Origin of the sequence: Arcicella aquatica, assembly GCF_034928825.1 — a bacterium.
GTDB lineage: Bacteria > Bacteroidota > Bacteroidia > Cytophagales > Spirosomataceae > Arcicella > Arcicella aquatica.
Map to the genome: position 1 here is coordinate 1 of NZ_JAYFUL010000036.1, position 57,671 is coordinate 57,671.

Below are 57,671 nucleotides of genomic sequence, written 5' to 3' on the forward strand. Positions count from 1 at the left end.
GTCAATATCGAGTTTGGCTTGATGGCTCTTGGGCATAATTTTAGAAAATGGACTGGACACCTTACTCAAAAATTGAAGAATAATAGGGTATTGATTTGCTTTGTGAATAATCAAAGTCTCTTAAAATATTTAGAATTCTTCAAATTCGACTTTAGAAAATTAGGAATGGAAAATTATAGCGTTCTATAAAATTGACCATTAAAAAGAGGCTATCCTTTTGGGACAGCCTCTTTTTGTTTTTTAAGTGCTTTAATAAAGAAGCTGTTTAAACTTTTCCTTTCGGGTTAAACTAAGTCTTTTACAATAGCTTGTTCCAAAATTTACTTAACGTAGCGATGCTATGCTTCGCAAATTTTGAAAAAATCAATTCAAAAATACAATACTTTCACCTTAGAAACGGAAAGTTTAAACAGCTTCAAATCCAAAACGCTATTGCTTGCGTAAATCTGTTTAGAAATGTTTAAAAACAATAACTTAATCAACCGCCAGTTAAAATGAAAAAGTTAATATTAGTATTAGGAATAGCTTATTGTAGTGCTACCGCATTCACATCAAAAGCTCAAAATGTTACTGTAGGTCAAGAGGCAATGTTCCCCGCCAAGAACATTGTTCAAAATGCAGTTAATTCTAAAGTCCATACTACTTTAGTGGCCGCAGTAAAAGCAGCCGATTTAGTAGGCACTCTTCAAACGAAAGGACCCTTCACAGTTTTTGCTCCTGTAAACGACGCTTTTGAAGATTTACCTGCGGGAACAGTAGAAAATTTATTAAAACCAGAGAACAAAGCAACCTTAGTGAAAGTTTTAACGTACCATGTTGTAGCGGGCAAGTTAGACTTCAATGCAATCGCAAAAGCTATTAAGGCCAGCAACGGAACTGCTACATTAAACACTGTGAGTGGTGGCAAATTATATGCAATGATGAATGGTCCTCATAATATCATGTTAAAAGATGAAAATGGAGGCACGTCAAACATTAGCACATATGATGTCTATCAGTCGAATGGTGTAATTCATGTGTTGGATGCCGTGGTATTACCCAAAATGTAATCCCTTATCCAAAAGGTATGAAGTTAGTTATGAATACTTTCTTCACGCCTAATAGACAGGTGTGGTTTAATAATGGGTAATGTACAAAGGGCTTCCTTTTTGGAAGTCCTTTGTTTTCAAAATGCTTATTTCTCTTCACTCGTCTTCCTAATTATCCACGCTGTCTTTCTAATTATTTAAGTAAGTGTAAAACAGTAATGTATTATTGTCTCGCAAAAAATTTTCATATAAATGAATGATTATTAAACCGTTAGATTAATTTCATAAACACACATTATTTCAATCATAGAATATTGAAATAAACCCATTATCTTTATTAAGCCCTTTTATAAGAAGGTAAAGTATGAAAAAACTTCCTTAAACATAACTACTATTTTGTTGTTATATTAAGCAAAGTTATTCTTCACATCATCTTACATTCATTGAGAAGCAAACACTCATGTCTAAACGCAAAACCATTATAGCTGAAGAAGCGCTCGTTGCCTTACTGCAAAGTCAGGATGAGCGAGGATTCTCCATCTTGTATGATAATTACTCATCAGCACTTTACGGCGTTATTCTGAAGATAGTTCGCTCAGAAGAGGTAGCCGCTGACGTCATGCAAGACACCTTTGTGAAGATTTGGCGAAATATTGAAGCTTATAATCGTACCAAAGGAACATTATTTACATGGATTCTGAATGTGGCTAGAAATACAGCCATTGATAGAATTCGTTCACAAGAATTCCAAAATTCGCAGAAAAACCACGATATTGATGAACATGTAAATTTCATCGATAACCAAGGGGGAAGTCAATTTGATATTGATGCTATTGGGGTAAAAAAGGTAGTAGAATACCTAAAGCCTGAGCATCAACAAATTATTGATTTACTTTATTTCAAAGGGTATACTCAAGCCGAGGTTGCTGAAGAATTCGGTATTCCGTTGGGAACCGTTAAAACAAGAGTGAAATCTGCCATTACACAACTAAGGCAGTATTTTGTTCAATTTGGATTGATATTCCTTACTGGATTTTTTGATTTGTAATCGAACGATTTAATGATTGCTCAACACAAGTCAATCAGAAATCAATCTTTCACAGAAATCAACCACGATCAACATTTATAAAAATGAACATTCAAGAATACATAGAATCGGGTATTTTGGAAAGCTACTTGCTAGGAGTTACCAGCCCTGCGGAATCCGCGGAGGTAGAACGCCTCGTGGAAGAGTATCCTGCCCTTCAGATGGAACTGATGGCCTTACAGGGTACGCTTGAAAATTATGCTCTTCAATTTGAACAAGAACCTCCTGCTACTCTTAAGAATAGCGTAATGGAAGCCCTTTCGATAGAACAAACTAATACTGGAAAACCGTCCCTTGAATTACCATTGCCTAAAGAATCTGAAAGTAATATTAAGCCCTTGAGGACAAATAATACTTGGCAAATGGCAGCATCATGGGTGCTTTTAGCCCTAAGTATTGCAGGAAATGTTTGGTTCTTTACTAATTGGCGAAATTCTGAAGAGAAAGTCCTTGCTTTGGAGTCTCAGAATCAAATTTTAGCACATGAAGGGCAAACCTTAAAAGCTAATTATCAAGAAGAAGTAGCTATTTTGCAAAGTCCTTATGTCAAAATTATTCCCTTAGCAGGTCAGAAAGATTTTCCAACTGCTAGCGCCGTGGTGTATTTTGACCAAACGAGAGAATCGGTATATTTATCTGGGCTCAAATTACCAACCGCTCCTACTGGAAAACAATATCAGCTTTGGGCGATTGTTGACGGCAAACCTGTTGATGCAGGGATGATTGATGGGAATTCGATGTTGATAAAAATGAGGTCATTCTCGACAGCCGCAGCCTTTGCTATTTCATTGGAGAACACTGGTGGTAGTACTACGGAGGCAGGGCCTAAAGGAGCTATTTATGTAATGGGAGCTGTTTAGAGTTGTGAGTAAGGAATGCTCCGCCGTTGTGATTGAGAGCGGTCTTCCGCTGAAGTTTAAATATTTATATACACTACTTAATTATCAATATAAAAGCCTAAAAGTGTTTAAAATTCACTTTTAGGCTTTTTTATATATTTATTTTTCATCGAACTAATTAATACCTGAGACCCGAAATCCGATACTCGAATCCTCTATATTATTCCTCTTGATTTAAGTTCAAGGTATTTGTTTACAGTATTTACTGTGAGATTTTGAGGAGGCGTTAATAATGCCTGAATACCATACTGCCCTAATTCACGGACTATTTGCTGTTTTTCATAAAAGTATTTTTCTGCAATCGTTTTGTGATATATTTCTTCGGTGGTTACTGCTGGCTTATCCAACAAGGTTTTTAATTCTGTATTCTCGAAAAAAATAACCATTAACAAGTGGTCTTTGGCAAGTTTTCTAAAATAAGGTAATTGCCTCCGCATAGACGTTACCGTTTCAAAATTAGTGTACAACAATAGTAAACTTCGCTGGCGAATATGCGTTTTAGCATAAATGTATAAAGCTTCATAGTCGGTCTCCAGAAACCTTGTTTTTTGTTTATACAGTAATTCCAAGATTTTAGTCATCTGCCCCCCCCTTTTATCTGCCGCTAAAATCTGTCCAATCCTATCTGAAAAAGTAATCACGCCCGCCTTATCTTGTTTGTTAATGGCAATGTTGGATAAAATCAGCGTTGCATTAATGGCATAGTCTAACAACGATAGGCCATCAAAGGGCATCTGCATTACCCTTCCTTTATCTATCAAGCAATATACGTTCTGTGACTTTTCTTCTTGGTAAGCATTGACCATTATATCGTTCCGACGAGCCGTAGCTTTCCAATTGATATTGCGTATATCATCTCCCTGAACGTATTGTCTGATTTGTTCAAATTCTTGACTTTGCCCAATTCTTCGGATTTTTTTGATACCTAATTCAGTAAGCCTATTGGATATCGCCATTAATTCATAAGCCCGCATTTGTAGAAAAGAAGGATATACAGCCACCATTTTTTCATTAGAAAACTGATACCGACGCTTTAATAAACGGATAGGGCTTTTTACATATACATTCACCGCACCAAAACTATACTCTCCTCTTTTAGTCGGGCGTAGTTGATATTCAATAATTTGCTTTTCCGACGATTTTAATGTCGTGTTAAATAGTAAATCTCGTTTCTGAAATTGAAAAGGAATTTCATCGATGATTTCTAGTAGGATTGAAAAGCTATAACGGTTTTCTATAAAAATAGCAATTGGGTTTTCATCGCCATTTGAAAGCCTCTCAGGAACGTTTCTTTCGCAGAGAATACCTTTTTTAGTTTTATATAAAATAATGCTATCTACTAATAGCATTAATATCAACACCATAAAAAACAGCTGTGTAATACCCAATAAAAAAGGGAATACAAAAGCCAATACAAACAAAAAGACAATCCCGACAATAAAGTAATATACTACTTTAGCAATATACAAGGACTTGAAAAAATGTATCATATTTGTTTCACGGGATGATTAACGGGTGCTTTTTTTAACGTATCAACAGGTGTTAGCTTAGGAGAATTCACGGCCTTGCGTCTATCTTCTAGTTCTATTTTTACCTCTTCATAAATATTTTTAAAAACCTTCGGGTTTAATATATAATACTTTAAGCTTACATTAAACGTTGCAGTATCAGTTTGGTGCTTTTTCATGACTTTCCAGCGTAGGCGTTGATACACCAACAAAGAAGAGTCTTGGCTACCCAAGTGCATATTATTTACACTAGCTTCGGCTTCATGAATGTCAGCCAAGATTTTTGCCATCTTATCTTGTTCAATCAAGTTTGCGGGCTTATCTTCCGAACCGCAAGCTATCAACAAAGTTGCTATCAACAGAATTATTAATCTCATATTTCAAATTTACAGGGAATTTGGCTAGTTTTAAACTTGTAAAAGTTTTTTAAGTAAAATTATGAAATGATTTTTGTTTGAAGCACGCTTCAACGAATGATAATAATAAATGACTCCCAACGAATTTTTAGCCAAGCTTTATAAATATGAAATTAAAATCCGCAAGGCTGTTACTTCACAGATGCGGGGAAATTTTCATTCTATCTTCAAAGGCTCTGGTCTAGAATTTAGCGATTTACGACAATATCAATACGGCGATGATGTTCGCTTGATTGACTGGAATACTTCTGCCAAAGGGCATGGAACGTATGTCAAAATCTTTAAAGAAGAAAAAGAACAATCCGTTTTTTTTGTAGTTGATGTAAGTGCCTCGCAAGATGTAGGCCGAACCGACCGTTCTAAATTAGATACTACCAAAGAAATTTGTGGTGTCTTGGCACTCTCGGCTATTAAAGAGGCCAGTCATGTGGGTCTACTATGCTTTTCTGACCAAAAAGAAAAATATATCAAACCTGCCAATACGCTAAAACATGGTTATCAAACGATTTTAGAATTATTTAAGCTAAAAACGGAATCGACGGGGACGAATCTGAAAAAGATGATTTTGTTTACGCTGAATGTATTAAAACGAAGGAGTTTGGTTATTCTAGTTTCTGATTTTATTGATACTGGTTATGAAGAAAATCTCAAAGCGTTGGCGCGTAAACACGATTTAATCGTTATTCATTTATACGACCAGCGAGAAACCAATTTGCCTCGTTTGGGCATTATTCCAGTGTATGATACTGAAACACGCAAAACGATATGGGTAAATGCTTCTTCTAGTTGGTTTAGAAATCGGATGAAAATACTTTTCGATAAAAACTCTCAACAAGTAGAACAGGTTTGTAAACAACATAGGGCTAATTATTTAGCCATTGATGCTTCGGAAGATTATGTACCTAAACTAATAAAATTATTCAAAGTAAGAAAGTAGATTATACAAACCCATTGGTTGTAAAACTCAGTATGAACCCTTTTTTAATGAAGCATTCAAACATTAACTTCACAGATTCATTAAAAGAAATATCAAAGATTACTGTTGCCTGCAAAGTTTTCAAAACTTTACAGGTGTTTCAGCATAGGTTCAACTTTGGTATTAATGCTATTAAGTTTTATATCCTACATCTTAAATCCTATGTCTTAACACCCAAACCTTACACAAAGTCTTGGGGCTTACGTCCTGTATCTTACGTCTTGTGTCTTACATGCTGTCTTCTAATCACTCAGATAAAAGCTCAGAATACTTACTGGAAATTGCCTAGAGGGAAATTCATGAGCGAGAGTTTGAAAGTAGGCTTACCCATAAAATATGCATTGAGTTATCGACACAAGCCAACGGCAGATATTTTCTTTCCAGATTCTACGTTCAATTATGCACCTTTCGAATTAGTTTCTCGAGAATACTTTCCAACTATTACGGATGACAAAGGTAGTCTGGATAGTGCCATTTATACCCTTATTTCGTTTGAAGTAACCCCTGTTCAAGAACTTAGCTTACCTATTTTTGTAAAAGAGCAACTGGACTGTACGAGTGTATTTGCCCCTATGGATTATGTTCGTCTAAAAGGTACAATTGCTGAGAGTGGACAAATGGATACGCTATCCTTAAAAAAGGACACCAATATTATCTTTTTATCGCAACAGCCTAATTATCCCTTAATATTTCTATTTATTATTGGGCTAAGTTTTTTAGGTGTTCTGACGTTTTGGTTTTTTGGTACTCCTATCAAAAGACAGATTAAACTCTTTCAATTCAAGCGACGATATGATGAGTATCAAAGGAGTTTTCAAAGATTAAGCCGAGCAACTGACGACCAGAAAAAAGGATTAGAAAATGTTGAAAAAGCGGTAATTCTCTGGAAAAAATATGTGGAACGCCTAGAAAGTAAGCCCTTTACTACTTTTACGACGAAAGAGATTCTAGATAATTTACAAGACATTCGTTTGTCTGAGGCACTCAGAGAAATTGATGCTACAGTGTATGGAGGTATTTATTCTAAAAAAACAGCCTCCTCATTGGATATTCTTCAAGAACTGGCAGAGACTCTTTATCGAAAACATCGAAAAGTTCTGGTGCAAAGTTCTTAACTTGAACGAATTACATTTTTATGCAAGATTGGTTTTCAAAATATTGGTTTTTACCCTCTACCCTTTTAGGTTTTGATTGGGCACACCCTTTTTTTCTGTATGGATTAGCCGTTATTCCATTGCTTTTCATACTGAGGAGTTGGCTTCGTGGTGGCGCTATCCAAAAATTAAACATTTCTTTCCCTGCTAACGATATTCAATCTAACTGGATAAGTTATTTACGTTTTATTCCTGCCATTTTTTTAATGCTATCTATTGTTACGATGCTTTTGGCGTTGGCTCGTCCACAAAAAGTTATTTCCGAAACGGAAGAGTTTTCAGAAGGTATCGATATTATGCTTGCGTTGGATATTTCTAAATCAATGGATAGCAAAGATATTCCGCCATCCAGACTAGCAGTGGCTAAAAAAGTAGCCAAAAAGTTTATTGCGGGCAGATTGCATGATAGAATTGGTATGGTAATCTTTTCGGGTGAGCCTTACTCCTTATGCCCCCTAACGACGGACTATGAAATGTTGGATGAATATGTAGATGAAATTTCCTCTCAACTTATCCAAACCTCAGGTACCGCCATCGGAAATGCCTTAGGAATGTGCATCAATCGTTTGAGAGAAATAGAATCAAAAAGTAAAGTTGCCATCCTTATTTCTGACGGTGATAATACATCTGGTAACCTAGACCCAGTAACCTCCGCCTTATTAGCCAAGGCCTTTAGCATTCGTGTGTATACTATTGCCGTAGGAAGCAATAAAAATACAACTGAAAAAGTAGATGAAGGTACGCTTCGTGAAATTGCGAAAGTAAGTGAAGGCAAATTCTTTAGGGCAAAAGATGCGAAGTCGTTAGAAACAATTTTTGAAGAAATTAACCTTTTAGAAAAGGTAGAAATCAAACAAAATAAAATGCGAAATGTACGTGATTTTTATCATGCCTATTTACGTTGGTCTATTGCCTTTTTACTTTTATCATTCGCTTTCAAAAACACCTTCATGGGTAATATTCTAGAAGATTAAAATAATTCAGTATTGTTTCATTCATTCCCCTGCAATAAAATCCAACAAAAACTACAATAAATCTAAAAAATTGTATTTAAACACTATCTCTCTTAGATTTAATAATTCCTTAACATTCCGATAACTAAGTATTTATACCTTTGTGGCGAAATTACCAATATGAAAAACCACGATACTTGAAAACTTACTTAATAACCCAAAGTTTCTGTAAATTTTCAAGTTAACATTAGGGCAATTCTTTGCTCTTCAAATCAATAAAATAATGTTCGGATTAGACACGTCTCTATTCATTTTACTTTTCCTGTGTTTGTTTTTGGCTTGTGCTTTTGAGTTTGTCAATGGCTTTCACGATACAGCTAATGCTGTAGCTACAGTAATCTACACCAATTCGTTAAAACCAACACAAGCAGTAGTTTGGTCTGGTTTAATGAATTTCTTAGGCTTACTTACTGGCGGTGTGGGTGTTACTATGTCAATTATCGGTTTGCTTCCCACAGAGCTACTCATCGACCCCAACGTTTATCACTCCATGGCAACTGCCATAGCAATGTTAAGTACCGCTATTCTTTGGAACTTAGGAACTTGGTATTTTGGTATTCCTGCTTCTTCTTCGCATACTTTAATTGGTTCTATTATTGGTATTGGTGTAGGTTATGCATTGCTTCCTGAAAATAAGGCTGGTTTAGAAACAGTTAACTGGGACAAAGCTGTTGAAATTGGTAGAGCCCTCTTATTATCTCCATTATTTGGTTTTGCAGTGGCTATTGTGTTGATGTACCTTATGAAGAAAGGTATTTCTAATAAAGATATTTTTAAAGAGCCTAAAAAAGATACTCCTCCACCAATGTGGATTCGTGCTGTATTATTTACTACTTGTACATTGGTAAGTTTTTTCCATGGTCGTAATGACGGACAAAAAGGTATTGGTTTGGTAATGATGATTTTGATTGCTTTCTTACCGGGATACTTTGCGATTAATACAGATGTTGATCCTTTTAAATTACATGCTGAAGTAAGCACTGTGCAACAGATAGTTACTAAAATAGATACAACAAAATTATCGGCTACTGAAAAAGAAGGATACCATAAAATCATTAATGCTACGAATGGCTTAATTGTTATTTTAGATGATAAAACACTTACAAACAATAATTTATCTGTTGATAAAAAATTAGAGATTCGTAAAGATGTTCTTTCTATCAACAAATATTCTAAAAAATTGACTGAAAGTGATGCTGTTACGTTGAGCAAAGACGATAGAGATGCTTTGAAAAAAGCTACTGCTGGTTCAGCTCCTGCATTCTTTACATTTGGTACTTCTTCAAGTGGCTTATCTTCTTTAACAGATTTTGCCCCTACTTGGGTAATGTGGATGATTGCACTTTCATTAGGCTTAGGAACAATGATTGGCTGGAAACGTATTGTAGTAACTGTTGGTGAGAAAATCGGGAAACAACATTTGTCTTATGCACAAGGTGCTTCTGCTGAATTAGTTGCTTCGTTTACTATTGCCTTATCTACTTTATATAAATGGCCTGTATCTACCACACACGTACTTTCTTCGGGTATCGCAGGTTCAATGGTGGCATCAAAAGGTATTAAAAACCTACAAGGTGGCACTGTAAAAAGCATCGTAATGGCTTGGGTACTTACATTGCCTGTTACCATTTTGGTTTCTGCCACAATATTCTATTTACTCCGTACTATTATCGGATAATACATTAAAAAAAAGGAGATGTGGTAGAGCCTTGTTCTATCACATCTCTTTTTGATTACAGCATTTCGAGTACCCCAACTACCAATATAGAAAATCCTAATGAAAAACTTTTTATTGTCGGCAATCCTATTGCTGACCATGTTAAACACATCCTTTTCCCAAAGTCCAAGGCAATATTATCATATCTCGAATGGCTGGACAGACATCAATATCTCGGGAAAAATAGCTGGGAAATTTACTTGGCAATTAGAGAATCAACATCGTCGTGAAGATATGCAGGGTGACTATAATGCTGCTACCACCACAGGAAACCCTTACAACAACCTCAATCAACACGTTTTTCGTCCTTGGGTACATTATCAGTTTAACCCTAATGTTCGTTTTTCATTGATGCCTTTGGGCTGGATTGGCTCTAATCGTTTCGCAGAAGGCGCCCCTTCGGCTTTCTTTTCTGAAATCCGTGTTTCACCACAAGTAATGTTAACACAAAATCTGGGAAGAGTACGCATTGACCACAGGCTACGATATGAATTTCGTTGGTTCGGAAAAAATCAGGCAGTTAATGATAAAAGCTTTATATATGGTGGCGATTTCTCAACGACTACTTATAAAGAGCGTTTTCGCTATCAGATAAAGGTAACTGTGCCGATAAATCATGCTAAAATGGATGATAAAACATTATATGCGCAGACTTATAATGAATTGTTTATCAATACTGGAGAACAAGTAGGTAATACTAATTTATTAGACCAAAACCGTGTATTAATTGGACTTGGATATAAATTCAATAAGTTTTTGGCTGTTGAAGCAGGTTATATGCAACAAACGATATTTAAGTTTAATAACAGTGCGAAGAACAATGTTGATGTCAATAATATTCTTCAACTAAATTTAGCTGTGAGTAATTTTGAGCAATTGTTCAAGAAGTAATGAAATATGAGTCATTTTTAATATAAAATCATCAAAAAAGCGGTCGAAAAACTAATTTCGACCACTTTTTTGATGATTTTTTACGTTACTATATTAAGCTCTTTTTAGTTCAAATACCGTAATCTCTGGAGGCATCCCTACTCTACCCGGATAACCAATATAACCATATCCGCGGTTTACGTACAATTGTTGGTCTTCTTCTTGATATAATCCTCCCCATTGTTTATAAACATACTGCGCGGGCGTCCAAGTTTGTCCTGCCACTGTAATCCCGAATTGAGTACCGTGCGTATGTCCAGAGAACATTACATCAATATCTTTATACTTTGTGTTTACTTCTTTATCCCAGTGGGTTGGGTCGTGAGATAGCAATAGTTTCACAGGCGCTTCTTCCGTGCCTTTTACTGCTTTTGATAGATTACCATAAGTATGAAAACGATTTTGTCCACTGATATTTTGCACGCCAATAATCGCTAATTTTTCACCACCTTGCTCAATAAATCTATTTTCGTCCATCAGCAAATCGTAGCCTAATACTTTATGAGCATGCATTAAATCTGTCAGGTTTTTTTGTTTAGCCTTAAAATCATGCCCCCAATTTACATAATCTGCATAATCATGATTTCCCAAGGTACTATAAACTCCCAAAGGTGCTTTTACTTTATTGAAAATATCAATATACTCTTGCACTTCACTGGCAAGATTATTCACCAAATCGCCAGTAAAGAAAACCACATCAGGTTTTTCTTTCATCAACATCTCCACGCCACCTTTTACAGCTACCCGATTAAAAAAAGAACCTGAGTGTATATCTGAAATTTGGGCTATCGTCATACCATCAAACTCCTTTGGTAAGTTTTTCAACGCTAGCTTTACTCTTCTTATTCTATAATCATGTGCACCTGAGATAATACCCCATGTTAGTGCTAATGCAGGAACTGTGCCCGCAATAACAGCAGTCTTCATTAAAAATTCACTCCTAGTAATAGGCGTATTTAATACAGAAGGGGTATCGGTTGTGGTAGTAGTAGGAGTAGCTTCTGAAGAACCTGTAAATTTAGAAATCACCAAACGGAATAATCTAATAATATCGTCAATCAATAAAAAGAGTACTACAAAAATTTTGGAAATGTAACTGATAAAAACACCTACCATAATAATGGTTCTAAGGTTTTTACCTAGCCATTCGGGTGGTGTAAAATTATAAAGCCACAATCCCAACATGCTGATAGCAGTAAATGCCCAAAAAACATATTTAACAATGTTCTGAGTATTAGCGGAGGTATTTTGAACGGAAACTTTTACGGCTTGCCAAACATACCAATCAATCAACAAGAGAATCATTGATAAAATTGGAATAATAATTAATTTATTCATTGAAGTAAGGGCTATTATATAACAGAAAGAGCATTAAATGATTGAAGTAGAGGGATTTCCACTTTTAAACTAAACGATATTCGGTAAGTCTGGGTTCTGGACGGCATTATTTTTATGATAAACGGTAATTTTTTACCCTATTATTTACTTTTTCCTATATAATCTTTGGTAAGCCTGTGGTTTCATTTGCATCAATGATTTGAACGAGCGATTGAAATGTGAAAGATTATTAAAGCCACTTTCAAAAGCCACTTGCGATATACTTAGTTTTTCGCCTGCCAATAGTTTACAGGCATGCCCTATCCTTAGTTCCTGTAAAAACTGAAAATATGTTTTGCGGGTATGGGTTTTAAAATATCGGCAAAATGAATTTACGCTGATATTAGCCACCTCGGCTACTTCTTCTAAAGTAATTTCGCGGGCAAAGTTGTTCAATGAAAAAGAATAAATCATGTCTATTCTCCTTGTGTTATATTCATCCAACGAAACGTTAAATTCTGTTTTTGATAAATCGACTACATCTTCTGCATTAGCTATATAGCTTAGAATACTCAATAACTGAATTACTTTATCTATGCCAGTGGTGTTTAACATTTCTTCCATCAAAACGCCTACTTTTTCACGTGCACCTCCGCCGATGAGCAATCCCTTTTTGGCCTTTTGAAATAATTCGTTTAATAATATCGATTCTGGTATTTTCATGAAGCCATCACCCCAAAAATTTGGGTTGAAGTGAATCACGATTGAACGAGACATTAAAGTAGAATTTTGTTCAAAATAATGTGGGTCACTTCTAAAAAAGTGAGGTACATTAGGACCAATGATAATCAAATCGTTTTCACGGAAACTTCTTACACCATTCCCTACTAAAAGTGTTCCAGTTCCTTCAAAAATATATACTATTTCAATTTCAGGGTGATAATGCCAATGATTATAAAAATAGGGAACAAAATCCTTGTTAACATTGAATGATTGCTCGGGCATTACCTGAACTTTTCTAAATAATGGCTTCATGGTATGTAAATTATTACCGAATCACGGCGTCGCTCAAAATTAATGCTAATATAGTATCAAAATGTACTAATAACGGAAAAGTTTATGTAAGAAAAAAACCTTCACTTTGTAATGAAGTTTTTTTATAATTTATTGTAATAAAAATAGATTTAAAGATGATTAAGCGTCCGCATTACGATAATTTCGAGCTTTGGCAAAGATTTAAGAAAGGAGACCAGCAGGCTTTTCACTTGATTTATAAATTAAATCATAAAATTTTAGTCAATTATGGTAGTAAAATAACACAAGACATAGAGCTTGTAAGAGACACCGTACAGGATTTATTCGTAAACTTATGGCTTAGAAAACATAATCTTGCTGATACTGATAATATTGAACCTTATTTAAAAACTTCGTTGCGTCATGATTTGGTCAGGAAAATTACTGAATCGAGAACTGGCGTTCCTTTTGATAATATTTCTGAGCTTGCCCATCAGCTTGAAAAGTATCATTTTTCTTATATTCATGAAAATGAAGAGCGAGAAGAGATGTTTATTAAACTTGAAAAAGCACTGTTATCGTTGCCAACTAGAGTCTCACAGGCTTTAAAGATGCGTTATTTTGATAAAATGGGCAATCAAGAAATTGCCACTAAAATGTCAATTAACTATCAGTCTGTTAATAACAATATTCACAGAGGCGTAGAAACCTTAAGAATTGCCATGACTCAGTAATATACTACTTATCTATTTATTTTAAAGTATTACTAAAAATAGTACACAGGTACGTTATTTCAGAATATTTACCCCCTTTTCCCTCTTATCTTTCATTTAAAGCCTACGTTATCCTTTCTTATTATATATTTAATATTTAGGTTGTTTTTTCATCTCTATTATTTTTCAGACAACTCTAAAATACCTCACTAATTGAATATTTACGCTTTTTATTATCTTAACCTTTGATAATACGTGTATAGACACATATATTTGTGGTGTAAATAACTAATCACAATTTACCCACTTAATTTTTATAGAGATATTTATACTGTTTTAGTATAGATTCAAGACTCCTGAAGGATAATCTTTAATGCATTACAAACTAAAGTGGCGGCTTTAATTTGTAAGCAAAGATAAAGATTAGTAACAGGAGTTTTTTTATTCCTTTGTTCCTATCAATTCTTGCCCTTGAACAATTACTTTCACTCCTGATATCAATCCGCTCGTGCGAACAAATATAATTTGAGCACCAAAGTTACCTTCTTCAAATTCATCATCTTTCTTTTTAATTAGCTTAGTCTCTGGATAATCTGCCGCTTGTCCATACAATTCGCCAGCTTTAAAGTACACTTTCATTTTTGGCACATAAGGATTATCAGCCATTTTATAGCTACCATAATAATCTTTATATTCCAAAGAATCACTTTGAGCTACACATGTACTTGAGCAATTTGATGCGGTAGTTTCTTTTTGAAGAGCAAAGGTTGAAATTGAGATAAAAGTTAAAAGAGTTGCGAAAACAATTGTTTTTTTCATGATTGAATAATTTTCTTGTTAAGTTAAAAATGAAGCAATTAGGTACTAATAATAAACATTAGTTAAGTTAATAGTTTTTTCAAATTTAATCTAAAAATTGTGCCAAATTTGGTATGCAAGCATAATGTTTTTATTAAATTCGTATTAATATTTAACAACAATCATTAAAACATCATCACAAATGAATGTAGCCTATATATATGATGCCGTTCGGACACCCCGTGGACGAGGGAAATCGGATGGTTCATTGCACGATATTCAGCCTGTTCAGCTCGCTCAACAGGTATTGCAACAACTCCGAGAGCGTAATCATTTAGATACTACATTGGTAGATGATGTTATTCTGGGCTGTGTTACCCCTATTGGCGAACAAGGGGCTGACATTGCCCGTACGGCGGTATTGGCTGCTGGTTATGACCAACGAGTAGCTGGTGTACAAATCAATCGCTTTTGTTCCTCAGGCCTAGAGGCTGTGAACATGACGGCGGCTTATATTATGTCTGGTCAACAAGAGCTCATCATTGCAGGTGGAATTGAATCAATGTCTCGTGTAGCAATGGGTTCTGATGGTGGGGCGATGACGATGAATCCTCAATTGATTGCCGACCATAAATTTGTTCCTCAAGGTATTTCAGCAGATTTAATTGCTACTAAATATGGCTATACTCGCGAAGCACTAGATGCTTATGCGGTAGAATCGCAAAAACGTGCTGGTATTGCTCATCAAAATAACCGTTTTGCTAAATCGATGTTCGCTGTAAAAGATGATATCGGACAAGAAGTATTGACTTATGATGAAGGCATGCGCCCACAAACTTCTTTAGCTTCACTCTCAACATTAAAACCCGCTTTTGAAATGATTGGTCAAATGGGCTTAGACCATCTGGCTTTGATGAAATATCCTGAACTCAATGAAATCAAACATTTGCACCATGCGGGCAATTCATCTCAGATTGTAGATGGCTCGGCAGGCATACTGATTGGCAGTAAAGCGATGGGAGAAAAACTAGGCATTAAACCGAGGGCAAAAATTACCGCTTTTGGTGTTTGTGGTTCTGAGCCAACTATCATGCTAACAGGTCCTATTCCTGCAACACAAAAAGTATTAAAACGCAATGGTATGAATATCAGCGACATTGATTTATTTGAAGTCAACGAGGCTTTTGCTGCAATCCCGATGCTTTATATGGATGTATTAAACATAGACCCTTCCAAAGTAAATGTGAATGGTGGAGCAATCGCATTAGGACATCCACTTGGTGCTACAGGAGCCATTATCCTAATGACACTTTTGGATGAATTGGAAAGAACAGACAAAAATGTAGGGCTGGCTAGTTTATGTATAGGTGGAGGAATGGGCATTGCAACTGTTATTGAGAGGACTTAAAGACTAAAGGACTTTATGATTTTAAGACTTGAGGACTGGAAGATTTGGTGGACTGAAGGACTGTAGGACTAGAAGACTAAAGGAGTAGAAGTATTAAAATCCTCTACTCATCAAGTCAGTAGTCTTAAAGTCTAAAAAGTCATAAAATCCTCTAGTCCTAAAGTCTCAAAATCAAAAATCCTAAAGTCTTAAAATCCTAAAGTCCTAAAGTCTCAAAATCTTAAAGTCCACAAAGAAATGATCTCATACAATATCTTACATAACGTTGCTATTTTAAGCATTAATGTTGCTAATCAGCCGATGAATGTGCTGAATGATGAATCAATTCCTGCTCTTTCAGAGGTACTAGACAAAGCTTATGCTGACTCAGCCGTAAAAGGTATCATCATTACGTCAGAGCGACCAGAGTTTATAGCAGGAGCTGATTTACGGATGATTCTTCATAATAATGGCAAAGCCCCCGCTGAATTACTAAAGCTTTCATTATCCTTGAATGCCATTTTCAGGAAAATGGAAACCAATGGGAAGCCCATTGTGGCAGCTATTAATGGTACTGCTTTAGGAGGTGGCTATGAAGTCTGTTTGGCTTGTCATTATAGAGTAGCACTTAATAATCCGAAGGCAGTAATTGGTTTGCCCGAAGTAACCATTGGTTTATTACCGGGAGGTGGTGGCACACAGCGTTTACCAAGAATGATAGGTATTGAAGCGGCGGCTCCACTTTTATTAGAAGGAAAAAAGGTATCGCCAAAAGATGCCCTTGCCTTAGGATTGGTTAACGAATTGGTAGATTCGCATGAAGAGATGATGGATAAAGCTTTTGCTTGGATTAATGCCAACCCTAATGCCTTACAACCTTGGGATGAAATCAATCGAAAAACGGGGAAAATACAAGCCAGAGAAAACTATAAGATTCCGGGAGGGAATATATTGAGCCCTAAAGGGGCGCAACTAATGATGGCAGGCACAGCCATGACGATGAACAAAACCAATGGGAATTATCCTTCGCCCATTGCGATAATGTCGTGCGTGTACGAAGGGCTATTAGTAAATATCGACAGAGGACTTGTGATAGAAGCTCGTCATTTTGTAAAAGTGGCGAACTCATCGGTAGCAAAAAACCTGATTCGCACCATGTTTTTTGGACTGAATGAAACAAACAAAGGTGTAAGTCGTCCAAAGAACATTGAAAAAACGGAAGTAAAACGACTAGGTATTATAGGAGCAGGAATGATGGGGTCTGGCATTGCCTATGTGGCTGCAATGGCAGGAATTCAAGTAGTGCTGAAAGACGTTTCACTGGAAGTAGCCGAAAAAGGCAAAAACTATACTAAAACCCTTCTTGAAAAGGCCATCATCAAGGGCAAAATGGATGCTATAAAAGCAACTAATATCCTGAGTTTGATAAAAATATCTGATAATTATGTTGACCTCTCAGGAGCAGATTTAATCATAGAAGCGGTTTTTGAGAATACACAATTGAAGGCAGACGTTTCAAAAAAAGCAGAAGGTTTATTAAAGAGCGATGGAGGTGTTTTTGCGTCTAATACTTCTACGTTACCTATTTCTGATTTAGCCAAAGCAGTAAATCGACCTGATAATTTTATTGGAATTCACTTTTTTTCGCCTGTTGATAAAATGCAATTGGTTGAAATCATCATGGGGAAAGCTACGTCCGACTATGCATTGGCTGTAGCCATGGATTTTGTTAAGAAGATTCGTAAAACGCCTATTGTCGTGAATGATTCTCAAGGGTTTTATACTTCAAGGGTTTTCTTTACTTATACCTCCGAAGGTATAGAATTGTTAAAAGATGGTGTAAACCCTGTTGTTATCGAAAACATAGCCAAACAAATGGGCATGCCAGTTGGGCCATTGGCAGTATCTGACGAAGTGGCATTGGATTTAGCCTACAAGATTTCTCAAGAAGCTGTAGCAAAAGGCATTTTGCAAGCAACCGATACTGCCTATTTAGTCAGCAAACAATTTACTGAAATGGGTCGTGTGGGTAAAAAAGCCAAAGCAGGATTTTATGAGTACCCTGAAAATGGTAAAAAATATCTTTGGGGTGGCTTGTCTGAACTATTCCCTATCAAAGAAGAAGCAATTGATGTAGAAGAAATCAAGAAAAGATTATTATATCGTCAGGCATTAGAAACGGTAAAATGTGTGGAAGAGGGAGTTATCCGTAAAAATCTGGATGCTGACATAGGTTCAATCTTTGCTTGGGGATTTCCTGCTTATCTGGGCGGTACATTATCATTTGTAGATACTGTAGGCATTAAAACCTTTGTTTCAGAAGCCGACCGTCTGGCAGATACTTATGGAGAACGATTCAGACCTACTGATAAACTTCGTAAAATGGCAGAAGATGGAATTGGGTTTTATGAATGATAAGATTTAAAATTTTATTCAGTATTTTTGAAAGGTAAGTCGCTCTCGGCTTGCCTTTCCTGTTTCTATGAACTTTCAATACAAAACAATGGCTCTACTTTACAAACACCTAGCTTTCATTATATTACTTTTTTGCTCCGCAAGCTCTTATTCTCAGTCTGTTCTCTGGATAGTTGAAGACAATGGTTTAGAAAAGCCCTCCTATATTTTCGGTAGTGTACATGAAATGTGTAAACAAAATCTCAAGTGGGACATAGAAATAGAAAATATAACCAAAGTCACTAGCAGGGTATTATTTGACCTAAACCTTAGCGTTTTTATGCAGTCATTCAAACGTAAAGGATCAAAGAAAATGCATTATGGTTATTCTTTAGATGACTTATATTCAGAAGAAGACTATAAAGAGGTATCTGAATATTTTGAGGAAGAATATAAAATCAATGTTAATAGACAAAAAAGACTTTCTCCAATGGAATTGATGTTTAAAGCCACTCAAAAAGGGAAAAAAGGAAGTTGCAAAAAGAAAACATTCTATCACTATAAGATTGCTAAACTATATAAAGAGTCATATTATTTACCATTAAATGTCAACCAAGTAACAGAACTGGATAGTATTCCTGAGCGAGATTTTTTCAAATGGAAACGACACTATCAAAAAAATGCAGATGTTCTACTTCAAATGATTAGAAAAGACAAACTCAACAAAACTTTTCCTAATAGAGATGATAATCAACTGATTGATTCATATTATAAAATGGATATTGATAAAATTAAAGAGATTTCAAATAAATACCCTAGTATGAACGATTTTGAAGGTTCTATCATAAGCGAAAGAATCAAAATTTGGTTAGGTATTATGCCTTCGATTATGGAAGAAAAACCAAGTTTTTTTGTAGTCGATGTTGCTCATTTAGGTGGCAATAATGGCATTATTAATTCATTAAAAGAACAAGGTTATACAGTAAGACCTTTGAAAATGAGTTGGGACAAAAAATATTAATTTTAAAATTATCATTTTACTTTTCCTACCTTTACACAAATCCCCAAATCCCTTGTAAGTCGGCAAGATTTACAAGGGATTTTTTATAGTGGGATGCTCACCCAAGAAGAAAAGTTTGAAGGCCTAATAGAAGGAATATTAGCCAATGGTTACGGTGTTTGCGATGATTTTTTAAGTCTGGAAGAAGTTAAAAGTCTATCAACAAGATTTGAGACTAGGTTTGATGCTGGTAATTTTAAAGAAGCAGGCATTGGCAAACAAAGTGAAGTACATACAGCCACAGCCATAAGAGGCGACAAAATACTTTGGTTAGAAAGTAATTCTGTTGACCTATCAGAAAGAATACTCTTAGATAAAAATCAAGCTTTTATCGATTACCTTAACCAAACTTGTTATTTAGGTATTATCGACTCCGAAATTCATTTTGCCAAATATGACATCGGGAAATTCTACCGTCGACACCGAGATACCTTTCAAGCCCAGAAGGGAAGAATTCTGTCAGTAATCTACTATTTAAACATCGATTGGCTTCCTGAAAATGGAGGAAATCTATTGATTTATACCCAAGAAAATAATCAGGAAAAAATCATCAGCATTGCTCCATTAGCTGGCAGATTAGTCTGTTTTGAAAGTGAAAAACTAGACCATGAAGTTTGTGAAACTTTTAAAAAAAGGCTGAGTATTACGGGGTGGTTGTTAAATTGTTAGGTTTTACATTAGGTAAATTATAGCCTTGCTGTTTTAAGAAATCTATAAATTTCCATTCAAATTCATTCACAGTAATTACATATCCGTTCTTTTGCTCTTCTATGGTATTCAGTTTGTAAAATTTGCTTCTATATTGAGTAAAAACATGGGTAGGTAAAGGAGGACTATAATTTCCTCCTTCTCTATAAATATATTCATAAACAGTTGCCCATTCTAATGCAGAAATATCTATTGATTCCATTTCTCTATAATAGTTTTCATAGTATTTAGATGGGTCTTTTGCAGGATCACCTATATCATCAATGTACATATTTTTATCCCACCTTAATCTCATCTCTATTTCACCAAATAAAACAGCACGAAAATAGGCAGTAAGAGGTAGTAGCCTAGTAGTAAAACCATCTATACTATTATTGATAAAATAATAGATGGATGGGTCATTTTTAGACGTATCAGTAAAAGCTATATGTGTGCCCATATCTAAAAAAAGGATGCCTTTAACATCAAATAACTCCCTTAAATTGGCAATTTCAGGCTCAGTGTACCTATAATCAATCATTTCTAGTAATACCACCTCTCCATTTACTATTTTAAACCCATCTGTTCCAACGATATAATTACTGTTTTCAAGTTCCTTCAAAGTAGTTTTTGATTCAATAAAAGCCTGCTTAATCCTTTTTAAGTTTACTGGAAAATCTATAGGAAACTTTTTAAGTGTTTTACCAAAGGTTTTCTGAAAGAAATACAAAGATGGTGGGAATTTTTTCCCAATAAATTCTTCTACCTCAACAATATCAGAATGCTGTACTGGTAAAAAATCTTCTTTTGATGCACGATTAGTCAGGATTAAAAAATCTTTTGCTGACTCATAAAACTTTTCATAGTTAACCATATTATTTTATTAACCTCTGCTTCTCAAAGTCTTATACTTTGTCTCACTAACTAATAGAAACAGGTTAATTTATTTTTCAAAAAATATTAAAGTATATATCCTCTTTTATTATCTTCTTCAAGCCAAGGTGGTAATTCATTATGCTCAGCATAATAGGCATTTATTTTATCTAGATATTCGTCATCTGTTGATACTAAATAAGGTGTTTCTTGGTAATTTTCTTTTGATAGCAATTTGCCTAAACTAAATCCGCTAAAAATAGTCATCCTCAATGTACCACCATGTTCTGTATTTATTCCTATGCCTCGTTCAAAGATTCTTACGAAAAAATGATATGGATTGATTGGATATAATTCCCTTACAAATTCATTTTCGTTAAACATCTCCCAAGTTAAATACATGTGTACCATTAACTTACCAAACATACCAATAATAGTTTTATTGTTCTCAAAATTCTCATCATTTTTATAGATGATTTCACTTTTGTTTTCAAGTACATCTTCAGGTATGAGTCTGTTAATTGTACCTAATGAATATATTTCCTCATGAAGCATATCATTAATTTTAACATTTACTTCATATATTCTTCTAAAACCTTCAAAAAGAAGCAATCTTTCTGAAATAGAATTGTCTTTCTCAATTTCTGAACTAATACTATTAGTTCTTTGAAAAATCTGAGGGTCAGTATTAATTTTCATGCTATTTTATTGAATACTTCATAAACGATTAAGTGTAATTTGACTAATCATCACTATACGTAGTCGTTGTTTTTTCAAGTTAGCAATATTCCGATAAAAATTGACTGAGCTTAAAGCACATTATTTTTTCCACAAGGCTGGTCTCCCGACCAGTCCTCCTTTTCTCTAATCTAAAAAATTCTTGTGGACTGGTTAGGAAACTAGCCACGGGGCTAGTTCGAGTTTCCAACTCGAAACAAAGATAGACTCATGCCATGAGTAAATAGACAACAAAAAAGCCGCTTCCTTTTTACAAAGAAGCGGCTTTTAAAAATTTTAAAATATTGTTTGATGCCTACTTAAATACGCCCATAGGGTCTTCTTTTTTGGCAAGTAATTCTTGTAAGAAATTCATATCCAAAAAGGTAATGTCGAGTGTTCTACATTTATGGAAATATTCCCAAGCCTTCTCGTAATGTTCTAATTGAAATTCTGCAATGGCATATTTCAGCCAACCATTGGCATTGGTTGAATCTATTTTTAAAGATTTATCCAATAGTAGCAATGCATCATCAATGTCATTACATTTCTTTTGGTCTTTAAAACAAGCTAATTGCACAGTAGCGACATCAATCATCAAAGTCGGATTGTCAGGTGCCAGCACTAACCCTTTGCGTAGTAATTTAGCAGACTCTTCGTAGTTCTTTTTTTGATAACTTACAGAACCAAGGCCCCAATAAGCCTCTACATTGTTTGGGTCAAGTAAAAAACTGAGATTGAAACGGTAAGTGGCAGTATCCAACAAACCTTCGCTCAGGTATTCCCAACCTCTCTCTGCAAAAAACTTGCTAGCCTCAGCACGATTTTTAAAGTTTTGTTCGCACTGAGTAAAGAAATCTTTTGATTTCAGTATTTGTTCATCTACAATCTTTTTACTACCAAAAAGAGGGATATACTTAACGTCTTGGCTATCAACGGCAAGTTCTTTCTTGGTGGCTTCTTTAGTACTCGCCAAAGGAATTGGTTGCACTTGCCCAACTATTGACTGTATGCTCGATGAAAAAATAAATAAATATATTAATTGCTTCATAATGGTGGTAACAATACGAATGTTATAACGATGCTTAAGAATAATTATTGCTCTGCGAAAATCTTCTTTACAAAATCAAGCTATCTTAACTTTCTCTGAGGTATTTTTTAAGTCATGGATTATAAATATCACAAATTTATACATAGTTTCAACCGAATTGAGATTTTTTTTGTTCAATAGAATATAAAAATAGCACTATTGTACAACAAAAAGGGCTGATTCGTTGAATCAACCCCTTTAAATATTAATTTTTTAATAACTAAGGCAATGCTAACAAAAAGCCAATCGTGAAATTAGCATCCCAGTCAAATACGAATTGTTGGCAACCTGTAGTTTCAGCAATGGCTTTATAAATATTTAAACCAGCTTTTGATTTAGCGTTGTCTAATTGATAAGCCGAAGGAGCATCTAATACAGTATAGCGTTCTTTGCCTTTTCTTACTTTTTTGGCTAACTCAAAAGGTACACCACCAATGATAAAACACGTTTTACGATTAGCCTCTGGAATCTTTTTCGACTTTTCGCTTACTTCTTTAGCTACAGTTTCATCATCTACGCCATTCTGAAAATATTTTGCACCATACGATTCTTCAGACTTTAACTTTCCGTTTTCTTTCCAAGAAATTTTAGTATTTCCAGAACCAATATCTGCTACGAATGAGTTATCAGCATATTCAGCAGGCTGAACACATTGCAAGCCTAAAATTCCTTCTTGCTCTGGCGTTACGGTATTCACAAAGTATTTTAATGATTTCAATACCTTGATTATCTTCTGAGTACCCTCGGCTTTTACAGCGCCCGAACTCACCACAAAGTGAATATCTTTTCCACTTACACCATAATCAAGCATTCCTCCGATATATTTTTTCAAGCCCGCTCTGATATCATCATCACTTGCCATATTTTCTATTACCAAGCTATTGCCAAAATCAGCTTTTTCAAGCTTCCAACGTTTATCAGCATCTATTCTGATAATAAACGAGTTAAAACCACTAGCTCCTAGCTCAACTACACCCTTTAATTTACCTGCGATTGGTCCAGGAGGAGTATAATCAAAGCTTGTCTTCTCTCCTTCAGTAGCCGAAGAACTATTTTCTTCAGAAGAAGAAGAGCTATTCGAATCAGCAGTATTACTAGCCGAAGCTGTTGTTTCTGGTGCTAATTTTTTCAGGGCATCTTGTCCCCCGAATTTTGTAAAACCATAATAAATTGCTCCTACAATAATGGCGGCAATCAATAATCGTCCCGCTACAGTTAATCTTTGCATTGTTCTTGAGGTTTTAGTTAAAAAATGTTTTGGTTGTTTTTTTGCTGTAAGCAATAGGCTATCGGTCATCGGCTGTCAGCTTTCGGATTTTAGTTATAGGTTTTTCGTCTTTATAAAAATTACCCGCTGATTTACGCTGATTCGACACGCTGATTCAGGAGATTTTTTTAGTAATAAAATCATACCATGCACAAATTATAAAGCCTATAGTCTAATATCTTATGTCTAAAAGTCCTCCACTCTTTTAGTCCTAAAGTCCTCCAGTCCTCAGAGTCTAATATCTTGTGTCTAAAAAAGTCCTCCAGTCTTTTAGTCCTAAAGTCCTCCAGTCCTCAGAGTCTAATATCTTGTGTCTAAAAGTCCTCTAGTCTTTTAGTCCTTAAGTTTTATAGTCTATCGTCTAGTGTCCAACAAAGATATTTAAACCCACAAACCATCCAATTTCAATTTGGTTATGTGGTAAAACAAACCACTGATTTTGTAAAATTTAAGGATGAAGTTCAGAACAATAAAATTGTTGGGTAATACATTAACGAATACAGACCGAATCCATATCTTTACAAAAATCTCTTTACGCTAAATGTTCAAGCAAAAAATTAAAAAAGCCTTTCAACGAATCATCAAAACTAAGTTCTTTAAAGGAATCGCTACCCTTTTTATGCTGTTTATTTTGTTAGATCTTTTTTTTCCTTTCAAAATTAACCCCAACTATTCTACCCTTATTACCGATTCGGATGGGAAATTATTGCATGCTTTTTTAAATAAAACCGATAAATGGCGCATGGAAACCGAGTTGACGGAAATAACACCAACACTCGAAAAAGCCATTGTTTTTAAAGAAGACCGTTGGTTTCGCTGGCATTTCGGCGTAAATCCTTTCGCAGTAATGCGTGCTGGTGCTCGGAATATCTTTACAGGCAGACGAACATCAGGCGCAAGTACTATTACAATGCAAGTAGTACGCTTATTGCATCCGCAAAAAAGAACATACTTCAATAAATTTATTGAAATCTTTAGAGCTATACAATTAGAATTCCATTATTCAAAAGACGAAATCCTACAGTTTTATATCAATCTTGTACCTTATGGTTCCAATATAGAAGGATTAAAATCGGCATCAATATTATATTTTCAAAAATCGCCCAATGTGTTGAGTTTAGCAGAAGTAACAGCCCTGACGATTATCCCAAATCGTCCTTCAAGCTTGCGACTCGGCACTAATAATGCCTTTATTCTTCAAGAAAGAAATCGTTGGTTACAGAATTTTAAAGATGCTGCATTATTTAATAAACAAGATATTGAAGATGCCATCAACGAACCACTGAATGTCACTCGTCATGAAGCACCACATTTAGCACCGCATCTATCCTTAAGACTTAAACAAGAAAACCCTACGCAGTCAATTATCAAAACAGTATTGGTACGGCATAAACAATTGACGATTGAGAACATTGTACAAAATTATGTTAGCCGTTTGTATGCCATGAATATTCATAATGCTGCCGTGATGGTGATTAATAACAAAACACATCAGGTAGAAGCTTATATCGGTTCGGCAGATTTTAATAACCCCATAGATGGCGGACAGGTAGATGGTATTCGAGCCATTCGCTCACCAGGGAGTACACTAAAACCTTTATTATACGCTACGGCTTTTGATAAAGGAATCATTACCCCAAAAACTGCTATTAACGACGTACCTACAAATTTTGGAGGTTTTGAGCCAGAGAATTTCGACAAACTTTTTCATGGAAAAATTACCATTGAATACGCATTGGCTAATTCCTTAAATATTCCAGCCGTAAAAATGCTGAAAGAAATTTCTACCCCTGTTTTGGTAGATAAGTTAAAGAAATCCGATTTTCAAACGGTGAAAAAGAATTCATCAAAACTTGGTTTATCGCTAGTATTGGGTGGTTGTGGGGTTACCTTAGAAGAGTTGACTAATTTATTTTCTGCTTTTGCCAATGAGGGAAATTTTCAGAAAGCTACCTATTCATTAAAGTCAAAAGAAACGCCTAGGGTAAAAAATGAAATTATTTCTAAGGAATCTAGCTACTTGATTACGCAGATACTCTCACAAATTACTCGTCCCGATTTACCTAATAATTATGATTATACCTATAGAATGCCCAAAATCGCTTGGAAAACGGGAACTTCTTTTGGCAAAAAAGATGCTTGGAGTATTGGCTATAATGCTCATTATACTATCGGTGTTTGGATAGGTAATTTTTCGGGAGAAGGCGTTCCTGAACTTTCAGGAGCAAATATCGCTACGCCTTTGTTGTTTGATATTTTTAATACTGTTGACTATAATTCTTCTTCTAAATGGTTTAAAGCACCCGAGAATATCGCTTATAGAAAGGTATGTGCCGAAAGTGGCGATGTTCCTAATGAATTTTGTACGCACCAAATTGTAGATTATTATATTCCGAGTGTATCTAAAATGACCAAATGCCAGCACGCAAAATATATTTTTATCAGTGCCGACCAAAAAATAAGCTATTGTTCACACTGTTTGCCAGACGATGGAGCTATCAAAAAACTATATCCTAATTATGCCCCAGAACTATTAAGTTGGTACGAAAGCAAGCATATTCTTTATGAAAAAATACCTCCACATAACCCCAAATGCGAACGTGTATTTAATACTGACGCTCCGCAGATTGTCTATCCCGTAGATGGTTCTGAATATTTCTTGGCAAAAAACGAAAACCAAAAATTGATGTTAAACTGTCAGGTAGGCAATGAAGTGAAAACGGTTTATTGGTATATTAATGACAAATTATTGCAGAAAGCATCGCCCAATGCGGAGGTATTTTTTACCCCACAAGCAGGCAAAATCAAAATATCATGCAGTGACGACAAAGGGCGTAATGCTGATATTTATGTGAAAGTGATTTATTGAGTGGGTTAGTGAATGACTGGTTTAGTGATTATCTAATTCCGTGGTTTGTGACACACAAAACACATATAGACAGTCATTTTGTAGTCATGGCATGACTATGGAATTATTTTGATAATAAACAGATTATTGGAAGTCATGCCATGAGTGAATTGCTTTTCGAGTTGAAAGCCCACACTACTGATTTTTATGAATCGTAATATTTCCTCCACTAATACCTTGAAAACTATAATTCCCATCGCCCGTTACAGTCATTGTATTAGTCGTTGTTGTGGTATTGCCTGTTTTCTCTGCAATAATTTTTGCCATTTCTTGAAGCCATTTTTCAGCTGTTGGATTATCTTCTATTTTAGAAACTATGACAGCTTTTACTGCTTCTTGCTTTGAAAGGTTATCTGGCTCTTTCTTTAATTCTTGAATTACATGCTTTTCAGAACCATCTTCTTTTAAAAAGATAGGACGAATCCAATTAACAGTAGCTTCTGTAAAATCATCTAGAAATGCTTTTACAGAAGAATTGTCTTTAAGTTTTGTAGTAAGAAAGGTTACTACGGTATCGATAGCAGTTGTGGTAATAGAATCCATGATTTGTATAATTAGGTTCGTTTTTTATTTTCTTGTATAACATACGCTAAATTACGCTTTACTACTTTAGTATTAGGATGTTGTTCTCCTAAATGATTATAAAATACATTATAAGATTTTTCTAATAATGTTATGGCTTTTTCATAATCCCCTAAATCTTTAAGAACTAATCCCAAATTAGAGTAACGAACGGCTGTAGTATAATGCGATTCTCCAAAGTTTTTCTCGTCTGAAATCAGGGCTTTTTCCAATAATTTTTTTGCTTGTTCATACTCTCCTAAACCTTGAAGTGCTAATGCCAAATTCGAGTATCGAACTGCTGTAGTGGGATGTTGTTGTCCTAAGTTTTTCTCTGCTAAAATCAAAGCTTTTTCAAATAACTTTTTAGCTCCTTTATAATCTCTTAAATCTTTAAGGACTAATCCCAAATTAGTATAACGAATAGCTGTCTTGGGATGTTCTTGTCCAAAGTTTTTCTCATCTGACATCAAAGCTTTTTCCAATAATTTTTTAGACCCTTCATAATCTGCTAATTTGTAAAGGACGGTTGCTAAATTGGAATAACTAACTGCTGTGTTGGGGTGCTCTTTACCAAAGTTTTTCTCTATTAAAATCAATACTTTTTCAAATAATTTTTTAGCTTGTTCATACTCTCCTAAACCTTGAAGGACTGTTGCTAAATTGGAGTATGTTTTTACCGTATTGAGATGCTCTTTTTCAAAGTTTTTGTCATGTAATATCAAAGCTTTTTCCAATATTTTTTTAGCCCTTTCATAATCTCCTAATTTGTAAAGAACAGTTGCCAAATTACAGTAACGAACTCCTATCATAGGATGAGCTTGTCCAAAGTTTTTCTCATCTAAATTCAAAGCTTTTTCAAATAAAACTTTAGCTTTCTCAAAATCACCTAAATCTTGAAGGGCGGTTGCCAAATTAGAGTAAGTGCTTGCTGTCTTGGGATGTTCTTGTCCAAAGTTTTTCTCATCTGAAATCAATGCTTTTTCCAATAACTTTTTAGCCCCTTCATAATCTCCTAACTCTTGAAGTACTAGTGCCAAACGATTTTGTAACCTTGATATATTCATTTCAGTTTCAAGATGGGAAATTGTATTCAATGTTTCCCCAAAAGGCACCCAAATAAACTTATCTATTGGATTATCTTTAGTTTGGTCTATTGTTAATTTATTTGTTACATTATCCAGTAAATTAGTGATGTCTGCTATTTTAATGTTTAACCTCCTACGGGTAACTGCTACCACAACAATATGCATTTTATAGCTATCAGCTTCTTCATTTTTCATTATCCACCCTTTGTTTACTAAGCTTTCTAAGGTTTCTGATAAAAATTCTTCTTGCTCGCTTTCTGGCTTACAAATCAGTTCTTTTATTAAATCATAAGTATGAAAATCAGCAGGTAAACAAGCCATTTGTTTTATCAACCATTCTTCCATGCTTGATAAATTACTTAAATCAAAAATTGAAGATAGGTACGAATATACTTTATCTATTTTGCCTTGATTGTGTTGAATATAAACGCCTGCCCTAATATCTTTATCAATGGCATTTTGTAAGGTTTCTATATTGACACGCTGTAATTGGGCTGTTTTGGCTAAAATCTCAATGGTTAAAGTATGGTAATCAATGGTTTTTAAAAGCCTTTCTATGGCTTCCATATCATTAATTCTTTGGCAATGTGTTTGGAATAATAAGAGGGCATTTTCTGGCTTGAGAAAACCTATTTCTTTGGGTTCAAAACCTTCTATTTTCTCACGAGATGTAACTAATAAATGCCAATTGAGTTGATCAGGAAGTCTATCATAAAAATCACTTAAAGTAGCATCGGCATTATCAATGATTAATAAATTGGGTTTATCCTCAATGGTTTTAAATCCATTTAATAATTCATGGAAAATATCCGCCAATTCTTTACCTTCTTTTTTAATATTAAACGTTTTGTCTAAAAGTACTGCATTAACAAAATCATTTTCTAAAGAGGAACCGCTTACACTTATCCATGCAAGGTGCTGATATTGTTCAGCATATTTTGTTAAGTAGGCTTGGCTTAAAGTAGTTTTTCCAATGCCACCCAAACCATTTACCAATACTACTTGCTTGTTTTCAAAAAGCATACTATGTAGTTCTTCTATTTCCTCTTCACGTCCAATCACATCCTTTAAATTAAGCGTAGGCATCCGAATGGTTAATTCTTTTGGAAGTGTGGGTTTGGGGTAATGATAGTTATCTCCAATATGAATATTAGAATTATCTACATCTTGTAAATTGTTGTTATGGTTTCCTTTATTATCAATAGAATTTCCCATAGAACTAAATAAATGAGGGTGATTTTATAGAAGAAGATTAGTATATTAAATATAGCTTTTTTGTAGAAATATATAAGTATCAGTACTTTATTTTTTACTCATGGCATGACTATGGAATTATTTGATAATAAACAGACTACTGGAAGTCATGCCATGAGTATTCAGCAACATTCCCCCCTAAAAACACAAAAGCGAAAACCTTTCGATTTTCGCTTTTGTGCTGTGTGTATCTCGTTGTTGTTAATAATTGATTAGAATCTGAAGTGAGAGAATGCCTTGTTAGCTTCTGCCATACGGTGCGTATCGTCTTTCTTCTTCACTGCTGCACCTTCACCTTTAGCGGCTGCCATGATTTCGTTAGCAAGACGGTCGATCATAGTTTTATCTCCACGCTTACGAGCATAAAGAATTAACCATTTCATACCTACTGATAACTTACGGTCTGCACGTACTTCCGTTGGAACTTGGAAAGTAGCACCACCTACACGACGGCTTTTTACCTCTACCGATGGCATAACGTTGTTTAATGCTTTTTTGAATAGCTCTAAACCGTTTTTCTCTTTGGTTCTATCTTCTACTTTGTCTAATGCACCGTAAAAAATCGTAAATGCTGTTGATTTTTTTCCGTCGTACATCAAGTTATTAACAAACTTGGTTACCATTACATCCCTAAATTTAGGGTCAGGTAATACGTATCTCTTTTTTGGTTTTGACTTTCTCATTGGATTGTTAAGATTTTAAGTTTAGCCCATCTTCTGCCCTTAACTAAAGCATACTGGACTGTTTTCTGTAATTTGATGATTTGAAAATTTGATGATTTGAAAATGCTATATTTTCAAACTTTCAAATTGACGAATGTCAAATTATTTTTTCTTACCGCCTTTTCCGCCTTTTACTGGAGCTACAACTTGACCTGGTTTAGGACGTTTAGCACCATATTTAGAACGACGTTGACGACGACCATTTACACCTGCAGTATCTAAAGCACCACGGATGATATGGTAACGTACCCCTGGTAAATCTTTCACACGACCACCACGAATCAATACGATTGAGTGTTCTTGTAAGTTGTGACCTTCACCTGGAATGTAAGCATTTACTTCTTTGCCGTTTGTTAAACGTACACGGGCTACTTTACGCATAGCCGAGTTTGGCTTCTTTGGCGTAGTAGTATAAACCCTTGTACACACGCCACGACGTTGCGGACAAGAATCAAGAGCAGGAGATTTTGACTTCCAAGTCATTTGCTCCCTGCCATTTCTTACTAACTGTTGTATAGTTGGCATTTTGTGTTGTTTTAATAGAGATACACATGACTGATTATGAAACACTTACACAATTATTAATCACAGAATAAATTCAAATGCTTAATTATATCGTATAATTACCTCAAAATCAGGGGTGCAAAATTACGCAAAGTATCTGAGATACAAAAGGTTTAAGCAAATTTATTTAGCATCTAAACTTCGCTCAATCCCTAATTCTAATCCTCTTAACTCCGCTAGTCCTCTTAATCGACCAATGGCTGTATAGCCTGGGTTCGTTCTTTTCTCTGGATTTAGGTCATCAAGCATTCTATGACCGTGGTCTGGACGGAACGGCAAGCGGTAATCTTCTCGTCCAGCTTCTATCCTTTTACGTTGCTCAGTCACCAACGCTTTCATTACACCATACATATCTACATCCCCTGCAAGATGGTCTGCTTCATGGAAATTTCCTTCAGCATCACGCTTAGTTGCTCTTAAATGCACAAAATTGATTCTGTCTCCCATTCTTTCAACCATTCCTACAAGGTCGTTGTCCTCACGAACGCCATAACTTCCTGTACAGAAACACAACCCATTATTCGGACTTTCATAAGCTTGAAGTAGCTGCTGTGCATCGGCTTCTGTACTTACTACTCTTGGTAAACCTAAAATAGGATATGGAGGGTCATCGGGGTGAATGGCTAAATTAATCCCTGCTTCTTCGGCTACTGGTGTTATTTCTCTTAAAAACTCATATAAGTTTTCTCTTAATTCTTTATCGCCTACTTCTTTGTAGCCTTCCAATACTACCAAAAACTCTTCCACGGTAAAACTCTCTTCACTGCCTGGTAAGCCAGCAATGATATTTTTAACCAATTTTGCACGTTGAGCTTCGCTAGAATTTTCAAACCAAGCTTTCGCTTTTGCTACTTGAGCATCAGTATAACTTGCCTCCGCATTAGGTCTTTTTAGAATATAAATTTCAAAGGCTGCAAATTCGGTTGCATCAAAACGTAATGCTGTTGAACCATCTGGCATGGGTGCATCCAAGTCCGTACGAGTCCAGTCTAGCACGGGCATAAAATTATAGCAAACCGTATCAATACCACATTTTCCAAGATTGATTAACGATTGCTTATAATTGTCGATGTATTCACGATAATTCCCTGTACGTTTTTTAATGTCTTCATGAACAGGCACACTTTCAATCACTGATAAGGTTAATCCCGCAGCTTCAATCTCATCTTTACGTTTTTGGATTTCTTCTACCGTCCAGATTACGCCATTTGGCAAATGATGTAAGGCAGTTACGATACCAGTGGCTCCTGCTTGACGAATATGTGCTAATGGAACAGGGTCTTTTGTTCCAAACCAGCGAAAAGTTTGTTCTAAAGGCATTTTATTCAGTTAAATATTATATTGATAGATTTTTACTTATAAAGCTATTGAGGTACTTTTTTTACCCATTTTTAATAGCTATAAGCAGTAAGCTATACGTTATATGCTTTATTTTCAATAAATTATATTTTAAATCTTATCAACAATTGTTTGATAGTATTAAAATTTTATTTTGTTCCGTAAAGGAAACTATTCCTTAATATAAGACCTTACTTTTCTTGTCTTGATACAAGAAAAGTAACAAAAGAAAATCAAGAAATTCTAAACTCGCTAACGCTCAAACAGTAGAATTTCAGAAAAATGCTTACGCTAGTATATTGCAAACTGTGATTGTTAATAAAATTTAAATCTTATCTGCAATTGCTCTATCGTTTGATAATCTTGGCACTTTATTTTGTCCACCTAATTTTCCTTCTGATTTCATGTAATCGATAAAGGCATTTTTGGGTAGTACTCTTATTTTTAAGGGTTGAAGGATATTACCCGTCATCAAATCATCGTAATACACATTTAGTTCTGCTAATTTCTGATTGATGGCTTGTGAAAAAGCTTTTATGTCCTGAGGTGCTTTAGCAAATTCTACCAACCATTCATGATAAGGTAAACCGCCTTCTTGAGGTGTTACTTGCGGAGCTACCGTAAATTCTACTAATTCAACTTCTGGGTGACGTTGCATGGCATATTGCATGGCTTTTTCTACTTCTTCGCCAATTACGTGTTCGCCAAAGGCAGAAATAAAATGTTTTATACGCCCTGATACGATAATTCTATAAGGGTCTAAGGAAACAAACTTAACGGTATCGCCAATAGAATAACCCCAAAGTCCTGCATTGGTATTCATCACTACGGCATAGTTTACGCCTAATTGTACTTCTCCGATATGCAAACGTCTAGGATTAGGCTTGAAATAGTCTTCTACAGGAATAAATTCATAAAATACACCTGAGTTCAATAATAATAAAAGTCCTTCTACCGACTGTGAATCCTGATAGGCAATAAAACCTTCGGATGCTGGATAGGTTTCTATTGAATCTATTTTCTTACCGATAGAATCATACAATTTGGCACGATAGGGTTCAAAATTTACCCCTCCGTATACAAACAATGAAAAGTCAGGGAAAACATCTTTTATTTTCTTTCCTGTTCTGGCTTGAATACGGTCGAAGTACATTTGCACCCACGGTGGAATCCCCGAAATCAACGACATGGGCTTATCGATGGTTTCATCAATAATTTTCTCCAGTTTTGTTTCCCAATCTTCAATACAATTGGTTTCATAACTTGGCAATTGATTACTTCGCAAATACCCCGGTACATGGTGATTCACAATGCCAGAGAGTCGACCAGTGAAAACACCGTTCTTTTGAACCATCTCTGGCGAGCCCGACAAAAAGATGAGATTTTTATCTAGAAATTTAGCATTACCCGTTTCATGTACATAACTCAACAAAGCATCTCTTGCTCCATTGATATGAAAACCAATGGATTCTTTTGAAATAGGAATATATTTTACACCAGAGGTTGTTCCTGATGTTTTGGCAAAATAAAGTGGTTTGTCTTTCCAAAGAATATCGCTTTCGCCTGCTACTACTTTTTCTATATAAGGTTTTAGGTTTTCATAATCTTGTACAGGAATAGCATCTTTAAAGCTTTGGTAATCAGCAATAGCTGCAAAGCGATGGTCTTTCCCAAAAAGTGTATGTGAAGCATCAGAAACCAAACTTTTCATCAAAGCCAATTGGGTTTCAACGGCTTGTTTTTCCCACTTTTGGCGGTTTTGTACTACGAATGAGGCAAAGGGTTTTGCCAAAATTGAACGAAAGCCCATAAGGTAAGCATTGCACTCGAAGTGGCACTTCGAGCATTAACTATTTTATATCATCGAAGTGCCACTTCGAATACTGGTAAAGTTAATAACTATTTAATGATGATTTACATTCTGAATGTTAAACGATGATGAATCGTTACACCAAATTCTTTAATCGCTTTTTTGTGTTTGGGTGTTGGATAACCAGCATTATGTTCCCAACCATATACGGGAAAGCTGAGTGCCAAACTTTCCATTAAATCATCTCTATAAGTTTTTGCCAATATAGAAGCCGCTGCGATAGATAAAAACTTGGCATCTCCTTTTATAATACAAGTATGCGGAATTAAAGGATAAATCGGAAAACGATTGCCATCTATCAATAAATGTTCTGGTCGGATAATTAATTTATCCGTAGCCAAATGCATCGCTTTCATACTAGCTTTCAGAATATTTATTTCATCTATCTCTTGGTTAGAAACCTCCGCAATTTCCCATGCGATGGCATCTTGTAAAATATCTTTCCTAAGAGTTTCTCTTTGACTTTTACTAAGTTGTTTAGAATCGTTTAATAACGAGTGCGTATAGTACTTCGGTAAAATTACCGCTGCCGCCACTACTGGCCCTGCTAAACACCCTCTGCCAGCCTCATCTAAACCAGCCTCGATAAGATTTTCGTTGTAATAACTTTTTAACATTTTCTATATTTCAAGTTTAGGAATCCTTTATTATTTCACTATTGGGGCTATTATTTCCAGAAAAAAGTAAACTTCTAATAATCATACTATTATTTTTTTGAAATAATTAATAGCATGATTAACAAATGATAACTATTTGTAGTTTTCATTGTCATTTTGGCATGATTTATGTGGTTTTTTTAATATAAAATGCAACCAAACAACCTAATATTTTAAAACCATATTATTGCTTTTATCCAAAATTCTGGAATTATTTATTATTTTTAGATACAGGCCTTACTACAAAAAAATGCTACAGCTCAAAAAAAGTGGACTTTCATTGCTTTTTGTTGTTATGTCAAATTTTTATTTGACTGCCCAGCATTTTAATAGTGCTCTCAATAATGCTATTCGCTGCTATGATTTACAAGAATATGCTAAAGCAATCTGTGCATTTAATCAGGTTTTAAAAAATGATTTTTCTTCTCTTACACCTAAAGACCAACTTTCAGTATTACTGAAATTGGCTTACAGTTATAAACAAAACAAAGAAGAAATCACTGCTGAAAAAATTTATCGCCAAGCTTTTACTGATTTCCCTACGCTTATTAACAATGATGCCAAAGCTCATATAAATTTTGCTCAGGTGTTAGCAAATAATGGCAATTATCAGGAGGCACAAGAATATTTTACCTTATCTGAAACAATACAAAACACAAAAAGCCAAACTGCTTTTTCACCACAAAATCCTACTGCTAAAAGCCTTGATAAACCAGTCAGTATTTTCCCTAATCGTAATACTTACAAAATAGAATACCTTGATTTCAATACATCAGCCCCAGAATTCAGTCCAATCTATTACAAAGATGGGATAGTTTTTTGTTCGCAAAAAGAATCTGCCATCAAATTAATGAATGATAAAGGTAGCTTGCTGGATTTATATTTTCCCAAGAATTTGAATAAAATACAGCAGTTAGAGGAAGCTAGTACTGACAAAAAAAAGAAAAAAAACACCTCAAAGAATACAAAACCATTAAGTGACGATTATTCTTCAAGAAGGACCTCTAATGATTCTAAGACTTTAAATTATTTTACAGAAGAGGAAGAAAGCTTTCAAGAACAAACATACTATTCTGACAGATTTGGCAAAACCATCAATTCAAAATTTCAGGAGGGGCCCGCCACATTTAATAAAGACTTTACTAAAATCATCCTTACTCGTAACAGTTCAGTAGGCACTGCAAAAGGTTTAAATGAAGATAACATCAACAAACTCAAACTTTATATTGCTGAAAATATAGGTGGTAAATGGACAGAGCTTATAGAATTGCCTTTTAACGATAATGAATTCTCGACAGCCCATCCGACTTTGTCTAAAGATGAAAAAACGCTATATTTTGCGTCAGACCGCCTCGGTGGTTTTGGAGGGATGGATATTTGGTCGGTCGAATTTCAGAATGGCAAATGGGGAAGTCCTAAAAACTTAGGCAAAAATATTAACTCTAAAGGTGCTGATGTATTCCCTTTTCTTGACGAAAATGGGAATTTGTATTTTTCTTCAAATGGCCAAGGCGGTGAAGGAGATTTGGACATTTTCTTTGCCGAAAAAAATGAGGAGGGTATTTTCACAAAACCCACCAACCTAGGCAAACCTTTCAATTCTCCTTTTGATGATTTTGGAATTATCACGGATAAAAATAGACAAATTGGCTACTTCACTTCGAATAGAAAACTAGGAGAAGATGGTGACATTTATCGCTTTTCGATAGATAATAGCTTAACGGATTGTAGAAAAATGAATGTGGTTGTCTTCGATGCAGAGACAAAAATGCCAATCAATAATGTTGTTGTTAAAATATCGTCTTCTGGCCACTTATTAGAAACCTTGAAGACAGATGCAGAAGGCTATATAAGTTTTTGTACTAGCCAAGATACTGACTATGCCATAACAATCGAAAAAGAATCTTATGTCGTTAATAATATTGGCTATTCAACAAAAGGTGAAATAGATGATGTAGTCTCAAAACTAGAAGTACCTCTCATTAGTATAAAGCCCGTAAAGCTTGATTTGCAGATTTCGCCATTAAGCAATAGTAAATTAGTAAGTAATAAATCTAAAAAACCATCTAATCTAAAGGAAAAATTAGCCATTACTGGTTTTGTGAGGAACGAGATTGATAAAAAACCAATGGAGGGCGTATTGGTTTCTTTTATGAATGCTTGCGACAATACGACTCAACAAGCTATTACTGGCCCAGACGGCAGTTATACTTTTTACATCAACGAAGACTGTGACTACACGATAGAAATATCAAAAAATGGTTGTAGCAAGCATGTTAATAAAATAAAAAGGGAGAAAAAGACGAATCCTAAAGTAATTTCTCAAGATTTAGAAACTTTTAAAGAAGGTGATTTGATTACGATGAACAATATTTATTACAATTCTGGTAGTGCTACTTTAAGAGCCGACGCCTTGAAAGAATTGAATAAATTAGTGGCTATGCTCCAAAAAAATCTGACAATGGTGATAGAAATAGGGTCGCACACAGATAGCCGTGGAGAGACACAAGATAATTTGAATTTATCATCCAGAAGAGCCCAAACTGCCGTTGATTATATTATTAGCAAGGGAATTAGTCGGAGTAGAGTTTTAGCAAAAGGCTATGGCGAAAGCGAGCTAGTAAATAGTTGTACAAATGGCGTAAGTTGTACGGAAATTGAACATCAACAAAACCGCAGAACAACGGTAAAAATTATTAAAATTAAGTAATATTAAATGAAAGAGGTTGTCCCATATCCTGAGACAACCTCTTTCAATAATAGCTTTATCGAAAAGCAACTTCTATTAATTTGAACGAACCTCGCCTCCTAAATTAGACTTCACATTTCTTTCGCTAGGATTTCCTTTGTAGTTAATCATTCCGCCTGTTCCTGCTGATGCATCTAACATTTTATTGGCACTTACTTGTGCCACACCACCCGTATGCGCTCTTATTTCTACTTCGTCGCTTATTAAATTATACGCAAATAATTCGCCACCAGTATTTACTTTTGTTTGCTGGAATGTTGCTTTTCCTTCTAGATTTACGATGGCTCCTTGTACACTCGATAATTCTAAGTTATTAACACTTATTTTCAATGTTACGATGGCTCCTGATGAGGCATCAACAAGCAAGCGGTTTCCTGTTAATGTTTCCGCTGATACCAATTCTGCTCCGCGACCTATCTGAAGGCTAGCTAATTCGTTGGTATATTCTATTCTTACTTTAAATAACTTCTGAGAATCAGCTTTTCTTTTATTGTTATCTCTATCAGTCAGTTGCTTAAATATTTTTGTTTTAACTCCAAGCTCTCCTCCAGAAACAGCTACAGTCAAATCTTCAAGATTTGCGCCATTTAGTGCTTCAGTTGTTATTTTATTAGTTTTACCTTTTACAAGTTCTACCTTCATGATGCCTTGCACATCAATTTTATTGAAGGATTGTAAAGTAACTTCTTGGTTTTGTTGTCCTAAAACAATTGACGACACAGAAGTTAATAATAACACGAATAAACTTTTTATTTTTCTCATAACCTTTGTTTGCTTATATGTCTATGTAAATGATTATTGAATACTATCACTTAGATGCATTAAACAACGTTAAGGTTGCATGAATTAGTACTTATATAAATATTGATTATTGTTCAGTAGTTGCTATTTAGCGTTGATTAAGAATCTTTCTGAATCCATAAAAAGTTCTTTCCAACAATCGCATATCTTCAGTAATAATTTCAATAGAGCCTACCATTTCTGTTCTGAAAGGCAATGTTTTATCATAGTTCGTTTTCAGACCCAAAGGCAGTTTAATTTTTACTCGATATTGATTTCCCATCGGTGTAGATTCAATTTCTTGGATTTTACCAGATAAGCTTCCGTATTCTTCAAAGGGATAATTAATTAATTTAATTATTGCTTGTTGACCAAGTTTTACTTTCCCGAAATTCTGAGCTGAAACATTGGCAAAAGCTACGATTGTTTGTTTTTGAGGCAAAACTGCAAATAATGTATCCCCAGCACGAATCATTTGGTTTTCAGTAAGGTTTTTCAAGAAACTCAAAGCACCATCTGAAGGTGCTGTAATTACATAATTCTGTTGCCAGTTTGCTAAAAGATTATCAATATTTTGGATTGATTGTTGAATATTATCCCTGTAGGTTCTAGTTTTTTGAAGGTATTCAAAATCTAATTCTGCCAATTGTTTTTGTCTTTCCGAAAGTGTTAAACTATTTTCTACTAATACTTTAGCATAGTTTTCATTGTCTTTCTTCTTTTGTAAAAAGGTATTTTCGAAGGCTAAAAACTCTAATTTACCATATACTTTATCTTGATAAAGCTTTTTGTCCGCTGCATATTTAATCTCTACATTGTGAAACTCTTCTTGGTTGATTTCAACTTGTCGCTGATTGATAATCACTAGCTTTTTATAATCTGTAATTTGTTGTATTAAGATATTCTTACGTTGCAAGTAAATCGCATCTCCCAAAAGTCGTTCGGATTCATGGTAATTTTTTAGCAGATTATTATACTCTATTTGTAAATCACCAAAGGTGAATGTGTTAGAAGGAAAAGCTACTTTTAAAGAAGTATTTTGTAAATACGATTTTAATTGCTGCGAAAGTGTTTGAAGAATTGGTCGGTTTTCCAAACGAGTAGTATTTTCAATTTCGGCAATAAAATCTCCTTGTCTAACTAATTGATTGGGATTAACCAATAATTTTTGTAATCGCCCCGATACTTTGGGAATTACTTTCAATGGTGGTAATTCAGTCGTAATCATCACACTTCCTTTGATGACTTCAGGATACTTAATATACCACGAAGCAACGATGCCTAAAATCCCTAGAAAAGCAATTATTGTTAAACCATAACGAATAATTAGAGCTGGTCTTTTACTTAAAATCTCATTGACTTCTTCTGAACGTAGTTCCAATTTGGGTTTTGGCAAATCTACTTTTTTCGGTTGTGAGCCGTTCAAGTAGACTATTGGAGGCTCTATGTCTTTAATATTAATTTCCATATTAGGTAGCACAGGTTTTCAACCTGTCTTGGTCTTACTTAAAGATACACAGGTTGGAAACCTGTGCTACTATACTCATTAATTCCCTAATTCTAATTGATTTTTCACTAAGTTGAAATACTCTCCTCGTTTGGTTGTTAGGCTCTCATGCGTACCAATTTCTGTTATTTCTCCATTATGAAGCACTACAATCTGGTCTGCATTTTTAACAGTACTTAATCGGTGTGCTACCACGATAACCGTTCTTCCATGAAAAAACTCATCAAGATTTTCTAAAATCTTCTTTTCATTATTAGCATCAAGTGCATTGGTAGCCTCATCAAAAAACAAGTATTCTGGGTCTTTATAGACAGCTCTAGCAATCAATAAGCGTTGTTTTTGTCCTTGACTTATTCCATTTCCTTCCGAACCTATTTTTGTATTAAAGCCTAAAGGCAAGCTTTCTATAAAGCTTAAAATATTAGCTACGTCACAAGCATGATAGAGTTTTTCAAGATTGGGTTGTTCGTCGCCTAAAGCGATGTTACGAGCAACAGTATCCGAAAAAATAAAACCATCTTGCATTACTACCCCACATTTCCCCCGCCAATCTCTTGCCCTAAAACTATCGAATGGAGCATTGCCGATTTTTATTTCTCCTTTTATGTCATAGAATTTTAATAATAATTTCAGTAGGGTCGTTTTACCACTGCCACTCATACCAACAATAGCCGTTATCTTTCCTTGGGGAATTTCTAAATTAATATTTTTCAAAACAGGCTCATTGCCTGCCCCTGGATAGGTAAAACTTATGTTTTTCAACATAACACTTGCCCCTTTATCTCCAGCATGTTTATACGATAACACTTCATTTTTTTCCTCATCCTGCAATTCATGTATTTCATTCAATCTTTCTAAACTAATTTTAGCACTTTGGGCTGATTGAACGAATTGGATTAGTGATTCTATAGGGGCATTCAGTTGTCCTATGATATATTGTATCGCCAACATTGTCCCCAAAGTTAGTTGCCCATCTACCACTGCTTTGGCTGAGAAAAAAGTGATTAAAATATTTTTCCCTTCATTCAAGAAAAAAGCCCCTGCCTGTTGATACTGATTAAGTGCCAAGCCTTTGGTTTGAAATTGAAACATTCTGGTTTGAATACGCTCCCATTCCCAACGTTTTAGATGTTCGGCATTAGCTAATTTAATTTCTTGCATTCCTTGAATCAACTGCACCAAAGATCCTTGATTTTTAGCAGCCACATCAAACATTTTAAAATCTAATTTTCGCCTTTCTTTCAAAAACAATACTACCCAAAATGCATAGAGAACTGACCCAATCATAAAGATTGAAAAAATGGGTAAACTATACAAAGCCAACACACATCCAAAAATCAAGAGATTGACCAAAGAAAAAAGTGTATTAAGCGCTTGCCCAGTCATAAACTGTTCGATACGACTATGGTCTCCAATCCGTTGCATGATGTCGCCAAACATCTTTGTATCAAAAAATGACATGGGCAACTTCATCAGTTTTATCAGAAAATCAGAAAGAATTGAGAGATTGATACGGATACTGATATGCAATAATATCCAAGAACGGATAAATTCGACTACTGTTCTACTGGCAAACAACATTAATTGTGCCGCCAACATCATATATATAAAGTTAAGATTACGGGTCTGAATACCGACATCTACGATAGACTGCGTGAGGAAAGGGAAAACCAATTGTAAACCACTACCGACCAATAGACCAATGGCTAATTGAAATAATAGTTTTTTATACGACCAAAGATATTTAAGGAGATAACTAAAATCTAAGCCTTGCTTTTTGTCGTCTTCTTGCTCATAGAAAGCAGGTGTTGGTTCTAATAATAAGGCTATACCTACTGGTTGACCATCTTCTTTGGTAGTAGCCCAGTGCTCGCAAAAATCATCTTTAGAGATTTTACGTAAACCTTTGGCAGGGTCTGCCAACAAAACAGCATTTTTGTGTACTTCTACCAAAACTACAAAATGCTGTTGTTGCCAGTGAATAATACAGGGAAACGGGGCATCCTTGATTAGTTTATCAAAAGGAACTTTTACAGCGATGGTTCTAAAGCCTATACCCTCTGCTGCCTCTGCAATACCAAGTAATGAAACTCCTTCCCTACTAAACCCCGAAGCATCTCTCAGCTTTTGAATATTTAGGCTCAGCCCATAATGTTTAGCTATCATGCGTAAACAAGTAGGTCCGCAGTCCATTTGGTCTAGTTGTTGGTAGTAGGGGAATTTGGGCATGGGAAGTAGACAATTTAGAGGTTTTTATAAACTCACTTTCTTAACAATTCATCCAATAGTTGTCGAGTTTTAGGGTCAGAGGGGCGAGGGGCATTGTCATTGATTATTTTACCATCTTTGCCAACAATCATATATCGGGGGATAGATTTGAATTTATGTTCTTGGATGAATTTCGATTCTCCAAAATTTAAAATCTTGAAATTGTTGGGAATTTGGTTAAGCTCTAAACGTTCACTGGCTTTAGCCCATTTTTGAAAATTATCATCCGTAGAAAAAAAGGTAACTTCAAGATTGCTGTCTTTGTAAGTTTGTAAAAGTTGCTTAGAGTATTTCATTTCTTCGATACATGGGCCACACCAACTTGCCCAAAAGTCTATATACAGCACTTTCCCTTTCTTATTTTGGAGTAAATCTTCTATCGAAGTCTGTTGTTTATTTAATGTTTCTAAATGTAAATTTGAAGGTCTGGCATTAGCAATTATATCCTTTTGATATTTTCCTTGAGCCTTTTTGACAAGACTTTTATTGCTGGCAAATGCAGTAAATAAATTTAAGTATTTGTCAATTTCATTACGAAAAAAGTAGTCAATATTACTTAAACCTAAAAATAACATTTGCTCTTTTACTTCAAGACTTAATAATGATGAATTCATAATCAATAAAAAGCTTTCTTTAGGGTCTCTGAAATTATAGGCATCAATCACATTCCATTTAGATTTTGAAGCAAAATATTTTTTTTCAAAGTTATAAATACATTGATTCAAATATTCATCATGGAAAGACTGTTTTCTAAACCTTTCATTAAGTTCATTTGCAGCAGACGTAGAATCAATATCACCAGACATGACTTTTAACTTGAAAAGTAAATTGTCATATTTTTGCTGATAAAAGGTGTGTATCTCTTTAGAAATACACCTATTACTATTTAAAGAATCTAAAAACTGTTGTATATTATCATGAAGAACTTTCATTGATGGAATTAAGTCTTTGCCCATTTGATTTTCGAGGGTTTCTATAAATAATGCTTTATCATGAGCTGTTCTTGCACGATGTTGTGTTACTAATTTAGGGTTATCATAAAAATACTTAAAAGTAACCCTTCGGGTATCGTCTGCCATACCAGTTGTTAAATACGCTCTATCAAATTTTTTATTGATACTGTCTTCAACAGTGAAATCTAAGGGCTTATAATTATAATCTGAATACTTTCTCATGATAGGTTTATTTCTATCAAAACTCATGATGAGAGAGTCTCCTTTATGAACTAAGTAATCCTGAAACTCAAACACACTAAAATATCTACGAATCATTACCCAATTTGAAGTGGTGTAAAAAGTCATCGCCTTTTTTTCTGCAATTTCTTTGAAATAGATTCTCTCCAATTCCAACTCATCACTAAAAAGTAGATATTCAAACCTTCCTGATTCCATAGTTTTTGTCTTGAGACTACTGTTAAATACAGGTTTGTCTATAAATTGAATGTGGACTACTCCCTTGGATATATTTTTAGTAGAATCTTCTAAACTTTTTGCATTTATTTCAATGATGCAAGCCCAAAAGAAAACTAAAGCTAAGAAAAAGAATACATGATATTTCATACTTACATAGAAGCTTAATTATTGTGAAAGAAAAAATCAAAGGTAATTACCTAAAGGCTTATTTTTCAGTGGAGTAACAGTATTCACAATACTCTCGCATATTTCAATAGTACTTTAGTCTATTTTAACTCGTTACAACAAGCATTATCTATGTGAGTAGGATTTAGTAATTTCTATTAACCATAATTTAAAAATAGACTTTGTAAAAAACATTTACTTCATTTTAAACTGATATATCAGTTAATATGTAGCAAGTGTTTTTACAAAGTCTACAGTATCTCAGAAAGTTTATGGCTGAGGGCATTGTCCTCCATTACACCAACTAGCTGAACCACAAGAGCTACAACAATAGTTGGTTCCCCAATCAGCAGCAGCTTGTTTGCAGTCATTAAGTCCTGAACACGGATATGGAGTAGCATTACCAGAACCTCCACCATAATAACATTGTCCACCCTTAACTTTTTTCATCTCAGTTCTTGTCAATGCAAGACCAGAAAATTTTGACATTAAATTGTTCATTTTTCTTTGTTTTTAAAGTTTAAAATTAGACTTATTGTTGATTTGCAAATCCTATATTTGGTGCTATCTGAAAGAGTTTCTCAATATTGGCAATGCCAAATACTGAAGGTATTTCTGCTTTGTTTAAAAAAATAGTTGGAGCAGATACTACATCCGCCAATTCTAACCAGCGTAAATGGAAAGTTACTTGGTGAAAACTGCTTTCTAAATCAGTATTAATTTCAAACTGTTTTTCCCATTTTTGTCTGTCTTGTTTTACATTCTGAAACCACATTTGTGTTGCCTCTTCCATTTGTTCATTCGATAAGCTCAAGATTCCCCCAGCTACTTTTACTTCAATATTATTCGCTTGATTAGAAGTTGAAAAAATGATTTCACATTTAAAATGTGGATTATTATGAACTAATTTTTGTGCTTCATAAAAAGCACGTCCACATGATGCACAAACAGTACTAAGAACTAAAATTATCGTGTTTTCAGCATTTTGATTACCTATTTTTAGTACTTTCATCTCTGGAAATATTGGGGGTAACATTCTTTCTTTACTCAGTATTCCTCTGACAAAATCTGGATTATATTTTATTTTTTGAAGGGTATTATAAACTTCCTCAAATCTCTGAGAGTTTTGTAGTGGTTTTTTTATAAATGTCCACATTGTTATAACCGCTAAAAAGCATATTAACAAATCAGTAAAACCATTAATGAAATGACTATTAAATGCAAATGATATTGGCAATAAGGTAACAAACTCAACCCATAATAAAATTTGAATAGTTAAACATAATACACACCATTCTTTTGCTACAAATGCTTGGTAATAAATAGACCAAATTGTGTATGGAAGAGCTATTACGTTAAGCCATTTAAGTATCTGCAATGTTTCGTTACGATTGTTCGTAAATAACAAAGTGAGCAATCCCCCTCCAAAATAGAATAGTCCTACTTCGGACCAAGTTAACCAGTCAAAAATTTTAGCAGCCTCAGAATTAAGAATACTGCCACAATTGGTTTTACTATTAATTTCACAGACACTTCTTAAAAATGAATTATTATTATCAATACTGTACCAAATCAAGAATGTACCAACAATGACACCTGCTAATTTTTCGATAAAAAATATGTACAAATAAGTTGAATTCTCAAAAGATGAGTCTAAGAAATTAGACCAAACTAAATATCCTAAAATAATCAATAATCCTATAATAATGAATGGCTTACGAGCATTTTCTATAATTTCAAACCTACGATTTTTAGCATATCTTTCTTCTCCTGAATTTTTTTGAGGTTGTATCAATAGTGTAATTCCGTGCCATTTTTGAGAGAAATCAGAAATGCTCTCAATATTGATTCCCATCTTGTCATGATACCATTCAACACTGTTATTTCCGATTTTATGTATTGAAACATAACCTGCACCATTTTCAAAATACGCAATTGCAGGGGTTGGAATTTCTGGCAATTGCTCTGGACTTATTCGAGTTGCCAAATTATCAACTTTTATATCAGCTAGAGTGTCACTTAAAGAAACCAATGTTGGAAAGTCTGGGTGTTGGAGTAATTTATTTTTTAACGTGGTAGAAGTAACATTAACCTTTGCTTGTTTTAAAAGAGATTCTAAAGCGAAAAAGGCATTTTTTTCAGATGGATTAAGGTTCATAGAAAATATAGATTTAGTAATGCTAAAGTCTTATGTTTCAAACTATTAAATTTTATAGATAAATAGTCATTTGAATTGATTAAGATAAATTTACACATACTCCATCCTACTCTCCAATCTGAATTCAGATAATTTTCATCTATTTTCAGATAATCTAAAGATTTTATGAGTTTTACTTGCGAAATTCATTCATCTCTAAGATATTTGACTTAAAATCAATAATTCATCATTCAATTCTACTTTAAAAAATTAATAGTTATGTCCAACCTAGGAAAAAACATTAGAAATCTACGTATGAAAAATCACCTTTCACAAGCAGCTTTAGCTGATTTAATTAACATTCCTTCTCAAAGTAAAATATCATCTTGGGAGAGTGACCAAAGTCTTCCAAATATCGTTGAAGCAAAAAAACTTAGCCAAGTATTGGGCATTTCAATAGAAGATTTATTAAGTAATAATTTTCAATAGCTATTTATTCTTGATATTTCCTCAATAAAAAAATCCCAGTTGTGAGTAGTAAGAACTACAAACAACTGGGATTTTTTATGAAGCTTTAAGTCCCTAGTTTCTATTGATTACAATAGGTACTACTTTCACAGATTTATCTGAGTAAATTCTAATAAAGAATGTACCCGCATTTTGTTGAGATACATCAAACTCTGTTTTATAAATACCATCCGATTTTACCAATTCTTTCGCAGAAACCGTTACGCCTAATAAATTTATCATTTCGGCATAAACATATTTAGGATTTTGTGGCGTTGTATATTCTACTTTAAACGACTGGGGAGCAGGATTTGGATATATTTTGGCTGTTTCCTCTGTATTTACTTCAGCCTCAACTGCAGTTACTGTAAAGGTATATCCCTCCGAAAAAACAGAACAGCCATTGGTGTCAGTCACCTTAGCCATGTACACGCCTGATTTCGTTGGAGTAATGGTATTAGTAACAGCATCTGCAATAATGCTTCCACTAAGGTACCAAACGGGATTCGAACCAGAAGTAAGGCTTAATGCACCCGCTTCCAATTTTACTTGTGGAATAATAGGTGTTATAAGAGTGCCATTCACAGCCGCTGAGGTAGCAGAACAAAAACCATTTTCAGTAACCTTTACAGTATAAGCTCCTGATTTTATCACTGAATACGTCGCTGAGGTAGCTCCAGCAATTGACTGACCATTTAATAACCATTGATAGGTATAATTAGTACCACTGCTTGCGGTTAATAACTTAGCGTCATCTTGACAAATACTAAATGCTGAGGATGGACTAACCGTTACTTTTGGAGCCGCTTGTGTCGTAATTGGTACTTCTATCCTAGTACTTGGACAACCATAAGATTTTACTTTCATATCATACGTATAGTAGTATCCCGTTTTGATAGTAGCGCCGTTGTATAATGAGCCTGTGATGCTTATTACATTAGGAATAGTAAATGGAAAACCTATCATGTCAGCACCAGATACAGTCGAATTAGCATTTAAGTTACTTCTATAAATAGATGCTCCGTTTGTACATTCTTGTGATAATACATACGTACCTGCTGCTGGAATCGCTAAATTTAGCGGTAACACAATTCCTTGGTCGGTCAAATCGTCCACCAACTGATTACTTGAACGGGTTGAGTTGGCTGTTGTACGAGTAGGCGTAACATCAAAACTCACCGAAGAAATTGGTGTCGAGTCTGACTGGCGGTAAATTGTAAAAGTAATTTTACCTGCTGTTCCAATATATACTCTTGCACTTTCAATCACCAAAGGGGTTTGTGTAACAATGATTGGTTCTGGGCCAAACGATTCATAATAACTTCCTCCGCCGTAAACATACTTATCTTTTGGTCCCACAGAACCCGCAATATCATTTACACCAACATATATTTTATCTGTATTGGCTGGTTTAGTAAATGAGCCCGAATTTCCTGTGAACAATAGGTTTCCGCCCGTTAGTGCATCATACCAAAGCAAAGTAGATGTTTCAGTACCTTTAACATTTAAAGTAGTCGCTCCTTCACAGACCGCCGCAATGGCCGTTGTTGGTGTTGCAGATGCCGTAACTTGGCGTACAAATGTTTTTGTATCATTCGTCACATCTTGATCATTAGCCAAGCCTAATTTTACGGCAAAAGTATAATTGCCCCCAACCTTAGCACTGAAAGTACCATCTAACAAAAGTGTCCCATCACTTAAAGTAGCTAATTGATTTTTATAAGTACCTGTCAATACAGCTATTACGCCTGTACCGTCTGATACATTTACAGTTACAGGAATATTTTGTAACGTAGTTGTACCATTATTCCTTAATGAAATGGATACTGAACCTGATGCAGAAGCACAAAAGTTACTCACTTCAGGTGTTATCAAATCTAGGACAGCCACATCTATACTCGGGCGAACAAAATCTATTTTATAGTCTTGCGTAATACCTTTTGCATAAGTTCCGCAACTACTAATACTGGCAGTACCAAGGTCTTCGCCTGTAACTACCCTCATGATAGTACTGTTTCCAATGGTTAAGCCAGATGGCACAGCAATAGTGGCTTTGAAAACACTCGCTCCTACAATATCACCAGAACTTGCAGCTAGTTCTGTAGCTTCTTCAAACGTTCCATTAGCATTCCAGTCAATATAAACACGTACTTTTTTAGTAGTAGTACCTTTTAAACTAATTTCTAAAGGTAAACTCTTAGAAGAAGATGCTTTATATCCTGATGTTACATCTCCTAATTTAATACTTTCAATATTATTCAATGAAGTGGTTGGTACTGAGGCACAGTATTCTGCCCCTCCTATTCCACTCAATATCAAAGCATAATCTTGTGTACTGTTTTTCAGGGTATTCTTATGATTGATAGTTATCGTATAGCTTTTACCGGGAACGGCATCAGCAATCAAAATTTGTTCAACGTTATCTCTGATGTTGTCTCCTTTGGTAGCTAAAGCACTTGGTTGGTCGGGATTAAGAATAAAAGGCAAATAATTATTGGTGCCATCTGAAATCCTGATATCTAAATCGTTAATTAATTTAGGTGTACGATTATTCAAATTCGCAGCAGTTGCGCTCGTTGCTGTTCCTTCTGGGTCTGTCCAACAAATAGTAGCAGTTAAAGCCCCTTTGCCAGAAGCAATAACTTTTTGAGTGTATGAACCTCCATTCGCTAACGTTCTTTCAGAAATATCATACGATTTATCAGCATTCTGAATCACTTTCCCTGCTCTTTCCATGTTTAATAAACCCCAACCATAAATATAGTCTGGACCAACATTCCCTGCATCGTCGGCAGTATGCAATACCAAGCCTTTTAGGGTGGACGACCGCATCAATAAACCATCATTTTTTTGAGCATACAATTCTTGTAACAACAAGATACTTCCAGCAGCCTGTGGTGAAGCCATCGACGTTCCACTTAAAATAGTATAGCTAGTCGCAGAAGCATTTGAGCTTGAAAGTAAGTTAACGCCAACCGCTACAATATCTGGTTTTATTCTACCGTCGTCTGTAGGGCCCCAACTACTAAAAGATGAAATACTAATATCTGATGCCCTTAAAGGTGCTTTGCCACTCGTTCCATTTACAGCACCTACTGTCAAAATATTTTTGGCTGTGCTAGTTGTGGCTAAGATATCATAGCTATCATTTTTACTTCTTACAACCGAGCTTGTATCGCTCGAAGAACCCAAGTAATAATATTCTCCTGCTGTAGGTCCTGTTTCACCCCTATTATTCCCTGCTGATTTTACGATAAGGTAGTATGGTGCGTTATAAGCAACTTTATCCCACGACTGTGTGTTGGTGTCATAAAATCCAAACTTATAGTCTTCCGTTTGGCTAATGCTTGTATTACCATACCATGCCCAACGACTTCTGGTATCATCATAACTCCAGCCTGCTAAAAATCCATAAGAGTGATTAGAAACTAATAAGTCTGCTGCTCCAGCAGTCATTTCAGATACATCACTGGTAAAATCCCAAGCTTTTAAACTTGCGCCAAAAGCCATCCCTTTGGCAAGGGGTGATACTCCTTGGGCAATTAATGTTCCTGCTACGTGCGTAGAGTGTAAGTTCGTTCCTGTTACTTTATCTTGCTGAGTTACCCTAGATGTTAGTTCCTGATGCGTTGCCAATACTCCTCCGCCATCCCAAACACCTAATTTATTTTTTACAGAAGCACTGCTCCCATTCAATGACACTCCTAATGAGCCTCCAGTATACAATTGATCAGTACGCGTAGTAGTTGCTGCTTGTGCATTACTCTCGGTAGCTACGTATAGCGGATGTCCTGTTTCGTCTATTCCGTAAAGTTTAAAGAAACGATTGTTTTTTAAATTTCCATTCAGTTGCCATTTCTTTTCGGTAGCAACTTTAACAGCTTTTTGATAATTATTATCTTGTTGAGTAGAAAACTCAGCCGATAAACTTTGTAGCCTTTTTTGCTGAGAAGTATTATACAATTGTTTCTCTTGAGCAAAAGAAGCAAATCCCCCCAACAAGAGTGTCAGTGTAATCAGTCGTTTCATGCTATGTTTTTTGTTAATGGATAGGGAACGATTTATCGTGTAAGTAAAATGACCTTGAAAAACAACATTTTTTAAGTAAGGATTATGTGATGTTAGACAACCCCAATCTTCCAAGCGTTGCTTCATTGATAAATTATATTTTTACTTATTCCTATAAACCTACGACTATCAAGCAATTAAGGGTTTGTTGATGAAAAATTATAAAATTTGGAAAGTCAAAATACTCTTTTTTATTGTAACCCCAAAGGGCTATAAAAACAAAGCTGTACTAAGAAGCCTCGGTAAGGAGGTTTCTTGGTACAGCTTCACAAATAAAAAAGTCATCAATCCTAGGTTAAACAACTAAGGTTTGATGACTTTCTGTATAGTTTCTCGAATACGCAAGAATGTTGTCTATGCTTCTTTCGGAAGGTTGTTGGAAACTTTTATCTAAACCTGCTTTCACATCAAGCATATCTAAATAAAATTCTAGCATCTCATTATCATGGACAAGTCCGTCCTGGATCATAAGATTTTCCTCTTCCGTTGTTTCTTGATAGACGTAACGGATAACGTCATGCTGCGTAAAGGTTTGTATCATAGCTCGGAGAATGTTTACTCATCATTTTGCGTAGATTTATCAACGCATAACGCATTCTTCCTAGTGCCGTGTTAATGCTTACGCCTGTGGCGTCTGCAATTTCCTGAAAACTCATATCTTCGTAATGACGCATCACTAGCACTTCTCTTTGCGAGTCTGGAAGACGTTTAATCAGGTCTCTTAGATGAGCATGCGACTCATTACGAATTTGCAAATCTTCATAAGAATCTTCTGCAAAATCTAATGTATTAAACACACTGCTACCATCTTCGAATACGACATTTGGATAGCGTTTATCACGACGGAAATAGTCAATCGCCATATTGTGAGCAATTCTGAGCACCCATGGCAAAAATTTTCCTTCATCATTGTATTTTCCTGAACGGAGCACGTCAACAGCTTTAATGAAAGTATCTTGCATTAAATCTTCGGCTACGAAGGTGTCTTTAACAATTAAGTAAATCGTTGTGTAAACTTTGGATTTGTATCGGCGAACAAGAGTTTCAAATGCCTTTTCGTCACTGTTTTTTATATAGCGTGATACAAGCTCGCTGTCGTTAACATGGATTTTTTCCATTTTGATAAATCTATTTAGTTAACGTAAAGCTTTATATCATATTATATCTCCTATATTTTTATTTTAGCGAATTTTGTAAACTCTTTTTAGTAGTTATTCTGAAAGGTTGATTCAAAGATAATTGTTGTAATATTAATTCCAAAAAAAATGCTAAAGTTTTTAAGAGCGTTAACAAATATTAACAACCTGTTTTTCGTTTAGCCATATTTCTTGCATTATGCCCTAAATATATACAAAATATATGCATTGTTTTCTGTTTTTTAGCAAAATTTTATTCTTTTTCTCAAAATCATGCTATCCACCCTGCTCTAGTATTTCTTAAATATTGTTAAAAAATCTTGCCAAATGCGCTTCATCAAAACGCTAAAAAGTCAATCTCTTTCAGAAATAGGCTGTCCTGAACTATCCCTATTTTTTTTTGTGTAAATTGCATAATCAACTAATCAGCATTTTGTATGAAAAAATTCAGCTTCATCACTTTTATATTTTGTACTTTCCTTACTCTTCACATCAAAGCCCAAGACCTTTTCCCAAATGCTAACAAGCGTTGGGTCGATTCTGTTTTCAATACCCTTTCAGTAGATGAAAAAATAGGACAACTTATGATGCCTCGAGGCAATTATAGTTATGATTATGATACTGCACGTTTATATAAAATAGTAAGAGATTATCACGTCGGAGGTTTTGTTTTCTTTAGAAATCGCCCAACGGCACAAGCGTTGATGGTAAACAAGCTACAGGCTATGTCTAAAGTACCTATGTTAATAGGGATGGATTTGGAATGGGGACTTGAAATGCGTTTAGATAGCACAGTGCGTTTTCCATACCAAATGACCTTGGGCGCTATGCAAGGTAACGAGCAATTATTAGAAGAAATGGGCTTGCAGATTGCCCAACAATGTAAGCGAATGGGCGTGCATATTAATTATGCGCCAGTAGTGGATGTTAACAATAATCCTAATAACCCTGTTATTAACTTCCGTTCTTTTGGCGAAAATCGCGAGAAAGTTACTTCAAAGGCTTTGGCTTATATGCGTGGTTTACAAAAAGGTGGTATTATTACTTCTGCGAAGCACTTTCCGGGGCATGGCGATACAGGGGTGGATTCTCACACAGACTTACCCGTAATTCCCCATAACAAAGCCCGACTAGATTCTTTAGAACTTTTCCCGTACCGTGCATTAATCGAAAATGGTTTACAAGGTGTGATGGTTGCTCATTTAAGCATTCCTTCGCTGGATACTACCAAAAATTTAGCTTCTACTTTATCAAAAAACATTGTTACTGATTTATTAAGAAAAGATTTAGGCTTTAAAGGATTGGTTTTTACAGATGCGATGGATATGCAAGGGGCCGTAAAATTCTTTCCAGAAGGTACTGCCAATGTAAAAGCTATTTTGGCAGGTAACGATGTGTTAGAAACTTTTATTGATGTGCCTGCGGCTTTCAATGCAATTAAAAAAGCCTTGGTAAAAGGAGAAATCTCGCAAGCGGATATTGATTTAAGGGTAAAAAGAATCTTGACGGCCAAAGCTTGGGCTGGTTTGGATAAATACCAACCTATTGAGCTTAAAAACTTGGTTGCTGATTTGAACCCTAAAAAATCAGAGGTATTAAACCGTCAGTTAGCAGAAGAAACTATTACATTGTTGAAAAATGACGAGAATATTATTCCACTCAGAAACTTAGACACGTTAAAAATTGCATCCCTGAATATTGGGAATCCTACTTTCGGGAGTAAGAAACCGACTGATTTTCAAAAAATGCTTTCCAACTATACAGATGTTCAGCATTTTAATTTAGATGAAAACTCAAGTAATGAAGCCATTCAAGCTGTTAGAGATTCTTTGAAAAACTATAATTTGGTATTGATGGCTATCAATGGGCAATCGGTTCGTCCTGCCAAAAACTATAGTATTCATCCTAAAATACAGGAATTGGTAAAGGAGTTTGCCAATTCGCCTAAAACCATTGTTTCGCTTTTCTCAAATGCTTATACTTTATCCAAATTTGAAAACCTTGATAAAGCCAAAGCCTTAATGATTACCTATCAGGAAAGTCCACAAATGCACGAGTCTGTAGCAATCGCTGAATTGATTTTTGGTGCCATTGGTGCTAAAGGCAAATTGCCAGTAGGTGTAAGCATGGCGTTCAGGTATAATGATGGTATTAAAACGGAAGCACTCAAGCGTTTTCAGTATGCTGTGCCAGAAGCAGTAGGCATTGATACGAAATTCTTAACAAGCAAGGTAGATTCTATTATTAATGAAGCTATCAGACAAAAAGCAACACCCGGAGGCGTAGTATTTGTGGCAAAAAATGGAAAAGTAATTTTGCACAAAGCCTACGGAAACCAAATTTATGGTGGTGCAGCAGTTACAACCAACGATTTATACGATTTAGCTTCTATTACCAAAATCAGTACGTCTGTGCCTTCGATGATGAAAATGGAAGACGAAGGGAAATTTACGTTGAATACTACCATGGGTGAGTTGATTCCAGAATGGGCGAGTTCGAACAAAGCTCCTTTGATTTATAAAGATGTCTTTACGCATCAGGCACGTTTAAAAGCATGGATTCCTTTTTGGATGGACTGTCTGGATTCTACCAAAATGGTATTAGCCAGTAAGATTTATAAAGAAAAATATGCTGATAAATACGCTATTACTTTCTGGGATAAATTGTTCCGTCGTAAAAAGGCGTTAGCTAGAATGTGCCAAATTATCCAAACCGATAAGGCACTTTGGAAAGATTGTATCAATTTAGTAAAAGACCCAACCATTTGGAAACCAAAGACGTTCTCTTACACCAAATCGGGCGATTATTCTGTACAAGTAGCCGATAATTTGTGGTTGCATAAAGACTACAACAAAACAATTTATAAAGCCATTGAGGATTCGCCGCTGAGAGAGAAAAAGGAATACGTTTATTCAGATTTATCTTATTATATGTATCCAAAAATTATTCCTCGCCTTACGGGAAAAGATTTTGAATCATTCTTGAAAGATACTTTCTATAAACCTTTGGGGGCTACTACGCTGACTTATAATGCGCGTGAACATTTTCCATTGTCGAGAATTGTTCCTTCTGAATATGATTCACTGTACCGCAAAACGCTTATTCATGGACGTGTACACGACGAAGGGGCTTCTATGTTAAATGGTATTTCTGGACACGCAGGGCTTTTTGGTACAGCACAAGATTTGGCTAAATTGATGCAGATGTATCTTCAAAATGGATATTATGGAGGCAAACAATTTATCAAAGAATCTACCATGAAAGAATGGACGGCTTATCCTTTTTCAATAGAAGAAAATAGTAGGAGAGGAGTAGGTTTTGATAAACCCGACCGCAAACGTGCTGGTATAAGTGCGGCAGCCAGTGCTAGTGCGGCTAGTTTTGGGCACTCTGGCTTTACAGGTACCTATACTTGGGTAGACCCTGAACATCAATTGGTATATGTTTTCCTTTGTAATAGAGTGTATCCAACCAGAAACAATTCTAAACTTTCTGATTTGAATGTACGCACAAATATCAACGAAGCGATTTATCAGGCGATTAAGAGAGGGATATAACTTTAGTGATTAGTGATTAGTGATTAGTGATTAGTGATTAGTGATTAGTGATTAGTGATTAGTGATTAGTGTGAAATCGGACTTATCAAAAATAGGTTCCAGACGTTTAAACTTTTTCTCTGTCTTTGATAAATTTCTAATCACAAATTACTAATCACCAATCACTCCAACTGACTACAGCTTCATCAAAATATCTTTAATTTCTGCTCTTTTCTGATAGTTTTCGTCGAAGTGAACGAATTCTATTTTACCATCCTTGCCAATTACATAAGTGGCAGGTACTGGCAACATCCAATCTCCTTGTTGTTTTTGCAAATCTAAACCATAGCCTTTATACTTAGTTTGTAACTCGGGCGACATCTCATACGCTACCTTCCACTGTTTCATGATTGCTCTGTCTTTATCATAAATAATCGAAAAGGTGGCTTTCGTTTTTTCAACGGCTTTGCTGATAGATTCTTCTGGTTCGGGCGTTATAGCCACTACCGTAGCATTTTTGGCAGAAAAATTGGGTAAGGCTTCTTCAATCTGACTCATGTATTTATTACAATACGGACACCAAGCTCCGCGATAGAACATCACGACTACCTTTTCTTTTTTTGTTAATTCTTTTAAACTAACGATATTTCCTGCATGATCTTTCGCTGTAAAATCGGGGGCTTTATCCCCAATTTTTAATGCTGTTGGGCCATCTTGAGCAAAAACTGATAATACACTGATTGTTAGCAGAATTGTTAATAACTTTTTCATTTATTCTGTTGATTTTAGTTAAATTTTAGCCACAAATTTCAAAGATTTTACTTTCTTGGAAGGTAAGCATGCCGACATTTACAAAAATGTTTTTACAATCCATTTTTAAGCAGTATTTTTACCCATAAATTATCACATTGTTGATAAATTTATAACAATTTGTTGATTTTCTTTAACAGAACCAACCATGTACGGCATTTTAACCCGTGCAATCTTCTAATAAAATGGCAACAGCAACTTTCACGCTCGAAAGAGATACCGAAATTTTCAACTTGATTAATCAAGAAGCTCACCGTCAGGAGTACGGTATCGAATTGATTGCTTCAGAAAACTTTACTTCAAAGCAAGTAATGGAAGCGCAAGGCTCAGTTTTGACAAACAAGTATGCAGAAGGACTACCAGGGAAACGCTATTATGGCGGTTGCGAGGTAGTTGATCAAGTAGAAACAATTGCAATCGAGCGTGCTAAAGCATTGTTCGGTGCCACTTGGGCAAACGTTCAACCGCACTCTGGTGCACAAGCAAACGCTGCGGTTTTCTTATCTTTCTTGAATCCAGGCGATAAAATTTTAGGTTTCAACCTTTCACATGGGGGTCACCTTTCGCATGGTTCTCCAGTAAACTTCTCTGGAAAATATTTCCAAGCATTTTTCTACGGTGTAGAACAAGAAACAGGTTTGATTGATTGGGATAAAGTAGAAGCTACTGCTTTGAAAGAACAACCAAAATTGATTATCTGTGGTGCTTCGGCTTACTCTCGTGATTGGGATTATGTACGCTTACGTGCTATTGCAGACCAAGTAGGTGCTATTTTATTAGCAGATATTTCTCACCCATCGGCTTTGATTGCTAAAGGTTTATTGAACAACCCAATGCAACACTGCCATATCGTAACGACAACTACACACAAGACGTTAAGAGGTCCTCGTGGTGGTTTGATTATGATGGGTCAAGATTTTGAAAACCCATTCGGTTTAAAAACATTGAAAGGCGAATTGAAAACAATGTCAGCTTTATTAGATGGCGGTGTTTTCCCAGGTACACAAGGCGGTCCATTAGAACACGTAATCGCTGCTAAAGCCATTGCTTTCGGAGAAGCCCTTACAGACGATTTCCAAATTTATGCTGAACAATTGCAGAAAAATGCCAAAGTAATGGCACAAGCATTTGTTGATAAAGGATATAAAATTATTTCTGGCGGTACAGATAACCATTTAATGCTTATCGACTTACGTCCAAAAGGATTGACAGGTAAATTGGCTGAAAACACGTTGATTAAAGCTGATATTACTATCAACAAAAACATGGTTCCATTTGATGACAAATCTCCATTTGTTACATCAGGGATGCGTGTTGGTACTGCGGCGATGACTACTCGTGGTATGAAAGAAGCAGAAATGTTACATATCGTAGAATTAATCGATAGCGTATTGATGAACCACGATAACGATACATATTTAGGTTCAGTGAAAACAGAAGTAAACAAATGGATGGAAGCATTTCCATTATATGTTTAATCGTTTTTGATTGTTGACCAAAACAAAACCCTGATAATTCTCTTGATTATCAGGGTTTGTTTTTTATACGTCTTGTGTTTCTTTTTAAGTTAGTTGGGGGACAACCTATTTC

At 35.1% G+C, this 57,671-nt stretch carries 45 protein-coding genes; 19 read left to right on the forward strand and 26 right to left on the reverse strand.

From position 1 onward, the window contains the following. The 4 genes from VB264_RS18115 to VB264_RS18130 form a co-directional block, all read left to right on the forward strand. The coding region (locus tag VB264_RS18115; RefSeq protein ID WP_323248583.1) for a hypothetical protein at window positions 1-189 on the forward strand (189 nt) is incomplete at its 5' end. Between the two features lie 305 nt (window positions 190-494). Next, window positions 495-1,049, forward strand: coding sequence for a fasciclin domain-containing protein (locus VB264_RS18120; protein ID WP_323251584.1), 555 nt, complete (start codon window positions 495-497; stop codon window positions 1,047-1,049). Window positions 1,050-1,488: 439 nt separating this feature from the next. After that, window positions 1,489-2,076: an RNA polymerase sigma factor gene (locus VB264_RS18125; protein WP_323251586.1), complete on the forward strand. Its 588-nt coding sequence runs from the start codon at window positions 1,489-1,491 to the stop codon at window positions 2,074-2,076. Window positions 2,077-2,159: 83 nt separating this feature from the next. Further along, window positions 2,160-2,975, forward strand: a complete 816-nt coding sequence (locus VB264_RS18130; protein WP_323251588.1) for an anti-sigma factor — start codon at window positions 2,160-2,162, stop codon at window positions 2,973-2,975. Window positions 2,976-3,169: 194 nt separating this feature from the next. On the opposite strand, the gene VB264_RS18135 is transcribed toward VB264_RS18130, so the two are convergent. Further along, a complete protein-coding gene (locus VB264_RS18135; RefSeq protein ID WP_323251663.1) occupies window positions 3,170-4,501 on the reverse strand; it encodes a DUF58 domain-containing protein in 1,332 nt (443 codons plus the stop codon). Beyond that, window positions 4,501-4,899: a DUF4296 domain-containing protein gene (locus VB264_RS18140; protein WP_323251590.1), complete on the reverse strand. Its 399-nt coding sequence runs from the start codon at window positions 4,897-4,899 to the stop codon at window positions 4,501-4,503. Before VB264_RS18140 ends, VB264_RS18135 begins: the two co-directional genes overlap by 1 nt. 109 nt (window positions 4,900-5,008) lie before the next feature. Between VB264_RS18140 and VB264_RS18145 the strand changes: the two genes are divergently transcribed. The 5 genes from VB264_RS18145 (at window position 5,009) to VB264_RS18165 (ending at window position 10,689) form a co-directional block, all read left to right on the forward strand. Next, window positions 5,009-5,875: a DUF58 domain-containing protein gene (locus VB264_RS18145; RefSeq protein WP_323251592.1), complete on the forward strand. Its 867-nt coding sequence runs from the start codon at window positions 5,009-5,011 to the stop codon at window positions 5,873-5,875. A 47-nt stretch (window positions 5,876-5,922) separates the two neighbouring features. Continuing rightward, window positions 5,923-7,029, forward strand: coding sequence for a hypothetical protein (locus VB264_RS18150; protein WP_323251594.1), 1,107 nt, complete (start codon window positions 5,923-5,925; stop codon window positions 7,027-7,029). Between the two features lie 20 nt (window positions 7,030-7,049). After that, the gene (locus tag VB264_RS18155; protein ID WP_323251596.1) at window positions 7,050-8,042 is read left to right on the forward strand and encodes a VWA domain-containing protein; all 993 of its coding nucleotides are present in this window, start codon (window positions 7,050-7,052) and stop codon (window positions 8,040-8,042) included. Between the two features lie 262 nt (window positions 8,043-8,304). Further along, the gene (locus tag VB264_RS18160) at window positions 8,305-9,759 is read left to right on the forward strand and encodes an inorganic phosphate transporter (RefSeq protein WP_323251598.1); all 1,455 of its coding nucleotides are present in this window, start codon (window positions 8,305-8,307) and stop codon (window positions 9,757-9,759) included. Between the two features lie 99 nt (window positions 9,760-9,858). Then, window positions 9,859-10,689 carry a DUF2490 domain-containing protein gene (locus tag VB264_RS18165; protein WP_323251600.1) on the forward strand — a complete coding sequence of 277 codons (831 nt, stop codon included), beginning with the start codon at window positions 9,859-9,861 and terminating at the stop codon, window positions 10,687-10,689. A 93-nt stretch (window positions 10,690-10,782) separates the two neighbouring features. On the opposite strand, the gene VB264_RS18170 is transcribed toward VB264_RS18165, so the two are convergent. Together VB264_RS18170 and VB264_RS18175 are read right to left on the reverse strand one after the other, a co-directional pair. Beyond that, entirely contained in the window at window positions 10,783-12,066 is a 1,284-nt protein-coding gene (locus VB264_RS18170) for a metallophosphoesterase (RefSeq protein ID WP_323251603.1), read from the reverse strand. A gap of 144 nt (window positions 12,067-12,210) precedes the next feature. Next, a complete protein-coding gene (locus tag VB264_RS18175; protein WP_309921777.1) occupies window positions 12,211-13,080 on the reverse strand; it encodes an AraC family transcriptional regulator in 870 nt (289 codons plus the stop codon). 155 nt (window positions 13,081-13,235) lie between these two features. On the opposite strand from VB264_RS18175, the gene VB264_RS18180 reads away from it, so the two are divergent. Then, window positions 13,236-13,793 (forward strand): RNA polymerase sigma factor, encoded by a 558-nt coding sequence (locus tag VB264_RS18180; protein ID WP_309921773.1) that lies wholly within the window; start codon window positions 13,236-13,238, stop codon window positions 13,791-13,793. 420 nt (window positions 13,794-14,213) lie between these two features. On the opposite strand, the gene VB264_RS18185 is transcribed toward VB264_RS18180, so the two are convergent. Then, the gene (locus tag VB264_RS18185) at window positions 14,214-14,591 is read right to left on the reverse strand and encodes a hypothetical protein (RefSeq protein ID WP_323251606.1); all 378 of its coding nucleotides are present in this window, start codon (window positions 14,589-14,591) and stop codon (window positions 14,214-14,216) included. A 181-nt stretch (window positions 14,592-14,772) separates the two neighbouring features. On the opposite strand from VB264_RS18185, the gene VB264_RS18190 reads away from it, so the two are divergent. From VB264_RS18190 to VB264_RS18205, 4 genes are all read left to right on the forward strand, one after another. Then, the gene (locus VB264_RS18190; protein WP_323251608.1) at window positions 14,773-15,978 is read left to right on the forward strand and encodes an acetyl-CoA C-acetyltransferase; all 1,206 of its coding nucleotides are present in this window, start codon (window positions 14,773-14,775) and stop codon (window positions 15,976-15,978) included. A gap of 237 nt (window positions 15,979-16,215) precedes the next feature. After that, the gene (locus VB264_RS18195; RefSeq protein WP_323251610.1) at window positions 16,216-18,372 is read left to right on the forward strand and encodes a 3-hydroxyacyl-CoA dehydrogenase NAD-binding domain-containing protein; all 2,157 of its coding nucleotides are present in this window, start codon (window positions 16,216-16,218) and stop codon (window positions 18,370-18,372) included. A gap of 88 nt (window positions 18,373-18,460) precedes the next feature. Next, window positions 18,461-19,372, forward strand: a complete 912-nt coding sequence (locus VB264_RS18200) for a TraB/GumN family protein (protein ID WP_323251612.1) — start codon at window positions 18,461-18,463, stop codon at window positions 19,370-19,372. Window positions 19,373-19,465: 93 nt separating this feature from the next. Continuing rightward, complete coding sequence (locus VB264_RS18205; protein WP_323251614.1) at window positions 19,466-20,080, forward strand: 2OG-Fe(II) oxygenase; 615 nt, start codon at window positions 19,466-19,468, stop codon at window positions 20,078-20,080. Here the strand turns inward: VB264_RS18205 and VB264_RS18210 are convergent. From VB264_RS18210 to VB264_RS18225, 4 genes are all read right to left on the reverse strand, one after another. Then, a complete protein-coding gene (locus VB264_RS18210) occupies window positions 20,055-20,972 on the reverse strand; it encodes a hypothetical protein (RefSeq protein ID WP_323251616.1) in 918 nt (305 codons plus the stop codon). The genes VB264_RS18205 and VB264_RS18210 overlap by 26 nt on opposite strands. An 86-nt stretch (window positions 20,973-21,058) precedes the next feature. After that, on the reverse strand, window positions 21,059-21,670 hold the full coding sequence (locus VB264_RS18215; protein WP_323251618.1) for a hypothetical protein: 612 nt from the start codon (window positions 21,668-21,670) through the stop codon (window positions 21,059-21,061). 334 nt (window positions 21,671-22,004) lie between these two features. Continuing rightward, entirely contained in the window at window positions 22,005-22,739 is a 735-nt protein-coding gene (locus tag VB264_RS18220) for a tetratricopeptide repeat protein (protein WP_323251620.1), read from the reverse strand. A gap of 259 nt (window positions 22,740-22,998) precedes the next feature. Then, on the reverse strand, window positions 22,999-24,006 hold the full coding sequence (locus VB264_RS18225; protein WP_323251622.1) for a hypothetical protein: 1,008 nt from the start codon (window positions 24,004-24,006) through the stop codon (window positions 22,999-23,001). A gap of 580 nt (window positions 24,007-24,586) precedes the next feature. Between VB264_RS18225 and pbpC the strand changes: the two genes are divergently transcribed. Further along, window positions 24,587-26,914, forward strand: a complete 2,328-nt coding sequence (gene pbpC / locus VB264_RS18230) for a penicillin-binding protein 1C (RefSeq protein ID WP_323251623.1) — start codon at window positions 24,587-24,589, stop codon at window positions 26,912-26,914. A 174-nt stretch (window positions 26,915-27,088) separates the two neighbouring features. On the opposite strand, the gene VB264_RS18235 is transcribed toward pbpC, so the two are convergent. The 7 genes from VB264_RS18235 to VB264_RS18265 all read right to left on the reverse strand — a co-directional run bounded on the left by VB264_RS18235 (window position 27,089) and on the right by VB264_RS18265 (window position 34,967). Next, window positions 27,089-27,496, reverse strand: a complete 408-nt coding sequence (locus VB264_RS18235; RefSeq protein ID WP_323251625.1) for a hypothetical protein — start codon at window positions 27,494-27,496, stop codon at window positions 27,089-27,091. Window positions 27,497-27,507: 11 nt separating this feature from the next. Then, the gene (locus tag VB264_RS18240; RefSeq protein ID WP_323251627.1) at window positions 27,508-29,817 is read right to left on the reverse strand and encodes a tetratricopeptide repeat protein; all 2,310 of its coding nucleotides are present in this window, start codon (window positions 29,815-29,817) and stop codon (window positions 27,508-27,510) included. A 251-nt stretch (window positions 29,818-30,068) separates the two neighbouring features. Then, window positions 30,069-30,539 carry a 30S ribosomal protein S7 gene (gene rpsG, locus VB264_RS18245; RefSeq protein ID WP_309921729.1) on the reverse strand — a complete coding sequence of 157 codons (471 nt, stop codon included), beginning with the start codon at window positions 30,537-30,539 and terminating at the stop codon, window positions 30,069-30,071. Window positions 30,540-30,680: 141 nt separating this feature from the next. Beyond that, window positions 30,681-31,103, reverse strand: coding sequence for a 30S ribosomal protein S12 (rpsL, locus tag VB264_RS18250; protein WP_184130862.1), 423 nt, complete (start codon window positions 31,101-31,103; stop codon window positions 30,681-30,683). A gap of 162 nt (window positions 31,104-31,265) precedes the next feature. Continuing rightward, window positions 31,266-32,462 (reverse strand): mannonate dehydratase, encoded by a 1,197-nt coding sequence (gene uxuA, locus VB264_RS18255; protein WP_323251630.1) that lies wholly within the window; start codon window positions 32,460-32,462, stop codon window positions 31,266-31,268. A gap of 343 nt (window positions 32,463-32,805) precedes the next feature. Next, complete coding sequence (locus tag VB264_RS18260) at window positions 32,806-34,290, reverse strand: GH3 auxin-responsive promoter family protein (RefSeq protein ID WP_323251632.1); 1,485 nt, start codon at window positions 34,288-34,290, stop codon at window positions 32,806-32,808. A 104-nt stretch (window positions 34,291-34,394) separates the two neighbouring features. Beyond that, window positions 34,395-34,967 carry a ribonuclease HII gene (locus tag VB264_RS18265; RefSeq protein WP_323251634.1) on the reverse strand — a complete coding sequence of 191 codons (573 nt, stop codon included), beginning with the start codon at window positions 34,965-34,967 and terminating at the stop codon, window positions 34,395-34,397. Window positions 34,968-35,256: 289 nt separating this feature from the next. On the opposite strand from VB264_RS18265, the gene VB264_RS18270 reads away from it, so the two are divergent. Next, complete coding sequence (locus tag VB264_RS18270) at window positions 35,257-37,716, forward strand: OmpA family protein (protein WP_323251636.1); 2,460 nt, start codon at window positions 35,257-35,259, stop codon at window positions 37,714-37,716. A gap of 75 nt (window positions 37,717-37,791) precedes the next feature. Here VB264_RS18270 and VB264_RS18275 read toward each other — a convergent pair whose 3' ends face one another. The 6 genes from VB264_RS18275 to VB264_RS18300 form a co-directional block, all read right to left on the reverse strand. Next, window positions 37,792-38,517: a head GIN domain-containing protein gene (locus VB264_RS18275; RefSeq protein ID WP_323251638.1), complete on the reverse strand. Its 726-nt coding sequence runs from the start codon at window positions 38,515-38,517 to the stop codon at window positions 37,792-37,794. A gap of 127 nt (window positions 38,518-38,644) precedes the next feature. Then, window positions 38,645-40,003: an HlyD family secretion protein gene (locus VB264_RS18280; RefSeq protein ID WP_323251639.1), complete on the reverse strand. Its 1,359-nt coding sequence runs from the start codon at window positions 40,001-40,003 to the stop codon at window positions 38,645-38,647. Between the two features lie 78 nt (window positions 40,004-40,081). Continuing rightward, window positions 40,082-42,271 carry a peptidase domain-containing ABC transporter gene (locus tag VB264_RS18285; protein WP_323251641.1) on the reverse strand — a complete coding sequence of 730 codons (2,190 nt, stop codon included), beginning with the start codon at window positions 42,269-42,271 and terminating at the stop codon, window positions 40,082-40,084. A gap of 32 nt (window positions 42,272-42,303) precedes the next feature. Then, a complete protein-coding gene (locus tag VB264_RS18290; RefSeq protein WP_323251643.1) occupies window positions 42,304-43,869 on the reverse strand; it encodes a TlpA family protein disulfide reductase in 1,566 nt (521 codons plus the stop codon). Window positions 43,870-44,157: 288 nt separating this feature from the next. Beyond that, a complete protein-coding gene (locus tag VB264_RS18295; protein ID WP_323251645.1) occupies window positions 44,158-44,388 on the reverse strand; it encodes a hypothetical protein in 231 nt (76 codons plus the stop codon). 31 nt (window positions 44,389-44,419) lie between these two features. After that, on the reverse strand, window positions 44,420-46,045 hold the full coding sequence (locus VB264_RS18300; RefSeq protein ID WP_323251647.1) for a vitamin K epoxide reductase family protein: 1,626 nt from the start codon (window positions 46,043-46,045) through the stop codon (window positions 44,420-44,422). Between the two features lie 258 nt (window positions 46,046-46,303). On the opposite strand from VB264_RS18300, the gene VB264_RS18305 reads away from it, so the two are divergent. Further along, window positions 46,304-46,513: a helix-turn-helix transcriptional regulator gene (locus tag VB264_RS18305; protein WP_323251649.1), complete on the forward strand. Its 210-nt coding sequence runs from the start codon at window positions 46,304-46,306 to the stop codon at window positions 46,511-46,513. Window positions 46,514-46,606: 93 nt separating this feature from the next. On the opposite strand, the gene VB264_RS18310 is transcribed toward VB264_RS18305, so the two are convergent. The 3 genes from VB264_RS18310 to VB264_RS18320 all read right to left on the reverse strand — a co-directional run bounded on the left by VB264_RS18310 (window position 46,607) and on the right by VB264_RS18320 (window position 51,717). Continuing rightward, the gene (locus VB264_RS18310) at window positions 46,607-50,560 is read right to left on the reverse strand and encodes a S8 family serine peptidase (RefSeq protein ID WP_323251651.1); all 3,954 of its coding nucleotides are present in this window, start codon (window positions 50,558-50,560) and stop codon (window positions 46,607-46,609) included. A gap of 334 nt (window positions 50,561-50,894) precedes the next feature. Next, entirely contained in the window at window positions 50,895-51,140 is a 246-nt protein-coding gene (locus VB264_RS18315; protein ID WP_323251653.1) for a hypothetical protein, read from the reverse strand. Beyond that, on the reverse strand, window positions 51,115-51,717 hold the full coding sequence (locus VB264_RS18320) for an RNA polymerase sigma factor (protein WP_309921688.1): 603 nt from the start codon (window positions 51,715-51,717) through the stop codon (window positions 51,115-51,117). Before VB264_RS18320 ends, VB264_RS18315 begins: the two co-directional genes overlap by 26 nt. A 455-nt stretch (window positions 51,718-52,172) precedes the next feature. On the opposite strand from VB264_RS18320, the gene VB264_RS18325 reads away from it, so the two are divergent. Then, entirely contained in the window at window positions 52,173-55,292 is a 3,120-nt protein-coding gene (locus VB264_RS18325; RefSeq protein WP_323251655.1) for a glycoside hydrolase family 3 N-terminal domain-containing protein, read from the forward strand. A 174-nt stretch (window positions 55,293-55,466) separates the two neighbouring features. On the opposite strand, the gene VB264_RS18330 is transcribed toward VB264_RS18325, so the two are convergent. Then, complete coding sequence (locus VB264_RS18330; protein ID WP_323251657.1) at window positions 55,467-56,042, reverse strand: peroxiredoxin-like family protein; 576 nt, start codon at window positions 56,040-56,042, stop codon at window positions 55,467-55,469. 224 nt (window positions 56,043-56,266) lie between these two features. Here VB264_RS18330 and VB264_RS18335 point away from each other — a divergent pair, with 224 nt between their 5' ends. Then, window positions 56,267-57,559 carry a serine hydroxymethyltransferase gene (locus VB264_RS18335; RefSeq protein ID WP_184131041.1) on the forward strand — a complete coding sequence of 431 codons (1,293 nt, stop codon included), beginning with the start codon at window positions 56,267-56,269 and terminating at the stop codon, window positions 57,557-57,559. Window positions 57,560-57,671: the final 112 nt, after the last annotated feature.

What these genes read in the sequence shown, in the direction of transcription:
- VB264_RS18120 (WP_323251584.1), top strand. Translation starts at nt 495, where the DNA reads ATGAAAAAGTTAATATTAGTATTAGGAATAGCTTATTGTAGTGCTACC.
- VB264_RS18125 (WP_323251586.1), top strand. Translation starts at nt 1,489, where the DNA reads ATGTCTAAACGCAAAACCATTATAGCTGAAGAAGCGCTCGTTGCCTTA.
- VB264_RS18130 (WP_323251588.1), top strand. Translation starts at nt 2,160, where the DNA reads ATGAACATTCAAGAATACATAGAATCGGGTATTTTGGAAAGCTACTTG.
- VB264_RS18140 (WP_323251590.1), bottom strand. Translation starts at nt 4,899, where the DNA reads ATGAGATTAATAATTCTGTTGATAGCAACTTTGTTGATAGCTTGCGGT.
- VB264_RS18145 (WP_323251592.1), top strand. Translation starts at nt 5,009, where the DNA reads ATGACTCCCAACGAATTTTTAGCCAAGCTTTATAAATATGAAATTAAA.
- VB264_RS18150 (WP_323251594.1), top strand. Translation starts at nt 5,923, where the DNA reads ATGAAGCATTCAAACATTAACTTCACAGATTCATTAAAAGAAATATCA.
- VB264_RS18155 (WP_323251596.1), top strand. Translation starts at nt 7,050, where the DNA reads ATGCAAGATTGGTTTTCAAAATATTGGTTTTTACCCTCTACCCTTTTA.
- VB264_RS18160 (WP_323251598.1), top strand. Translation starts at nt 8,305, where the DNA reads ATGTTCGGATTAGACACGTCTCTATTCATTTTACTTTTCCTGTGTTTG.
- VB264_RS18165 (WP_323251600.1), top strand. Translation starts at nt 9,859, where the DNA reads ATGAAAAACTTTTTATTGTCGGCAATCCTATTGCTGACCATGTTAAAC.
- VB264_RS18170 (WP_323251603.1), bottom strand. Translation starts at nt 12,066, where the DNA reads ATGAATAAATTAATTATTATTCCAATTTTATCAATGATTCTCTTGTTG.
- VB264_RS18175 (WP_309921777.1), bottom strand. Translation starts at nt 13,080, where the DNA reads ATGAAGCCATTATTTAGAAAAGTTCAGGTAATGCCCGAGCAATCATTC.
- VB264_RS18180 (WP_309921773.1), top strand. Translation starts at nt 13,236, where the DNA reads ATGATTAAGCGTCCGCATTACGATAATTTCGAGCTTTGGCAAAGATTT.
- VB264_RS18185 (WP_323251606.1), bottom strand. Translation starts at nt 14,591, where the DNA reads ATGAAAAAAACAATTGTTTTCGCAACTCTTTTAACTTTTATCTCAATT.
- VB264_RS18190 (WP_323251608.1), top strand. Translation starts at nt 14,773, where the DNA reads ATGAATGTAGCCTATATATATGATGCCGTTCGGACACCCCGTGGACGA.
- VB264_RS18195 (WP_323251610.1), top strand. Translation starts at nt 16,216, where the DNA reads ATGATCTCATACAATATCTTACATAACGTTGCTATTTTAAGCATTAAT.
- VB264_RS18200 (WP_323251612.1), top strand. Translation starts at nt 18,461, where the DNA reads ATGGCTCTACTTTACAAACACCTAGCTTTCATTATATTACTTTTTTGC.
- VB264_RS18205 (WP_323251614.1), top strand. Translation starts at nt 19,466, where the DNA reads ATGCTCACCCAAGAAGAAAAGTTTGAAGGCCTAATAGAAGGAATATTA.
- VB264_RS18210 (WP_323251616.1), bottom strand. Translation starts at nt 20,972, where the DNA reads ATGGTTAACTATGAAAAGTTTTATGAGTCAGCAAAAGATTTTTTAATC.
- VB264_RS18215 (WP_323251618.1), bottom strand. Translation starts at nt 21,670, where the DNA reads ATGAAAATTAATACTGACCCTCAGATTTTTCAAAGAACTAATAGTATT.
- VB264_RS18220 (WP_323251620.1), bottom strand. Translation starts at nt 22,739, where the DNA reads ATGAAGCAATTAATATATTTATTTATTTTTTCATCGAGCATACAGTCA.
- VB264_RS18225 (WP_323251622.1), bottom strand. Translation starts at nt 24,006, where the DNA reads ATGCAAAGATTAACTGTAGCGGGACGATTATTGATTGCCGCCATTATT.
- pbpC (WP_323251623.1), top strand. Translation starts at nt 24,587, where the DNA reads ATGTTCAAGCAAAAAATTAAAAAAGCCTTTCAACGAATCATCAAAACT.
- VB264_RS18235 (WP_323251625.1), bottom strand. Translation starts at nt 27,496, where the DNA reads ATGGATTCTATTACCACAACTGCTATCGATACCGTAGTAACCTTTCTT.
- VB264_RS18240 (WP_323251627.1), bottom strand. Translation starts at nt 29,817, where the DNA reads ATGGGAAATTCTATTGATAATAAAGGAAACCATAACAACAATTTACAA.
- rpsG (WP_309921729.1), bottom strand. Translation starts at nt 30,539, where the DNA reads ATGAGAAAGTCAAAACCAAAAAAGAGATACGTATTACCTGACCCTAAA.
- rpsL (WP_184130862.1), bottom strand. Translation starts at nt 31,103, where the DNA reads ATGCCAACTATACAACAGTTAGTAAGAAATGGCAGGGAGCAAATGACT.
- uxuA (WP_323251630.1), bottom strand. Translation starts at nt 32,462, where the DNA reads ATGCCTTTAGAACAAACTTTTCGCTGGTTTGGAACAAAAGACCCTGTT.
- VB264_RS18260 (WP_323251632.1), bottom strand. Translation starts at nt 34,290, where the DNA reads ATGGGCTTTCGTTCAATTTTGGCAAAACCCTTTGCCTCATTCGTAGTA.
- VB264_RS18265 (WP_323251634.1), bottom strand. Translation starts at nt 34,967, where the DNA reads ATGTTAAAAAGTTATTACAACGAAAATCTTATCGAGGCTGGTTTAGAT.
- VB264_RS18270 (WP_323251636.1), top strand. Translation starts at nt 35,257, where the DNA reads ATGCTACAGCTCAAAAAAAGTGGACTTTCATTGCTTTTTGTTGTTATG.
- VB264_RS18275 (WP_323251638.1), bottom strand. Translation starts at nt 38,517, where the DNA reads ATGAGAAAAATAAAAAGTTTATTCGTGTTATTATTAACTTCTGTGTCG.
- VB264_RS18280 (WP_323251639.1), bottom strand. Translation starts at nt 40,003, where the DNA reads ATGGAAATTAATATTAAAGACATAGAGCCTCCAATAGTCTACTTGAAC.
- VB264_RS18285 (WP_323251641.1), bottom strand. Translation starts at nt 42,271, where the DNA reads ATGCCCAAATTCCCCTACTACCAACAACTAGACCAAATGGACTGCGGA.
- VB264_RS18290 (WP_323251643.1), bottom strand. Translation starts at nt 43,869, where the DNA reads ATGAAATATCATGTATTCTTTTTCTTAGCTTTAGTTTTCTTTTGGGCT.
- VB264_RS18295 (WP_323251645.1), bottom strand. Translation starts at nt 44,388, where the DNA reads ATGAACAATTTAATGTCAAAATTTTCTGGTCTTGCATTGACAAGAACT.
- VB264_RS18300 (WP_323251647.1), bottom strand. Translation starts at nt 46,045, where the DNA reads ATGAACCTTAATCCATCTGAAAAAAATGCCTTTTTCGCTTTAGAATCT.
- VB264_RS18305 (WP_323251649.1), top strand. Translation starts at nt 46,304, where the DNA reads ATGTCCAACCTAGGAAAAAACATTAGAAATCTACGTATGAAAAATCAC.
- VB264_RS18310 (WP_323251651.1), bottom strand. Translation starts at nt 50,560, where the DNA reads ATGAAACGACTGATTACACTGACACTCTTGTTGGGGGGATTTGCTTCT.
- VB264_RS18315 (WP_323251653.1), bottom strand. Translation starts at nt 51,140, where the DNA reads ATGATACAAACCTTTACGCAGCATGACGTTATCCGTTACGTCTATCAA.
- VB264_RS18320 (WP_309921688.1), bottom strand. Translation starts at nt 51,717, where the DNA reads ATGGAAAAAATCCATGTTAACGACAGCGAGCTTGTATCACGCTATATA.
- VB264_RS18325 (WP_323251655.1), top strand. Translation starts at nt 52,173, where the DNA reads ATGAAAAAATTCAGCTTCATCACTTTTATATTTTGTACTTTCCTTACT.
- VB264_RS18330 (WP_323251657.1), bottom strand. Translation starts at nt 56,042, where the DNA reads ATGAAAAAGTTATTAACAATTCTGCTAACAATCAGTGTATTATCAGTT.
- VB264_RS18335 (WP_184131041.1), top strand. Translation starts at nt 56,267, where the DNA reads ATGGCAACAGCAACTTTCACGCTCGAAAGAGATACCGAAATTTTCAAC.